The organism is Kribbella sp. NPDC026596 (genome assembly GCF_040638415.1).
GTDB lineage: Bacteria > Actinomycetota > Actinomycetes > Propionibacteriales > Kribbellaceae > Kribbella.
Genome location: NZ_JBEZYF010000042.1, coordinates 1 through 56,832, shown reverse-complemented (window position 1 = coordinate 56,832; position 56,832 = coordinate 1). Strand labels below are relative to the sequence as shown.

Here is a 56,832-nt window from a genome sequence, read left to right as displayed (position 1 = left end):
AGCTCGGTCAGCCGCCGCGGCTCTCCGGTCCCGCCGAAACGATCGCCGAGCAACTCCGCGAGTACGTCGCGATGCGCGGACTCACTCCACGGCAGCCCGGCGCGATCCATCTCGGCGGCGATCAGCATCCCCGACGACTCCGACGCCGTGAGCAACCGCATCCGATCCGGGTGCTCGGTGAGACCATGCCGCCTCAGTTGGTCGGCGTACACCCTGAGGAGCGCTTCGAAGGCCACGGGCTCGGCGGCGATCTCGAAAAGCGATGACTGCTCGCCTGGCACGACGCCTCGCAGCGGCGGATCGGGTGGCACCGGTCCACCACTCAACCGCGCCCAAGCCGCAGCCGCCGAACGGGGCTCGCCCAGCCTTCCCTCGTGCCCGAGCAGCAGCCCCTCGGTGTTCTCGACGTCATAGCAGCGCTCGACCCGCACGCCGCTCGCCAGCAACCGGGGGTAGATCTCCGCCGACGACCGCCACACCCAGCGCGTCACCTGAGGGCGCGAGGCCACCGCAGTCGGCAGGTCCGGCTCGTGCAGCACCTCACCGGCAGGCTGACCGTCCGGATGCAGGGCGACGAGCACCGCTCCGCCACCCTCCTCCGGCGCAATCGCCCACCGCTCGTCCATACCCGAATCCAATCACCCGGCATGGACAGTCCTCGGTTCATCAGGCCAGTGGTGGCAGACTGGACTTATGTGGCGGGAGGCTGACCTCGATACGGCGGACGGGACGAAGACCGAGCAGGTCGAGGCGCTCGTGCTGCGGCGGATCGAACGGGGGGACCTCTCGATCGGCTCCCGGCTGCCGTCGGAGCGGGTGCTGGCGGACCGCCTGGGCCTCAGCCGGGTGACCGTCGTCCGCGCGTTGGAGAACTTGCGGGCGGACGGCGTACTGGAGACCAGGCGGGGCTCCGGGACCGTGGTCCGGCCGCTCGATCGGCTCCTGGACCCGATCGCGCCGGCGTCCACGGTGACGGCAGGGGATCAGCCCGTGCTGGATCTACGCTTCGCCACGACGGCAGCGCCGCACGATGTGGCTGAGGTGGCGGCTCAGATCGTGCAGGATGGTCTCCCGCAGGCCATGGGCGGAGACGGGCCGCCGCCGGGCGGCTCTTTGGAGCTACGTACGGCGCTCGCCGAGCGGCTGACCCTGGAGGGCGTACCAACCGAGCCGGACCAGTTGACTCTCACCGTCGGCGCAGCAGCCGGTTTGAATGCCGCACTGGCCGGACTGGACCTCGGACCGGGTGTAGCGATCACCGAGACACCGACGTACCCGGCCGCCTTCGACCTGCTCAGAAAACACCGCCTGGATGTAGCAGGTTGGCCGGCCGGCGTCTGGGACACCGACCAGCTCGCACACCTCTGCCGACGACACCGCCCGAAGGTCATCTACCTCCAGGCCGACAACCACAACCCAACCGGCCTGAGCCTCCCGGCAGATCGCCGTACGGCGGTAGTCGAGATAGCACGCCGGTACGGCGCAGCACTGATCAGCGACGAGACCATGCGACCGCTTTGGCTGGCCGGCGGGAAGCAAGCGGAGCCACTGAGTCGCTACCCGCGCACGGTCAGTGTGGGCTCGCTCAGCAAGACCGTGTGGGGCGGACTGCGCGTCGGCTGGGTCAGAACCGGTAAACAGCTCCGCAGACGCATCAACACCGCCGCACAGCTCAGCGTCGCGTCACCCAGCGCTCTCGACGACCTCCTGGCCCAGGCCATCGTCCAGAAGCTCGACAAGGTGATCAGCCGCCGCCGTACTCGGCTGCGCGCCAACCTGACCGCTCTGGAGGCAGGACTCAGGACACTTGACGGTGTGGCGTGGCCCACGCCCACAGGCGGGATGACCCTATGGCTGGAGCTGACCGAGACCAGAGCGCGCCGAGTGCTGGAGGCAGCGCGTGAGCACGGTCTGCTGCTCGGTGCCGGCGACCTGTTCACGCCGGAGGGGACGGACCGGCGGCACATCCGGATTCCGTTCACCGCGCCGCCCGCCACGCTCCGGCTGGTGGTCGCCCGGCTCGGCGAAGCGCTGGCTCAGTCCACTTGATCTGAGGTGGACTGAGGATTGATGCCGCCCGCCCCCTAACCTGGAACCGAGCCCCACGACCAGGAGGATGCAGTGACCGAGAACCAGACTCCCCAGACCGGTACCGCGAAGGTGAAGCGCGGCATGGCGGAGATGCTCAAGGGCGGCGTGATCATGGACGTCGTCACCGCCGAGCAGGCCAAGATCGCCGAGGACGCGGGTGCTGTCGCGGTGATGGCGCTGGAGCGGGTTCCGGCCGACATCCGCGCCCAGGGCGGCGTCTCCCGGATGAGCGACCCGGACATGATCGACTCGATCATCGCCGCCGTGTCGATCCCGGTGATGGCCAAGGCCCGGATCGGTCACTTCGTCGAGGCGCAGGTGCTGCAGAGCCTCGGTGTCGACTACATCGACGAGTCCGAGGTGCTCACCCCGGCCGACTACGCCAACCACATCGACAAGTGGAACTTCACCGTTCCGTTCGTGTGTGGTGCGACCAACCTGGGCGAGGCGCTGCGCCGGATCACCGAGGGTGCGGCGATGATCCGCTCCAAGGGCGAGGCCGGCACCGGTGACGTGTCCAACGCGACCACCCACATGCGCCAGATCCGCCAGGAGATCCGCAAGCTGCAGAACCTCCCCGAGGACGAGCTGTATGTCGCCGCCAAGGAGCTGCAGGCGCCGTACGAGCTGGTCAAGGAGGTCGCCCAGCTCGGCAAGCTCCCGGTGGTGCTGTTCACCGCCGGCGGGATCGCCACCCCGGCCGACGCCGCGATGATGATGCAGCTCGGCGCCGAGGGTGTGTTCGTCGGCTCCGGCATCTTCAAGTCCGGCAACCCGGCGCAGCGCGCCGAGGCGATCGTCAAGGCCACCACCTTCTACGACGACCCGGACGTGCTCGCCAAGGTCTCCCGCGGTCTGGGCGAGGCCATGGTCGGCATCAACGTCGACGAGATCCCGCAGCCGCACCGGCTCGCCGAGCGCGGCTGGTGACGACCCCCGAGGGGCTGCTCGCGGTGGACGAACGGACCGCCCGGGAGCTGCGGGGTCTGGCCCGCGTCCTGGTGCGGTCCGGGTACGCCGACCACGCGGCGATCACGGCCGCACTGACCGAGGCGGTTCAGGAGGACGCTCCGTCGATGGACGCGGCCACCCTGGTGCCGCTGCTGATCGGCGAAGCGGTGATCGACCTGAACGCCGAGGCGGCCGATTGGCCGTCGGCGACGGATCCGGACCGGCTGGACGCCGTACTGTCCGAGCTGGAGTCCCGAGGCATCGTGGTCGTCCGCTACACGTCGGACCACCACGCCGCCCGGCAGGCGCTGGAGGCTGCCGCGGACCCCCGGGGATTGGTCTTCTTCACCGATACGGACGTCTGGCACGCCGTGGACTTCGGGATGCTCGAGCTGAAGGTCTGGCACCCCGACACAGCCAACGTCGCCCCCGGCGAGCCGCTCCTCGAGGACTTACTCGCGCTGTTGCACCAGCACGACCTCCCGGCCGTCTTCGACGAAGGCCGGATCGAGGTCACGCTCAACTGGCAACGAAGGGTGACGCTATGACCGTGATCGGTGTGTTCGCGCTGCAGGGGAATGTGCGGGAGCACCTGGCCATGCTGGCCGACGTCGGCGTCGAGGCCCGGCCGGTACGGCGTCCGTCCGAGCTGGAGCAGGTCGACGCGCTGGTGCTGCCGGGTGGCGAGTCGACCACGATGGACAAGCTGGCCCGCTCGTTCGAGCTGTTCGAGCCACTGCAGAAGCGGATCGCGGACGGGATGCCGGTCTTCGGCACCTGTGCCGGAATGATCATGCTGGCGAACGAGATCACCGGCGGGATCGAGGGCCAGGAGACGCTCGGCGGACTGGACGTGACGGTCCGCCGGAACGCGTTCGGGCGGCAGGTGGACTCGTTCGAGGCGGATCTGGAGTTCGCCGCGTTCGACACGCCGTACCACGCCGTGTTCATCCGGGCACCGTGGGTGGAGCGGGTCGGGCGGGACGTCGAGGTACTCTCGACGGTGAGTTCAGGCCCCGCCGCGGGTAGGATCGTCGCGGTCCGCCACGATCGGCTGCTGGCCACGTCGTTCCATCCGGAGATGACCGGGGACGCGAGGCTGCACGGCTACTTCGCCGAGCTGGTCCGCGGGCTCTGAGTCGATAGCGGTAAAAGAAGGGTTGGGTTCGCCATGTCAGGCCACTCCAAGTGGGCCACCACGAAGCACAAGAAGGCCGTCGTCGACGCGAGGCGCGGCAAGCTCTTCGCGAAGCTGATCAAGAACATCGAGGTGGCCGCCCGGATGGGCGGTGGCGACCCTGGCGGGAACCCGACCCTGTACGACGCCATCCAGAAGGCGAAGAAGTCCTCGGTCCCGAACGACAACATCGACCGCGCGGTCAAGCGTGGTTCCGGTGCCGAGGCCGGCGGCGCGGAGTACCAGACGATCATGTACGAGGGCTACGGCCCGAACGGCGTGGCGATGCTGGTCGAGTGCCTGACCGACAACCGCAACCGGGCCGCCGCCGACGTCCGTACGGCGATGACCCGCAACGGCGGCTCCCTGGCCGACCCGAACTCGGTCGCCTACCTGTTCAACCGCAAGGGCGTCATCGTCGTCGCCAAGAACCAGGACGGTAAGTCGCTGTCCGAGGACGACGTGATGGAGGCCGTGCTCGAGGCGGGCGCCGAGGAGGTCAACGACCTCGACGAGTCCTGGGAGGTCGTCACCGAGGCGACCGACCTGGTCCCGGCCCGGACCGCGCTGCAGGACGCCGGCATCGACTACGAGTCGGCCGACGTCCAGTTCGTCCCGTCGATGACGGTCGAACTGGACGCCGACGGCGCCGGCAAGATCTTCCGCCTGATCGACGCCCTCGAAGACAGCGACGACGTCCAGAACGTCTACGCCAACTTCGACGTCTCCGACGAAATCATGGCCGAGGTCGGCTGACCTCACAGTGCGAGCTCAGGGGTTGACGATCTGGTCGCCGACCAGGGCCAGGGTCTGGATGGCGGCCAGGCCGTAGAGGGCTGTGGTGTTGGTGGAGACCCACTTCGCGGCCTTCGTCGGGTTCAGGGTGGAGTCCACGTACGCACCGCACTCGGACGTCTGCTCTTCGCGGGTGGCGTTGAACAGGCGGCAGTACTGCAGCCACGCCGCCTCGAACGCCGGCAGGTCCACCAGGTCGATCAGCTCGGCGCAGATCTCCACCTGACCGAACATCGCGCTCAGGTGCGACACACTGACCGTCTTCTCGGTCACCGGCGCGAAGCGACCGGTGTCCAGGTCATAGAGCCCACCACCGGTGACGAACCCGTTCGGCATCGCCCCGATCGTCTCCATCGTGCCGAGCAGCTTGGCGTGAGCAACGTCGGCCTTGGGTCCCTGACGCTCCCATTCCGTCAACCACGCGGCCGCCAGACCACTCCAGTCCGTACCAAGGCCGATCGCCGCGGCGCTGCCGTCGGCGGACTGGAGTGCGAAGGACTGGTTGGCTGGTACGGCGCCTTTCGGCCACGGCGTACCCCACGTCGTGACGGCGGCCGTGGTCGGCTTGCCTTCCAGCCAGGTGAGTTTCACTTCCGGTGCCTCGGCCGCAACTGCCGCCGGGGCGCTTTGAGCAGTGACGCAGCAGGTACGGCTGCCATGCCTGCTAGGACGGTGCGTCAGGTGACCTCCATGCCTTTCCACCTCTGTCAGGTCGGTGTTCGGGGATCAGGGACAGGTTCTGGATCGCTGCGAGCGCGTACTGCGACGCGCCGTTGGTGCTGACGAACGCGGCCTCGTCGACGGGCATCAGGGCGCCGTCGATGTGCGTGGTCTTCCAGTCCGCCTCGCGCTGCATCGCGTTGCGATTGAGGTGGTCGCCTTCGTCGACGAAGAACTTGCGCCAGGCCAGCCGCGCCAGTTCCGCGTCACCGTTGCGGGCGGCGGCGTACGCGGCGAGCCGGCTGTGGGCCTGGACGAGCGAGATGCCCTGCAGTGGTTGACCGACCTCGGCCGTCTGCTCCTCGGGCGTCAGCAGATAGAGCCGGCAGTAGTCGAGCCACGCCTTCTCGAACCCGGGTACGTCGAGGTCCAGGTCGATCAGCTCCGAACAGAGCTCGGGAAGCCCGAAGAGCGAGGACAGGTGAGATACCGCGATGCCGCGCCGGCTGGTGTCGAAACGTCCAGTGGCCAGGTCCAGTCGCGCGTTGCCGGTGAGGAAGCCGTAGTGCAGTGCTGCGATGTCGGCCATCGTTCCGACCAGCCGTGCCCGGGCTCGCTCGTCGCCATGCCGCTCCCACCGCGTGAGCCAGGCCGCGGCGAGCGCACCCCAGTCCACGCCCAGCTCGATCGAGAGCGCATGCGGGTCGGGGGAGTAGACGTCAGGCCGCACCTTGCGTTGCGGATCGACTGTCAGGTACGTCTCCTCGATCGCCGCCAGCTCGTCCATCAGGTCGCCGGTGCGCTCGTCTGCGGTCAGGTAGTAGAAGAAACGTCGATAGATCGCACTGGAGATACGCACCTGCTTGCAACTGCAACCCCAGTGCTGCACGTTGTGCCGCGACCCGAGGCCCTTCCAGCGGCCGAGGTGATGGACGTCGACCTCGCCGGTATGCCGGGTCATCGCCTCGGCGAACCGGAACACGTCCGCCCGTCCGGTCCGCAGGAACTGGTACCAGAGCCACAGGTCCGGTGAGAGCTCCGAGTTGTCCCACGCGAAGCCGCCGATGTCGTAGCGCCAGGTGTGCCGGTCCCGGTCGTAGGTGTGCGTGACGTCGCCGTAGTCCCAGAACCCGTACCAGCGTCGTTGCTCGCGCTGGCCGACGTAGTACTGGAAGAGGAAGTTCAGCCTGGCCTCGATGTCCTGGTGGTCGGCCGTGGGCAGACTCCAGCTGCCGAAGACATTTGCCTCCAACAGCCGGGCCGGTGCTGCCACGAGCAGACCGGGGGAGTTGAGCAGTGCTGCATGCTCGGCAAGGTCCTCCGCCGACGGAGTGGTGTCATGGACCCTCAACGTGAGCTCATGCGTACGCGCGATGCCGTGAGCGTTCCCGAATCCCGGTTCGTAGTCCTCGTAGGTGATCTCGAGTCCTTCGAGCTGTTCGGCGTGCGTGTCCTGGTCCATGCCGTCGTGCCAGTAGCGCACGTCCATGGCCGGCGCGCTCGGCGACCACATCCACACTGTTGCGGTGGCGAGGTCGCTGGCCGCGTTGCGGATGTCGAGGCGAGTCGGGTGCAGCTTCCAGAAGTCACGCAGTCCGAAGCCCAGTCCGCCGCTGACACCGCCGACGTACCCGTAACCCGGCGATCTGGTCCCGGCGGGGATCGTCACCCACGCATGCCCCGGGGCGGTGCGCTTGCGCAGGGTGAAGCCGTCGGCGCTGCTCTGGTCGAGGGTGTAGTCGTTCCACTGCGGGATGAGGTGCAGTCGGTCGGACACCTCGGGGTTGGGGATCTCCTCGATCGCACGGCCGGCTGTCTGCGCACGTCGTACGTCTTCGCCTGGATCGCGGCGCAGACCGGTGAGACCGCGGACCGCCTCGGTCAGGAAGCCGGAGGGACCGGCCAACCGAATGTGGCGGTTGTGCGGCTCGTCGCGCATCACGACATCCGCACTGAGGCCGAGACCGGCCAGGAAGTCACGGTCGGGGTCGCCGTCCCAGATGAAGCTGTGGACGACGCGTACGTCGGTCGCACCGGCATAGAAGTAGAGCCGGACGGAGAACGGCAGCCAGTCACCATGCCTGCCGTCCAGCCTGACCACGGCCCGAACCGGTCCGTCCTGTTCGACAATGAGATTGTCGACAGTCGCCGTCGTCTGTTCCCGGGTGCCGCCGAGGTCCTCGTCCGGCGCATCCTGCCTGAGGCTGACCAGGCGGACATTGCGCACGACCTCCTGCTCGCCGTACGCGATCGACGCGATCAGCCCCGGCTTGCGGAGCACCCAGGTGATCTCGCCGGTGGTGACCCGGACTTCGCCGCCGGACCGCTCGACGTGCACGGGCTGGGCCGGCGGCGCGGGGTCACCGGTGACCAGCTCATACGACGACTCTGGATGCTCGGACGGGCCGATCGCGTGGGCGGACCACTTGATCGAGCCGTCCGGCCAGCTCGCGGTCGTCCAGCTCTGGACCGGCGTACCGTCCGCCAGCGCGAAGCCGGTGCCTTCGGCAACCGTCCCGCGCGGCCACGGAACACCCCAGGAAACGCCTTGTTTGCAGGGAGTTTCCAGCCATTGCAGTGTTGTCATTCCTTCACCGATCCGATCAGGACGCCCTTGGCGAAGTGCTTCTGCAGGAACGGGTAGAAGAACAGGATCGGCAGCGTCGCCACCACCACGACCGCGAACTTCAGGCCCTGCTCCGGGAACGTCACGGTTTCCAGTTGCTGCAGCACGTTCGCCGAGTCCGCGTTGGCCGCGGTGAGCTGGCGGACGATCATCTGCAGGGTCCACTTCTTGCTGTCGTCGATGTAGAGCAACGGCGACATGTAGTCGTTCCAGATCCCGACCGCGTAGAACAGCGAGAACGTCGCGATGATCGGCTTCGACAGCGGCAGCACGATCCGCAGGAACACGTTCAGCTCGTTGCAGCCGTCGATCCGGGCTGCCTCCTCGAGCGCCTCGGGCAACTCTTGGAAGAAGCTCTTCACCACGATCAGATAGAACGGGTTGATCGCCAGCGGCAGGATCAGCGCCCAGTAACTGTCCAGCAGCCCCAGATCACGCACCACGAGGTACGTCGGGATCATGCCGCCGCTGAACACCAGCGTGAAGATCACCAGGTTCAGGATCAGCGCCCGCCCCGGCAGGAACCGTTTCGCCAGCGGGTAGGCCATCGTCAGCGTCAGTACCAGCTGGACCACAGTGCCGACCGCGGTCACGCCGATCGTGGTCAGCAACGCCCTGACGAAGGTGTCGGTGGAGAAGATGTAGTGATAGGTGTCGGTGACGAACGTGTGCGGCCACAGGAAGAACGGCCGCGAGCTGATCTCGGACTCGCTCGCGAACGAGCCGGCCAGGACGTACAGCAGCGGCAGGACCGTGACCAGCGACAGGGCGGTCAGCAGGACGGCGTTCGCGATGTCGAACGCGCGGCTACCGCGGGAGTCGTAGTAGCGGACGGATTGAGTGGTTGCCATGGTCACCGCCCCTTTCAGAAAAGGCCTCGCTGGCCCAGACGCTTGGCCAGGAAGTTGGAGCCGAAGATCAGCACGACACCGACAAGGCCCTTGAACAGGCCGACGGCGGTCGCGTAGCTGAACGAACCCTGGGTGATGCCGACGTAGTAGACGAACGTGTCGAACACGTCGGCGACGTCGCGGTTGAGTGACGTGGTCATCAGCCAGATCTGCTCGAACCCGGAGTCCATCAGGTGACCGGACGTCAGGATCGCCATCACCACGATGGTCGGCCGGATCGCCGGTAGCGTGATGTGCCAGAACTGCCGCCACCGGCCGGCGCCGTCCACCCGGGCCGCCTCGTACAGCTGCGAGTCCACCCCGGCCAGCGCGGCCAGGTAGATGATCGTGCCCCAGCCGGTCTGCTTCCACAGCAACTGCAGCACGATCAGCGGCCGGAACCAGTCGGCCTGCGCGACGTAGTCGGTCTTCTGCCCGCCGACCAGGCCGTGGATCCAGTTCGCGATCACGCCGAAGTCCACCGAGAAGAGCAGGTAGGTCAGCGACGCGACGATCGTCCAGGACAGGAAGTGCGGGATGTAGATCAGCGACTGGACGGACCGCTTCATCACGTTGACCCGCAACTCGTTCAGCATCAGCGCGACGACGATCGGGGCCGGGAAGACGAACACGATCGTGAGGAGCGCGAGCAGCAGGGTGTTGAACATCAGCCGGCCGAAGTCCGGCCCGGTGAACAACTCCTGGAAGTGCTTCAGCCCGACCCACTCACTACCCGAGTAGCCGAGGAACGGCACGTAGTCCTTGAACGCGATCGTCAGGCCGTACATCGGCAGGTACTTGAAGACGGCGAAGTACACCAGGCCGGGGAGCAACAGCAGGTACAGCCAGCGGTACCGCAGCAGCTCCCTCCACAGCGGGACCTGACGGCGCTTCTTGCCCGGTGGGGCCTGCCGCGGAGCATCCGCGGCAGGCTGGACCACCTCAGGCACCAGATCGGTGGCCATGAGTCAGCCGCCTCTCAGCCGCCGGCCTTGGCAGCCAGGTCGTTGACCTCCTGGGCGATCTGCGTGCCGCCGCCGTCGTACCAGCGCTTGATCTGCGCCTTCAGCTGGTCCTCGGTGATCGCACCGGACAGGTACTTGATCCGGGCGTCCGGGATGATCGTGTCCAGGGTCTGGCCCTTGGCCACCGCGGTCGGCGCGATCACGCTGAGGGCCGGGTTGAAGACCGCGGTCTTCAGGTCCTCGTTCATCAGCACGTCGAACTTCGCCCGCATCGTCCGGCTGGCCTCGTCGTTCGGCCGCAGCGCGTACGCGCCGAGTCCGACGGAGGCGCGCGTACCGAGCTGGATGAAGGCCTTGTCCACGTCGTTCTGGACCGCCTTGACCTTCGGGTCGTCCTGGTTGATCGGTACGGCGTACTGCCCGTCGACCTTGAAGTTGCGGCCCTCGATGCCGTTGGTGAGCAGGATCGAGCCCTCCTTGGACTCGAGCTTGTCCAGCGTCTGCAGCACCTGGTCGAGCTGTTCCTCGGTCCGGACGTGCTGCTTGGAGATCGCCATCACCATGTTGTAACCGGTGAACGGGTAGGAGAACTTCTTGCCGTCGGAGCGTTTCAGGTTCCCGACCAGGGTGACCTTGTCGAAGTCCTTCGGGTTCTTCTCCTTGAACAGATCGAGCAGCTGGGTGGCCCGGACGTTGACGTCGATGATCATGCCGCCCTTGCCCTGCACGAACGGGTCGTTCCAGTTCGCGCTGTCCAGGGTGGCGAAGTCCGGGTTGACCAGGCCCTCGGTGACCCACTTGCGCAGCCACTGGTTGGCCTGCAGGAACTCCGGGGTGTCGAAGCCCGGGACCAGCTTGCCGTCGCGCTCACCCCAGCCGTTCGGGGCGCCGAACCAGGTCTCGATCACGTCGTACGGGCTGGCGCTGGCGTAGTTGCCGGGCCACTTCGGGATGATCAGGCCGTAGGTGTCCTTCTTGCCGTTGCCGTCCGGGTCCTGCTCGGTGAACGCCTTCGCGATCGTGTAGAGGTCGTCGACGGTCTGCGGTTCCTTCAGGCCGAGCTTGGCCAGCCAGTCCTTGCGGATCACGATGCCCGAGCGCAGCAGTGGGCGGACCCGGTAGATGCCGTACGTCTTGCCGTTGGTCATCGAGTTCTTGGCGATCTGCTCGTTGGCCGGCTTGAGGTTCGGGTACTTGTCGAGCTTGCCGCTCAGGTCCCAGAACGCGCCCGCCTCGGCCGCCTTGACGAACGAGGGGCTCTTCTCGTTCGCGACCATCACGTCCGGGATCTTGTCCGAGGCGAGCGTGACGTTCGACTTGTCGCCGTACTCGGCGTTCGGCACCCAGGTGATCTTGAGCTTCTTGCCGATCAGCTTCTCGACCGCCTGCTGCAGTTCGCCGCTCGGGTCCGGAGCGGTGCCGAACAGCGGCGCCATCACGGTCAGCTCGCTGCTGGCGGCCTCGCTTGATTTGTCCTCGCCACCACCGGAACAGGCCGATGCGAGTAATGCCGTCGACAGCGCGACGGTGACGGCGATTCGCCGTCGGGAGAAGATGGTCATGAGTTCCCTTTCAGGTGCAGGCGCGCCTCGTTCTCGGCGAAGAAGCGCAGGCAGAGCCAGGTGTCGATCTGAATCCAGGCGCCGGTCGCCAGCACGAACCCGAGCACCGGGAACTTGGCTGACACGTAGGCGATGGACACCGCGACGAAGAGCAGGACCAGCGACGACGCCGGCCGCGCGAGCGCGACCAACGATGCCTTGGGCAACAACTCGCGGACCCGGAGGTCGTAGTGCACGGCCATCGGGAGCAGGTAGGCGGCGATCACTCCGAGCGCGACGAGCGCTGCCAGGCTGACCAGGCGGGGGAGTGACGCCTTCGCGCCGAGCGACGCGAAGTACAGGTAGTTGCCGATCAGTACGACGGCCGCGGCGACGAGGGGCAGCACCACGAGAGTGCCGCGGCGGAACTCCCGGCGGAACGCGGCACGGAAGGAAGGCAGAGCATGAAACGATTCACCCAAAGACCTGCGTCTAGCCAGGGAATAGGCTGCGAGCGTAGCCGGGCCGATACCCAGCGCAACTCCGCCGAGCAGGGTGAAGAGCATCCACAGGGCGTTCAGCTTGATCGCCCAGACGACTTCGTCCGCTGCGTCGTACAGCTTGATCGACCAACCAGTACTGCTCATGTTCCTGCCTTGTGACGTGGGTGTTTCGGGCGAAAAGTGATGTGACCATATGGTTGAATCGTCTCAATGTCAACGCTTCGGAAAGCGTTTGTCAGAGAGTGGTCATGGAGTGCCCCGAGCCTGTGGGCGGAGTGTGCGTGAAGGCGGTGCTCAGGGCTGCGAGATCCGCAGGTTCGCGTACTCGCCGATCAGCGGGGCCATCTGGCGGAAGCCGATCTTGCCGCCGGTCAGCGGGCGGTCGTCGTACCACTCGAAGCTGACCAGGTCGTTGATCGCGAACGTGATCAGGCCGTGGTCGACCGAAAGCCTCAGTTTGTAAGGACCTTCGGCGTCGTGGACGTCCGGGATCGGATCGGCTCCCTGCGCGACCAGGTGGAAGCCGTGACTCTTGCGCAGGTTGCAGGTGTGGAAGGCGCGCTCGGCCGGCCAGCGGCGGCGGAAGTACGAGACGTGGTACGTGTCCAGGTCGCCGTGGTGGTACTGCTCGTACGGGCCGGTGCGCGGGGTCAGCTCGAAGAGATCCTCGCCCTGACGGCCCTTGGCATGGAAGAACAGGATGCAGAGGCCGGGCTCACGAATCGGCCAGAAGTCCCACTCCACGGTGATGTCCGGCGGGAAGTCCTCGGGACACCACAGGACGACGTTGGCGTCCTGCCCGTCCTCCGGCGGTCTGGTGCTCTCGAGCCGGAGCCGTCCGAGCGGGAACGAGACAGCGCCGTCGCCCTCCATCCGGAAGCCGTCGAGGTCTGTGCTTGCTGCCAGCCGATTCTCGTACAGCATCAGCGGCGGGTGTAGTCGCTGGACTCACGGACGATCAGGTCCGGCTGGAAGATGACCTGGCGGTGGCGATGCCGGTCGGCCGCCTCGACCTCCTCCTGCAGCAACTCCATCGCGGATCGCCCGAGCAACTCGGCGGGCTGCCGCACCGACGACAGCGGTACGGCGGCGGCCCGAGCGAAGTCGATGTCGTCGTACCCGACGATCGCCATGTCCCGCGGCACCCGCAGGCCGGCCACGGACATGGCCTGCAGGAAGCCCAGCGCAAGCAGGTCGTTGGCGAGGAACGCCGCGGTCGGCCGGGACCTCGCCGGCATCGCCGCAATCTGCTCACCGATCGCGCGCCCCTCGACCACGCCCATCACGTCGACTTCGTAGTACTCGAGATCAACGCTTTTCTGCTCGGCGATGGCGGTGATGCCGGCCATCCGGTCGGACACCTGCTGCATCGTGAAAGGCCCACCGATAAAGGCGATCCGGCGATGACCGGACTCGATCAGATGGTTCCCCGCGAGGCGTCCGCCGAGCTGGTCGTCGACGCTGACCGAGCAGAGCCCCCGGTCGGCGGCCCGGTCGACCAGGACTACCGGCGTACCGCGGGCGACCAGCGCGGTCAGCCGTGGATCGTTGCTGTCGAACGGCGTGATCAGGATGCCGAGAACGCGCTGCTGCTCGAGCTGATCGAGGTGGTGACCTTCGCGGACCGGGTCCGTCTTGCTGTTACAGAGCATCACCACAGTGTCGTGCTCGTACGCCAGCGCCTCGGCGCCTTCCGCGAGATCGGTGAAGAACGGGTTCGCCACGTCGAGCACGACCAGCCCGACCGTCCGGCTCTTGCCGGCCCGCAGGTGCCTGGCCGCCTCGTTCCGCACGAACCCGAGTGCGTGAATGCTGTCCTGCACCCGCTGCCTGGTCGCCGGCGCCACGATCCACGGCCGATTCAGCACGTTGCTGACCGTGCCCACAGAAACCCCGGCCCGATGCGCAACCTCTTTGATGCTGGGCGTTGCCATCGTCCCCCGTCCAGCAGCGGTCACGTTGGCCGCAGTCTATCCGGGCCGAATTGAATCGTCTAAATCCGTTCGCATCTGAAGTAGAGCAGACCGGGTACCGCCTGCCAGACCGGGCGTTCCCCGACCGGCTCGACCATCCGTACGACGTTCAGCCCGGCCGCCACCAAGGTGTTGAGGTACGTCGACAGCATCCGGTGGTACGCGACCCGCGGCAGGATCGCCCACCGGGTGACGCTGTCATACGGCCCTTCCTCGAAGTACCGACCTGTGATCCGCCGAGTCGAGCCATCGACGTGGTCGATCAGCTCACCGTCGGCGGGCGTCTTGTAGCACGGGTGCACGATCGACGCCGCGAACCATCCGCCAGGCTTGAGGATCCGCGCGACCGACCGCACGGTCGGCTCGAGCTCCGGGATGTCCATCAACGCCATGTAACACACCACGCCGTCGAACTCGGCGTCGCGGATCTCACGGAGATCTTGCGCATCGCCGTGGATGTACTCGATGCCGCGGCGTACGTTCTGCTCGAGCCCGCGTGCGTGAGCCAGGAGCGATTCCGAGGCGTCGATGCCGACGACCTCGGCGCCGAGGTCGGCCAGGCGACGCGCGTCGCGGCCCTGACCGCAGGCGATCGCGGCCACGCGCTGACCGCGCACATCACCCACCAGAGCGTCGAATGTCTGATCGTCCAGGCCGGCGCCGTCCGGATCGACGGTCGCGTGATACGCATCTGCCAGCTCTTCGTATGCACTCGTCAGGTTGCTCATGTGCCTACCAACGGCAGCCGCCTCCCCGACGTTCCAAATCTGCTACAAGCTAACCAGGTCCGACGGGTTCATCACCACGGTCCGGGTCGTCACCGGGTCTGCTGCACGAATTGGTGACAGTTTCGGTCACGCAGCCTGACTGGCTGGTGTGGTCATGATCGCTTCGTACTCGATGGGGGTCAACCGGCCGAGCGCGGCTTGGCGCCTGCGGCGGTGGTAGGTCCGCTCGATCCAGGTCACGATCGCGATCCGGAGTTCGTCGCGGGTGGACCAGGTCCGCCGATCGAGAACGTTCCTCTGCAGTAGTGCGAAGAAGCTCTCCATCGCGGCGTTGTCCCCGGCGGCGCCGACCCGCCCCATCGATCCGACGAGGTCGTGGCGACCGAGTGCACGCGCGAACTTCCTGGACCGAAACTGGGCCCGCGATCGGTGTGCAGAACACGGCCGGCCACCTCCGTGCGCCTCGCGGCGGCGTTGCTGAGCGCGGCGACCGCGAGCCGGGACTTCATCCGGTCGCTGATGGAGTAGCCCACGATCCGGTTCGAGAACACGTCCTTGATCGCACAGAGATACAGCTTGCCCTCGGCGGTGCGGTGCTCGGTGATGTCGGCCAGCCACAACTGGTCGCCGCGGTCGCGGTGAAGTCGCGGCGCACGAGGTCGTCGTGGACCGGTGGACCGGGCTTCTTGCCGTTCTTGCCGCGCTTCTTCTTCCCGAACGCACTCCACCAGCCCATGGCTGAACAGATCCGCCATGCGGTCCGATCCGCCATCGGCTCGCCGCTGTCGCGGGCCTCGTCGGCCAGGAACCGGTAGCCGAACTCCGGGTCATCGGCGTGGGCGTCGAACAACGCGTTCGCCCGGTAGGCCTGCTCGAGCTCGGCAGCGGTGACCGGCCGGGCCAGCCAGCGATAGTAGGGCTGGCGAGCGATCTTGAGTACCCGGCACGTCACCGCCACGGGAACACCGCCGGCGGCCAGCTCGCTCACGAGCGGGTAGAGCCTTTTCCCGGAACGTTCGCCTGCGACAGGTACGCCGCCGCGCGGCGCAGCACCTCGTTCTCCTGCTCCAGCAGCTTGATCCGCCGACGGGCCTCCCGCAGCTCAGCCGACTCACCACGCGAGACACCCGGCTTGGCGCCCTCGTCGACCTCGGCCTGGCGCAGCCACTTGAACAGCGTCATCGGGTGGACCCCGAAGTCCTTGGCGATCTGCTCGACAGTCACTCCGGGCTCCCGGCTGCGAGCCACCCGAACGACGTCGTCACGGAACTCGCGAGGGTAGGGCTTGGGCACAGCAACATCCTTCCAGGCCAGCCTCACGGCGAGCCAACTCAGATGTCACCTATCCGTGCAGCAGACCCCCTGCCTCTCCTTCGATTGCAGTCGGTACGACCCACCGCCATGTGCACAGCGTCCTTTTGGGAACTTCGGTATATCAGCCCTTCGGCTGCCTGCGGTGTGATGTTTCCCCTTGTGGATAAGCGCTTTGCGGCTGCCGGCCGGTTTGCATCCGTCTGCGCTCCACGCATAAGATCGAACACATGTTCGAAGGAGATCTGACGACGCTGTCGACGGCCGACCTGCTGGAGTCGGCCGCCGAGCACCGCGCCGAGGCCAACCGCCGCGACGCCCGCCTCCTCGAACACGCCCTCATCTACGCCGACCGCCACCACCCCGACGCCCGCCCCGACCGCGACCACCCCGACGCTCGCCCCGACCGCGCCATCCGTCCCGGCCGCCGCTCCTCTAACGGCCGCGAGCGCGCGGTAGTCCTGGGCGGCGAAGGATGCCCACCGATCTTGGAGTTCGCGATCGCCGAATTCGGTGTCCTCCTCGGCATCTCCGCAGGCGTAGCCGCCGACTACATCGGCACCGCCCTGGCGCTCCGGCACCGCTTCCCCTTCACCTGGGCCCGGATCCAGTCCGGCGACGCCACCCCCTGGAAGGCCCGCCGCATCGCCGCCGAATGCTCCAAACTCACCGAAGACGCCGCCGCCTACGTCGACAAGCGCATCGCACCCCTCATCGACACCCTGACCCCGTACCGCCTGACCAAGATCGTCACCGCCGCCAAAATGCACGCCGACCCCCACGCCGCCCGCGCCGAGGCCGAGGAGAAAGCCCGCGAACGCGGCGTCTTCCTCGGCCGCTCCAACGACCACGGCACCAAAACCATGTACATCAAAGCCGCCGCCGGCGCCATCGCCCGCAACAACGCCACCGTCACCGCCATCGCCGAAGCCCTCAAAACCTTCGGCGACACCCGCACTGTGCAGTACCGCCGCGCCGAAGCCGTCGGCATCATCGCCGACCCCCACTACACCCAAGAACTCCTCACCCAAGCCCGCCACCACCACCCGAACACCCCCACCACTCCGGAGACCACTACAGCTCCGGATACAGACACCGTGGACACCGACACCGCGGACGCAGGCACCCCGGGCACCGGAACCCCGGATACCACGGCTCCGGACACAGACACCGTCGACACCGACATCGGGGACGCCGGCACCCCGGACACCACCGTCGCTTCGGATCTCGCCGTCCCCGACACGACCGCTCGCGGCGCGACCGCTCGGGCCGCCACCACCGCTCCGGACTTGGCCACTCCAGACACCACCAAGGCCCCGGACACCACCAAGGCCCCGGACACCACCAGGGCCCCGGACATCATCAGCGCCCCGAGATCGATCAGCGATCCGGACATGACCAGCGATCCGGACATGACCAGCGGTCCGGGGAGGACCTGCGCCCAGGAGACCTGGGTGGCCGAACGCGTTGCGCGGGGATGGACTGCCGCGGACCTTGGCGCGGGGTCGGGATCCTGGTGGAGTGATGAGGCCCTGCTGGACGACCGGACCAGTGGCCGCCACGAACCCAGCCTGGATGCCGAGGCTGACCGCGATGCACCTCACCCGAGTGTCAGCGACCTCGCAGATCCTCTCGACGCGCCATCCAAGGATCCGGTCGAACCCCTCGACCCGCTCGAGCCCAACGTAGGAGTCGATCCCGACGACGGCCAGCCCATGGACGCCGCAGCCCGACGTGCCCTGCACGCGCGCCTAGCCCAAATCAAGCACGACGCCTACGCCAACCTCGCCCGACGCAGCGCCGACCGCGCCGAATGGGCCGACCGCACCGAGACTGCCGCTGCCGCTGCCGCTGCCGCTGCCGCTGCCGCTGCCGCTGCCGCTGCCACTGGCGCCGGCGGCAGCAGCACCGGCATCGGGGGCATCGGCAGCGGGGGCACCGGGGGCGGCGGCACCGGTAGCGGCAGGGGTGGGCGGGTGCGGCCGGGGCAGACCGAGGTTCATGTGCACCTCACCGACCACACGCTTGCCACCGGTACCGGGGTTCTGCGCGTCGAGGACCTCGGCCCGCTGCTGGCAGACCAGTTGACGGAGCTCGTTGGCTACGGCCCGTACACCGTGAAGCCGGTCATCGACCTCAACGACGCAGTCAGCGTCGACGCGTACGAGATCCCCGACCGGATTCGCGAACGCGTCAAGCTCACTCACCCCGTCGAGGCCTTCCCCTTCGGCAATCGCGAAACCAACCACACCATCGACCTGGACCACATCGAGCCCTACGACCCGCTCGGTCCACCAGGTCAGACCAGCACTCGGAACCTCGCGCCCCTGGGCCGCTTCAGCCACAGGATCAAGACTCACGGCCGCGGCTGGAGCGTCCGCCGCGTCGACCACAAGACCCTTGAATGGCGCACGCCTCACGGATTCACCTTCCGCGTCGACCCCACCGGCACCGTCAGGGTCAACGGTCGACACCTCGACTGCGCGATCTGAGCACGGGTGCGCAGCAGTAGTCCACTGAATGCTTGCCGGCGCTCGAGTTGCCGCGGAGGCGGTCGCCTGACCTTGGTCGACCGGGAGCAATCGCGAAGAAGCTTCCGGGCTGGACTCCTGGTGAGTCGGACGGAGTCGGGCCGAAGGTGGCTCTGGCGGCCGAGAGCCGGCGGACCGCCAGTCTGTCCGACGCTTCGAGCGCCTCGGCCAGACCGGGGTTGGCCGCCAGGTCCGGGCTGGCCCAGTCGGGCGGAGGTCTGCAGCGTGCATGAATGCTGGCGCCGTGAAGCTCTCGCCGAACACCTAAGGCGGACTCGTCTGTACTTTCGGCTGCTGGCTGCTGGCTGCTGGCTGCTGGCTGCTGGCGGCTGACTGCCTTTGCGGATCGCCGTCACTCGCTCGCCTCTCGGTTCGCTGCCCTAGGCCGTCGGTGCGGTTGCCGTTGTGGGTAGCGCTCTCGCCGTTTGGGTTCGTGCGTGTACCGGTCCCCGCAACGCCGCGGAGGCGGCCAAAAGATCTGTCGCCGCGAGGCGGTGGCCGGTTGGCGGTGGTTGTGTTGGGCGGGGGTCGACGGGTATGTGACTGGCGGGTAACATGTGGGGATGGGTAGTCAGGTGTTGGGGATGTGGGAGCGGTTGCGGGTGGTGCCGGGTGGGGAGCGGGTGTTTTCGCGGGCGTTCACCTGGAAGGCGCCCTACTTTCGGTCGATTCGGCCGCGGTTCGTGCAGGTGAGCCCGAACTACGCGGCGCTGGTGCTGCCCAAGCGGCGGGCGGTGCAGAACCACATCGGCACCGTGCATGCGATTGCCGTGTGCAACGGTTTGGAGGCGGCGATGGGGGCGTTGGCCGAGGCGACCATTCCGAAGGACAAGCGCTGGCTACCCAAGGGCATGGAGGTCGCCTACCTGGCGAAGTCCACGTCCGATCTGACCTGCTCGGCGGAGACGGATCCGGCGGCGTGGACGGCCGGGCCGGAGGTGCCGGTGAAGGTGAAGGCGACGCGGGACGACGGCACCGTGGTTGTCGAGGGCACCATCTATTTGTGGGTAACGGAGCGGCCGAGCACGTAGGGTCGTCGGCGTGACTGATGCGCTGCGGTTGGTGGACATCACCGAGGACCACCTCGAGGACGTGTTGCGGATCCGGAGGCAGTCGTTCGGGACGATGGCGTCGGGGGACCGGGACGAGTGGTGGAAGTACGCCGTCAAGTTCCTCGAGGACGGCCGGTACGTCGGGGTCGCCGACGGGGACGCCCTCGTCGCGGCGGCGCGGTTCTGGAACTTCGGGCAGTGGTGGAGCGGCCGACGGATCCCGGTGGCGGGGGTGGCCGGCGTTGTCGTGTCACCGGAGTACCGCGGCCGTGGTGTGGGCAGCCTGCTGATGCGTGGGGTGATGCGGCGCGGGGTCGAGAAAGGCTTCCCGCTGTCCGCGCTGTACCCGGCGACGACGGTGATCTACCGGCACCTCGGGTACGAGTTCGGCGGGTCGCGGTACAAGTACTCCTTCCAGTCCGCCGATCTGCGCCGCCTCGGCGGTAAGGACGTCAGCATCCGCCGGGCCGGGCCTGACGATGCGCAGCGGTTCCTCGAGGTGGCCAGCCGGGTGAACGAGTCCCGGCGGTCGAACGGCGTCCTGATCTGGCCGCTCGACGAGATCGAGGAGTGGCTCGCGGACGAGGACAACACCGCGTTCCTGGCCGATGACGGATTCGTGCTCTACAACTGGGCCGGCGACGAGGAGTTGTCCGTCGACGAGCTGATCGCCGGATCGGAGCAGACCGCGCGGGCGCTGTGGGCCACCGTCGGTTCCGGATCCTCGATCGCGCGGACCGTGCACGCATACCTCCCGCCCGGCGACCCGATCCACCTCATGATCGAGACCGAGGCGGACAAGAAGGCCGAGGAGCAGCGCTGGATGCTGCGGTTGCTCGACGCCCCGGCGGCGATCGCGGCACGCGGGTTCGCGCCGAGCGCCGTAGTGGAGGTGGACGTGCGCATCGACGATCCCGACGTACCGGAGAACAGCGGGGACTGGCACCTGACGGTGGCGGATGGGGTCGGAGAGCTGGCGCCGGCGGAGGCGGCTGACTCAATGAGATTCGGACCACGCGGGCTTGCTGCCTTGTACGCCGGTACGTCGCTCAACGTGCTGCGGGGAGCGGGATTGGCGAAGGGGCCGGCCACCAACGATGCGGCCCTCGACGCGGCGTTCGCGGGGTCGGCGTCGTACATGCTCGACTACTTCTGATCCGGCGCGTCGATTACCCGCTGTCCGGCAGCGCCGATTAGGGTTGTCGAACAAACGTTCGGAGGTGGTCCATGCGGGTGCTCGGCGTCGACCCGGGGCTGACCCGGTGCGGACTCGGCATCGTCGAGGGTTCGCCGGGCAAGCCGCCGACACTGGTCGCCGTCGGGGTGATCCGGACGCCGGCCGATCTGGACGTGGCCAAGCGGCTGGTCCGGATCGAGGCCGAGCTGGAGGAGTGGATCACCGAGCATCGGCCGGATGCGGTCGCGGTGGAGCGCGTGTTCGCGCAGCACAACGTCCGTACGGTGATGGGCACGGCGCAGGCGTCCGGAGTGGCGATGGTGGTGGCCGCACGGCGCGGTCTGCCGGTCGCGCTGCACACGCCGAGCGAGGTGAAGGCCGCAGTCACCGGATCGGGCCGGGCGGACAAGGAACAGGTGACCACGATGGTGACCCGGATCCTCAAGCTCGCCGAGCGCCCGACGCCGGCTGACGCCGCCGACGCGCTGGCGCTGGCGATCTGCCACGTCTGGCGCGGCGGCGTGACCAGCAAGTTGCAGGAGGCGGCCGCCAGCCGGTCGAACCTGGAAGCACTGGCGCAGGCGCAATCCCGCCTCCAAGTGGCTAGGCTGCGGGCCGCCGTGGCGGCCCAGCAGGGCAAGCGGTGAGCAAGTGATGAGCAGGGCCGAACGGCTTGGAGGTTGGCGATGATCGCCTTTGTACGGGGGCCCGTGGCGGCCATTGGTGTGGACAGTGCCGTGATCGAGGTCGGGGGAGTGGGCCTGCAGGTGTTCTGCCATCCCGGCACCCTCGCGGGGTTGCGGCCGGGGCAGGAAGCCCGGGTGGCGACCTCGATGGTGGTGCGGGAGGACTCGCTTACGCTGTACGGCTTCTCGGATGACGATGAGAAGGACCTGTTCGAGTTGCTGCAGACGGCATCCGGGGTCGGGCCGAAGCTCGCCCAGGCGGCGCTTGCGGTGCTGAGTCCGGATCAACTGCGACAAGCCGTTGCGACCGAGAATCTCGCCGTACTGGTGAAGGTTCCCGGCATCGGCAAGAAGGGTGCGCAGCGGATCGTGCTGGAGCTGAAGGACAAGATCGGCGCGCCGTCGAAGACGGTGTCCGGTCGTCCGCTGCAGGCGCAGGAGGCCTGGCGGGACCAGGTGCATGCCGGCCTGGTCGGCCTCGGCTGGTCGACCCGGGACGCGGAGGACGCCGTCACCGCGGTCTCGCCGCTCGCCGCCGACAGCCCGAACCCGTCCGTCCCCGATCTGCTGCGTGCCGCGCTGCGCGTGCTGTCGAAGGCATAAGAGATGGAAGACAACGTCCGGCCATTGGTGTCCGCGGACGCGGTGGATCTCGAGGAACGCAAGATCGAGTCCGCGCTGCGGCCGCGCACCCTGGCTGAGTTCGGCGGGCAACGCAGGGTCAGCGAGCAGCTCGAGCTGGTCCTGCACGCCGCTCGCGGACGGAACCGGGCGCCGGATCACGTGCTCTTGTCCGGCCCGCCCGGGCTGGGCAAGACCACGCTGGCCATGATCATCGCCAGCGAGATGTCGGCGCCGCTGCGCATCACCAGCGGTCCGGCGATCCAGCACGCCGGCGACCTCGCCGCGATCCTGTCCGGGCTGAGCGAGGGCGAGGTGCTGTTCCTCGACGAGATCCACCGGATGTCCCGGCCCGCCGAAGAGCTGCTCTACATGGCGATGGAGGACTTCCGGGTCGACGTGATCGTCGGCAAGGGGCCGGGGGCAACCGCTATCCCGCTGGAGATCCCGCCGTTCACGCTGGTCGGCGCGACCACCCGGGCCGGGCTGCTGCCGGGGCCGCTGCGGGACCGGTTCGGGTTCACCGGTCACCTGGAGTTCTACGACGCCGCCGAGCTCGAGAAGATCGTGAACCGGTCGTCCGCGCTGCTCGAGGTCGACATCACCCCGGAGGGCGCGGCCGAGATCGCATCCCGGTCCCGCGGTACGCCGCGGATCGCGAACCGGCTGCTCCGCCGGGTCCGCGACTACGCAGAGGTACGGGCTGACGGCATCGTCACGCTCGCCCTCGCCAAGGCGGCGCTGGAGCTGTACGAGGTGGACAAGATGGGCCTGGACCGGCTCGACCGGTCCGTTCTGGACGCTCTGTGCCGCCGTTTCGGCGGGGGACCGGTAGGTCTTTCCACGTTGGCGGTTGCGGTCGGCGAAGAACGTGAGACCGTGGAGGAAGTGGCCGAGCCATTCCTGGTCCGGTCCGGCTATCTGGCCCGTACGCCGCGCGGCCGCGTCGCCACGCCCGCGGCCTGGCGGCACATCGGGCTCAAGGTCCCGAAGGGCGCCACCTTCGCGGACACTTTGTTCGACACAGACGACGACTGAAAGAGTTCGACCCAGATTGCAGAGCGGATACGACGGGAACGTCCGCGGGCGCCGGAACGTAGACACTCCGTAGCGAGTAACTCAAACGTGACCCGGTGTCATGAGGAAGTTGTTGCCGCTCAGGGTTAGACTCCCCGGTGGCCTGACCTCAGGCCATTCCGCTGCGACCTGCGCGCTTGAGCAGAGCGTGCCGGACGCCCGTACTCCCGATCGACGAAGGATTTTGAGACCCCATGCAACTCCTCGCCGTACCGATGGCCTCTTCCGGCGGCTCCGGCTTCACGCTGCTGCTGCCGCTGATCCTGATCGTCGGGATGATCTGGTTCATGAGCCGCACGCAGCGTAAGCAGCGCGACCGGCAGGCAAAGACGGTGGCCTCGCTCAGCCCGGGTACCAAGGTGATCACCACCAGCGGCCTGGTCGGCATCGTCGAGGAGACCGACGACGAGTACGTGACGCTGGAGATCTCCGAGGGCGTGCTGGTGCAGGTGGTCAAGGCCGCGGTCGGCCGGGTCATCCCTGACGAGGACGCCGAGGCGACCGACGCCGACAGTGTCGACAAGGCCGAGGACGAGCCGGCCGGGGACCTCAAGGACCCCGTGGACGTGCCGGACGCGGGTAAGGACAAGGCCGACGGCAAGGTGCAGGACGCGCCGAAGCTGCCGCCGACGCACACCGAGAACTGATTTCCGTCCCAACGGCCTGAGGCGCGTCGCCCGGCGTCTACTCTGACGTTGCGGCGCGCCCAGAAGCACAAAGGTTGAATCTGACGTGGCAACGACGACGACATCCCGTCCCTGGCGGAACCTGATCGCCTTGGCGGTCATCGTGGTCCTGCTGTTCGGGATCATGGCGCTGACCAACACCTGGAAGCCCAAGCTCGGCCTGGACCTGCGCGGTGGCACCACCATCACGCTGACCGCGAAACCCGCTGCCGGCAGTGGCTCGGTGACCGCCGACCAGCTGAACGAGGCGAAGAACATCATCTCTCAGCGGGTCAACGGTGCGGGTGTCGCCGAGGCCGACATCACCACGTCCGGCGGAAATCACATCAACGTGGCCGTCCCCGGCGCCACCCAGGACGCTCTGGTCAAGCAGGTCGGCCAGACCGCGCTGCTCTACTTCCGGATCGTGTACGACGGCCAGTCGCTCGCGCCGGTGGCGACACCGACGCCGACCCCGACGGGTACGCCGAAGCCGAGCACCACGCCCAAGCCCAGTACGACGGTGAAGCCGAAGGCCAGCACCACGCCGAGCGCCACGCCGAAGGGCCGCGCCTGGACCAGCGCGCTCGGCAAGGCCGCCACGCCGACCCCGACGCCGAAGCCGAGTACGACGCCGACCGCGCCCACCACCGCCACGCCGACGACGCCGGCCACGAACCCCGGCGACCCGCTGAGCTACGTCCCCGACGCGGCCACGCAGGCAGCGTTCGCGGCGTTCAAGTGCGGTGACCCGCAGACCGACGACCCGAACAAGCCGCTGTTCTCCTGTGACCGCGACAAGCAGTTCAAGTACCTGCTGGGTCCGGCGATCATGAAGGGCACCGACCTGGCCGACGCCAGCGCGGGCATCCCGCAGGGCGGCTTCCAGTGGCAGGTCAACCTGAAGTTCACCGGCGAGGGCGGCGACAAGTTCCTCAAGGCCACCCAGAACATCTCCGCCCGCGGCGAGGGCCAGAACCTGTTCGCGATCGTGCTCGACGGCGAGACCATCTCGACCCCGAGCGTCGCGCAGCCGATCCCGGGCGGCCAGGCGCAGATCACCGGTACCTTCACCGAGGCCGAGGCGCGTGACCTGGCGAACGTGCTGAAATACGGCGCCCTGCCGATCTCCTTCGACATCTCGTCGGTCGAGACCGTGTCGCCGCAGCTAGGTGGCGACCAGCTGTCCGCGGGCATCTGGGCCGGCATCATCGGCCTCATCCTGGTCGTCCTCTTCTGCTTCCTGTACTACCGGGGGCTGGGGATCGTCGTGGTGGCGTCGCTCGGGATCGCGGGCATCCTGACGTACCAGCTCGTCTGTCTGCTCGGCCACGCGATCGGGTTCACCCTGACCCTGGCCGGTATCGCCGGTCTGATCGTGGCGGTCGGTATCACCGCGGACTCGTTCATCATCTACTTCGAACGACTACGGGACGAAGTGCGCGAGGGCCGCAGTCTGCGCTCCTCGGTGGAGACCGGCTGGGCCCGGGCCAAGCACACGATCATCGCGGCTGACTCGATCTCGCTGCTCGCCGCGGTGGTGCTCTACGTCCTGGCGGTCGGCAGCGTGAAGGGCTTCGCGTTCACGCTCGGCCTGACCACGGCGCTCGACCTCGTGATCGTGTTCATGTTCACCAAGCCGATGGTCACCCTGCTGGCCCGGACCGACTTCTTCGGTCACGGCCACAAGCTGTCCGGTCTGGACCCCGAGCATCTCGGTGTGGAGCGGCTGCCTGGTCAGATGAAACCGTCGGCCCGGCCTGCCAAGCCGACGTCGAAGCCCAAGCCGGTTGGAGGGGAGGTCTGATGTCGAAGCTCGGACAGCTCGGTGCCAAGCTGCACCGCGGTGAGGTCTCGTACGACTTCATCGGTCATCGCAAGCTCTGGTTCACGATCTCCCTGGCCCTGGTGGCCATCTCGCTGATCGGGCTCTTCGCCCGCGGCCTCGCGCTGGGTATCGAGTTCAAGGGCGGCGTCGAGTACCAGGCGAACGTCAAGGTCACCGGCAACACCGTCGACGACTTCACCAGTGTGGTGAAGGCGACCAATGCCAAGGATCTCGGCGACCCAGTCGTCACCACCATCGGCTCCGACAAGGTGCGGGTGCAGACCAAGCCGCTGGCGCAGGACGACATCGCGAAGGTCCGTGCCGCGATCGCCAAGGAGGCCGGGGTCCCGATCGACCAGGTCACCTCTCAGCAGATCGGCGCGTCCTGGGGGCAGCAGATCGCGAACAAGGCGATCTGGGCGCTCGGTGTGTTCCTCAGCTTGGTGTTCCTGGTGATCTGGGCCTACTTCCGAGAACCCAAGGCGTCGGCGGCCGCGATCATCGCGCTGATCCACGACGTCACGATCACGGTCGGCGTGTACGCGCTGATCGGCTTCGACGTCACCCCGGCGACGGTGATCGGCGTACTCACGATCCTCGGTTACTCGCTGTACGACACGGTCGTGGTGTTCGACAAGATCCGCGAGAACACCCGGGGCATCACCGGGAACACCCGCTACACCTACTCCGACGCGACGAACCTGGCCGTCAACCAAACCGTCGTACGGTCGATCAATACCACGGTGACCGCGTTGCTGCCGATCGCCTCGATCCTCGTGGTCGGAACGGTGGTGCTGGGGACCGGGCCGCTCAAGGACCTTTCGCTGGCGCTGTTCGTGGGTGTCGCGGTCGGTGCGTACTCGTCGATCTTCATCGCGCCGGCGCTGCTCGCGGTCTTCAAGGAGCGTGAGCCGGGCATGCAGGCGCTGAGGCGCCGGGTCATCGCCAAGCGGGCCCAGGCGGCGAAGGCGGGTGCTCCGGTCGCCGTGGCGACCGCGGGTGCGGGCGCAGGTGCGGCCGCCGCGCGGTCCGTCGTCCAGGACACGCCGCGCAAGGACCGGCCGGCGGGTACGGCGCCGACGCCGGCGGCACGCCCGATGAAGGCGACGGCGGCCGGACGGCCGCAGCCGACGCGCAAGCCGCGGTCGAAGCGCGGTAAGTGATGCGGTCGCTCGAGCAGGTGCTGGCCGACGGCATCCGCGACATCCCGGACTACCCGCAGCCAGGGGTGGTGTTCAAGGACATCACCCCGCTGCTGGCCGACCACAGCGGCTTCGCCCAGGTGGTCGAGGCGCTGGCCGCGGCCGGGAAGGACGACGACGGGAACCCGGTGGTCGACAAGGTGGTCGGGATCGAGGCGCGCGGGTTCATCCTGGCCGCCCCGGTCGCGCTCGCCCTCGGCGCCGGGTTCGTCCCGGTGCGCAAGAAGGGGAAGCTGCCGGCGGCGACGTACGAGGAGTCGTACGCGCTGGAGTACGGCGAGGCGACCATCGAAGTGCACCAGGACGCGTTCACCCCGGGTGACCGGGTGCTCGTGATCGACGACGTACTCGCCACCGGCGGCACGGTCGAGGCGTGCCTGCGCTTGATCCGCCGCTGCCAGGCGGAAGTTCTCGAGACCGCGGTCCTGCTCGAGCTTTCGTTCCTGCCGGGGCGCAAACGGCTGGCCGGCGAGCAGTTGTCCGCCCTCGTCACAGTCTGACATCACGAACCCACCCGGCGTGTTGTCCACAGGGTGATTCAACCTCGTTGGCCGCAGCCCCCTAGACTGGTGGTCTGTCGGCGGAGGGACACAACGTGGGCGAAGACCCGGCGATGACATCAGCGGTGCCGAACGTGGTACCGCAGGAGCCACCGCGCGCGCCGGCACCGGCGCGCCCGGCGCCCGTGTCACCGTCGCCTGCCACCCAGCCGCCGCGAATCGCGCCGGCCCGGGTGCGGGCCAGGCTCGCCCGCCTCGGCGGAACCAGGCACCCGAACCGGGCGCCGATGCTCGAGCCGCTGTTCCGCGTCGTCCGGGCGACCCACCCCAAGGCCGACCTCGGCATGATCGAGCGCGCCTACCGGACCGCGGAGAAGTACCACACCGGCCAGCTCCGCAAGAGCGGTGACGCCTACATCACGCACCCGCTCGCCGTCGCCACCATCCTGGCCGAGCTCGGTATGACCGCGCCGACCCTGTGCGCCGCCCTCCTCCACGACACCGTCGAGGACACGCCGTACACCGTGGCCGAGCTCACCGCCGACTTCAGCGAAGAGATCGCCATGCTGGTCGACGGCGTCACCAAGCTGGACAAGGTCAAGTACGGCGAGTCCGCGCAGGCCGAGACGATCCGCAAGATGGTCGTCGCGATGGCCAAGGACATCCGGGTGCTGGTGATCAAGCTCGCCGACCGCCTGCACAACATGCGCACGCTCGGCTTCCTGCGGCAGGAGAAGCAGGAGCGGATCGCCCGCGAGACGCTCGAGATCTATGCCCCGCTGGCCCACCGGCTCGGTATGAACACGATCAAGTGGGAGCTCGAGGACCTGTCCTTCTCGACCCTGCACCCGAAGGTGTACGACGAGATCGTCCGGCTGGTCGCCGAGCGCGCACCGTCGCGGGACGAGTACCTGGCGTCGGTGATCGACCAGGTGCACGAGGACTTGCGCGCCGCCAAGGTGAAGGCGACCGTCACCGGCCGGCCCAAGCACTACTACTCGATCTACCAGAAGATGATCGTCCGCGGCCGCGAGTTCGGCGACATCTACGACCTGGTCGGCATCCGCGTGCTGGTCGAGTCGGTCCGGGACTGCTACGCCGCGCTCGGCATCCTGCACGCGCGGTGGAACCCGGTGCCCGGCCGGTTCAAGGACTACATCGCGATGCCCAAGTTCAACATGTACCAGTCGCTGCACACCACCGTGATCGGCCCGCAGGGCAAGCCGGTGGAGCTGCAGATCCGGTCGTTCGCGATGCACCGCCGGGCGGAGTACGGCATCGCCGCGCACTGGAAGTACAAGGAGGACCCGAGCACGGCCGCGCCGGACGCGGTCGGGCCGCCCAGCACCGAGATCGGCGGCCCGAACGAGATGCCGTGGGTGCGGCAACTCGTCGACTGGCAGCGGGAGACCTCCGACCCGTCGGAGTTCCTGGACTCGCTGCGGTTCGAGATCAACAACTCCGAGGTCTACGTCTTCACCCCGCGCGGCGACGTGATGTCGCTGCCGACAGGGTCGTCGCCGGTCGACTTCGCCTACGCGATCCACACCGAGGTCGGGCACCGCTGCATCGGCGCCCGGGTCAACGGCCGGCTCGTGCCGCTGGAGAGCACGCTGGAGAACGGCGACGTCGTCGAGGTGTTCACCTCGAAGGCGCAGGGCGCTGGACCGTCGCGTGACTGGCTCACATTCGTCAAGAGCCCGCGCGCGCGGAACAAGATCAAGCACTGGTTCTCCAAGGAGCGCCGCGACGAGGCGATCGAGCACGGCAAGGACGCGATCGCCAAGCAGCTCCGCAAGGAGGGCCTGCCGCTGCAGCGCCTGCTGTCGCACGAGACCCTCACCGCGGTGGCCAACTCGCTGCGCTACCCCGATGTCACCGGTCTGTACGCCGCAGTCGGCGAGAGCCACGTTTCCGCGCAGGCCGTCGTACGGCGTCTGATCGAGACGTATGGCGGTGAGGAGGGGGCGGCCGAGGACCTCGCCGAGGGCCTGCGGTTGCCGCAGACGCGGGAGCGTCGGAAGCGGACTGCCCGGGGCGATGCTGGTGTCATCGTCAAGGGTGCGACCGACATCCTGTCCAAGCTGGCCCGGTGTTGTACGCCGGTTCCGGGCGACGAGATCATCGGCTGGATCACGCGCGGTGCGGGCGTCTCCGTGCACCGGGCGGACTGTGCGAACGTCGAGAACCTGCAGACCCAACCGGAGCGGATCGTCGAGGTTGAGTGGGCGCCGACAGCGCAGTCGGTGTTCCTGGTCGCGATTCAGGTCGAGGCGCTCGACCGGGCCCGGCTGCTCTCGGACATCACCCGGGTGCTGTCCGACTACCACGTGAACATCCTGTCCGCGGCGCTGACGACCACCCGTGACCGGATCGCCAAGTCCCGCTTCACCTTCGAGATGGGTGACCCGACCCACCTCGGCCACGTCCTGAAAGCAGTCCGCTCGGTCGAAGGCGTCTTCGACGTCTATCGCGTGACTCAGTAGGCCTCGGCCGTTTGTGACGCCGGGGAGACTGCGGGTATGGCTTCCTCGGATGGACTTGCGCGACGCGGGCTGCTGATCGCCGGCGTTGGGCTGCTGGCGGGCTGCAGCGGGTCGTCGGTTGGGCAGCAGCCGAGCTCGTCGGGGACGCCGAGCGCACCAGGCACGTCCGGTACTCCGCGGGCGCCGAGTAAGCCGAGTGCGCCGGCCTCCACTCCCGCTGTCGCGCTTCCTTCGGTGCGGACGTGGTCGCCTGGGTCGGGGGAGATCCAGCCCGCGGCCAAGCGCGCGGCGGTGGCGGCGGTTGTCGACCTGCTAGGTGGGTCACGGTCTGTGGTCGAGGTGATCGATGCGCAGTACGGCGGGATCTTGGGGGACTCGGCGAGCGTGTTGGTGCCCTGCCGGGTGTACACGATCAGCGGTGGCCGTGTCGTCACTGGCGGTACGACGGTCGACGTACGGCTGAGTAAGACGCGGGGGAGTTGGCGGGTGACCTCGACGCATCCGGCCCAGCCTGGTCCGGCGGCTACCGGGCTGTCGGCGGCGGCGCGGCAGGTGCTGGCGAGCGATCGGATCGCGCTGCCGCCCGCGTCCGCGGCCGATATCCGGTCGGGGCAGGTGCACGACAGCGTGCTCACCACGATGCTGCAGCTGGCGGAGACCTATCGGATCGGGGTCAGCGTGATCCGCTCCGGCCACCCGCTGAACGTCTTCGGCACCAACCGGCCCAGCGATCACCCGCGCGGGCGTGCGTTCGACACCTGGCAGATCGACGGTCACGCCGTCGTCGCGCCGACCACGTCACGTTCGCTGATCACGTCGTACATGCGGGCGACCGAGGCGCTCGGGTCGTACAACGTCGGCGGTCCGTACCAGCTGTCCGGTTCGGCGTTCTTCTCCGACCAGACCCACCACGACCACGTCCACGCGGGCTTCCAGAGCTAATCCCACTCCCACGCGATGCCGACCGAACCCGGGGCGGCGGACGGTTCGACGACGTGCGCGCGGCCGTCGGCGGTGAGCATCGTAGTGCACGACAGCCGTGTCACCGACGGCGAGGACGCGGTCGAGTAGGAGTTCACCGAGCATCGCGCTCGTCTCGGGAGAGCGCGCGACCCGGCCGGTCCGGCAGCCGCTGACCGCGCGTAGGGAGAGCTGGTCGACATCACCGCCTGGTTCGCCTTGGGCCGCGATGATGAGGCGATCCACGGGCTGTACGGCGACAACGCTTTGCGTGATTCGTCTCCGGTGGGAGCTGCGGTCGGCACTGAAGGAGGATCCATGCGCAGGCTCCGCCCCAGCCGCATCTGGTCATTGCTCCTGGCAACGATGATCGGCCTGGCCACGCTGGTACCGCTCGCGCCGCCGGCGTCGGCAGCGCCCGGCAGCTACTACCTCAACGTCTCCGGGCAGGCGCAGCAGAAGTCCAACCGATGCTGGGCCGCCAGCGGCAACAGCATCGCCGCGTTCTACGGAAAGTCGTACTCACAGAACCAGTTCTGCAACCTGGCCTTCGGCAACAGCCAGAACGTGACGTGCGTCCGGTGATGACGCGGATCGGCTGGACCTCGGGTGGCGGTCACATGATGGACATCATCCGGTACGACTCGTCGGACTCCACGATCGAGTACTACAACCCCTGGCCGGACGACCCGCGCTACAACTACTCGACGTACAACTGGTACCGGTCCAACTCCGAGTTCACCTGGACCCACTCCCTGTACCGGATCGGAGCCTGACATGCCCCGCCCGAAGAACATCCTGCTCCGCGTCGGCGCCGTACTGCTCGCCGCTCTCGGCTTGGCGCTGTCTGGTGGCGGCTCCGCCAACGCGGCCGGTCCTGAGCCGGTCTCCAGCAACGAGTTGTCAAAGGCAACCACCGCCGCGCACTCACTGACCGCTCTGAGCCTGCTCGGCAAGGTCGCAGGCGCTTCCGCGAAGGCCGCCGCTGCACCGACTGTCGCATCGGACATGCATGCTGTGTACGCCCTGAACCCCGCGTTTGTGCGCGTCGCTTCAGCGCCGGTGGCAACCTTCTGGTACGCCGCTACGCACGCCACCAAGGGTGGTCAGGCGTTGACAGTCTTCACCGCTCCCGACCCGGCCACGGGAGAGTGGCAGGCCGTCAACGTGGCGAGCGGCAACACCGAAGCCCGCATGTTCGCCGCCGCCCGTGGTGCGCTCGTCTTCACTGAACCCCAGATCGGCGCCTGGTACGCCCTCACCGGCACCCAGATCCGGCCGCTCAACCCCGCCGCCACCAAGTCCATCGGCACCAAGCCCATCGCGGTCGCCGCCTACCAGGATCTCGTCTCCACCCGCTACTCCGACAAACTCCCCGGCACCACCTACAACGCCCAGGGCGTCGCCGGCGGCTACGACGTCACCGCCGCAACACCCGCTCCCCGCACCTACAACGACCTCATCTTCCCCCTCGCCGCTGTACTCCTGGTTGGCGTGGTTCTCTACCACCGCCGCGGCAACCGTGGCTCCTGGCACAAGAAGGCGCCTACCGCGAGCTCCAGCGCCGGATAGGAGCCCCACAGGTCAGTCTGCCGTACCGGGAGGATGTGCCACCCCAGGGCATCCAACTCGGTACGGCGGGTCTCGTCGCGCAACTGCTGCTTAGTGCTCGAATGCCACTGGTCACTGTCGTACTCAAGCCCCAGCCGCCGCCCGTCCACAGGCCGATCCGGGTACCCGAGGTCGAGGCGATACGTCCGCGTCGGACCATCGACGGGGACCTGCAGCTCAGGCCGCCCGAAGCCGGCGTCTACCAGCCGCAACCTGAGCCAGGACTCAGCGGGTGAGGCAGCGCGGCGGTCGGCGTAGCGGAGGATGTCTTGGCCTTGGCGGTAGCCGGGGCGGCCTTCGTAGGCGGCGGAGGCCGCACGTAGCGCCCACCGATCGGCGCGGCCTGAGCGGAGGAGGGCATCGACGGCGGAGAGTGCGAAGGGCCTCGGCAGCTGCATCGCCAAGGCGAGTGCGGTAGCAGCTGGTCTGGTGACCCGAATGCCGTCGACCTCGACCACGTCGTCGGTCACCTGACGGGTCCACTGAGCCTGCATCAGTTCCTCGGGTCCGAGCGCCGTGGTGTCGATCCCGTGCAGCCACGCGGCCGCTCGCCCGCACACGACCGCGTCCGACGGGACGACCAAGCGCAGGGCGTCCGCGCGAAGCCGGGGTGAGTCGGGCACCCGGACGTCGACGTAGACACCCTTCAGGAACTGGCGGATCTCGCCGCGCGCCAGTAGCCAGGCGAGCTTGCGCGGCACCTGACGAGCCGTAAACGGAGTCCCGGCAAATTAATACGGCAGGTCGTACTCGAACATCCCAGCAGGATGACTGAAAGGGGTCTAATCCTGCTGGGAGTTATCCACAGGGGGTTAGCTGAAGTCGGAGAGGGCGTTTTGGGCTTGGGTTAGCCATTCGCGGCGGGCGGCGATGGCTTCGCGGGCTTCGTTGGCCTTGCGGGCGTTGCCCTGGGACTCGGCCTTGGCGGCTTGCTTCTCCAGGTCCGAGATCAGGGACTGGAGTTGCTTGACCGTGGCTTCGGCGCGCGCCCGGGCTTCGGGGTTGCTGCGGTTCCAGACCTCGTCCTCGGCGGCCTTGACGGCCTGCTCGACGGCGCGCAGGCGGGAGTCGATGGCGCGCATCGAGTCGCGCGGGACCTTGCCGATCTGGTCCCAGCGGTCGAGGTGGTCGCGCAGTTGCTCGCGGGCGACCTTGGCGTCCTCGACCGGGAGGATGCCCTCGATCTCGACGAGCAGCGCCTCCTTGGCCTTGAGGTTCTCCACCTGCTCGGCGTTCTCCTCGGCCTGGATGGCGTCGCGTGCACCGAAGAACGTGTCCTGCGCGGCGCGGAATCGGGCCCACAGCTTGTCGTCGACCTCGCGGGGCGCGGGGCCGGCGGCCTTCCACTGCCGCATCAGGTCGCGGAAGCGGCCCGACGTCGGGCCCCAGTCGCTGGAAGACGAGAGGGTCTCGGCCTCGGCCGCGAGCCGCTCCTTGACCACCGCGGCTTCCTCACGCTTGGAGGAGAGCTCGGCGAAGTGCTGCTTGCGGTGCCGGGTGTACGTCGTCCGCGCGGAGGAGAACCGGTGCCACAGCTCGTCGTCGCTGGACTTGTCGAGCCGGGGGAGCGCCTTCCACTCGTCGAGCAGTTCGCGCAGCCGGGTGACGCCGTGGCGCCAGTCGGTGCCGGCGGCGATGGTCTCGGCCTCGGTGGCGATCTTGGTCTTGGCCGACCGCGCCTCCTCGACCTTCGCGGCCCGCTCGGCCTTGCGCTTCTCGCGCTGCTGGGCGACCAGTGGGGTGAGTGCCTCCAGCCGGGCCCGCAGGCCGTCGAGGTCGCCGACCGCCTGCGCCTCGTCGATGGAGCTGGTCACCTTCTTCACCGCGGACCGCGCGTCGTCGGGGGACACCGTGCCCGCCTGGACCCGCTTCTCGAGCAGATCCACCTCGAACGCCAGCGCGTCGTACCGGCGGGTGTAGAAGGCGAGCGCCTCCTCGGGGTTCGCGTCGGGCCACTGGCCGACCGCCCGTTCACCGTCCTTGGTCCGTACGAAGACCGTTCCGTCCTCAGCTACCCGGCCCCAGCTCTCTCCGGCCACAACTCGCCCCTTCCGGCGGTATGTATTGCGCTCGTGCCCATTCTGGTCAGTCTCCGGTCCAACCGAGCGAACAGGGTCCTGCCTGGGCGCGTCGAGTGCCATCCCGACGCTTATCCCTGAACAATCACAAACTCCCAGCCCAGGCGCAACGGTGTTGCGTCACAATCCGGTTCGAACTCACCCGGTGGGCACCGGTAGCCTTGGGTGGTCCGGAACCGTTTCAGGAAGGTCTGTCGTGCTCATCGCCGGGTTCCCCGCGGGTGCGTGGGGTACTAACTGCTACGTCGTCGCCACCGGCCAGGGCGCGGAGTGCATCGTCATCGACCCCGGTCAGGACGCGACCGCCGGCGTCGAGCAGGTGGTCCGGGAGAACAAGCTCAAACCGGTCGCCGTGCTGCTCACGCACGGTCACATCGACCACATGTTTTCGGTACTTCCGGTCTGCGGGACGTACGACGCCACCGCCTGGATCCACCCGGACGACCGGCACCTGCTCGCCGACCCGATGGCCGGGATCAGCCCGGAGACGGCCCGGATGCTGCTCGGCGGTACGCACGAGTTCGCCGAGCCGGACGACGTCGCCGAGCTCAAGGACGGCCTGTCCCTGGAGCTGGCCGGCCTGAATTTCACCGTCGACCACACCCCTGGACACACGAGGGGCTCGGTCACGTTCAGTACGCCGTACGCCGGGCCCGAAAACAACGGAGCGGTGCCGGCAATCCTGTTCTCCGGTGACGTGTTGTTCGCCGGGTCGATCGGCCGGACGGATCTGCCTGGGGGCGACCATCCGGCGATGCTGCATACGTTGGCCACCAAGATCCTGCCGATGCGCGACGAGATCGTCGTCCTGCCGGGTCATGGTGGCCAGACCACGATCGGCCGGGAGAAGGCGACCAACCCCTACTTGCAGGACCTGGAGATACCGAACATATGAGCAAGGCCAAGTCATGAGCAAACTCAGCCCACTCAGCGGGTTCCCCGAATTCCTTCCGCAGGACCGGATCGTCGAGCAGCGGTTCCTCGACGTGATCCGGGAGACGTTCGAGCTGCACGGGTTCGCGTCGATCGAGACCCGCGCGGTCGAGCCGGTCGAGCGCTTGTCCAACCAGGGCGAGGACGCCGACAAGGAGATCTACGGCGTACGGCGATTGGCGGCCGGATCGGACGAGGACGCGGCACTCGGGCTGCACTTCGACCTGACCGTGCCGTTCGCGCGGTACGTGCTGGAGCACAGCGGCAAGCTGGTCTTCCCGTTCCGCCGCTACCAGATCCAGAAGGTCTGGCGGGGTGAGCGCCCGCAGGAGGGCCGCTACCGCGAGTTCACGCAGGCCGACATCGACATCATCGACGCAGGTTCCCTGCCGACCCACTACGAGGTCGAGCTCCCGCTGGTGATCGCGGACGCGCTGCGCAAGCTGCCGGTGCCGGAGTTCGTGGTCAAGGTGAACAACCGCAAGATCCCCGAGGGCTTCTACCTCGGGCTCGGCCTGGACGACGTGACCTCGGTGCTGCGGATCGTCGACAAGATCGACAAGATCGGCCCGGAGAAAGTGGTCGAGCGGCTGATCGAGGCCGGCGCGACCGACAAGCAGGCACGGCTCGCCGTACAGCTGGCGGACATCTCCAGCGCGGACACCTCGTTCGCCGATCAGGTCCGTGCGCTCGGTGTCGAGCACCCGATTCTGGACGAGGGACTCGAGCAGCTGAGCCAGGTGATGGCCGCGGCCGCCGAGCACGCGCCCGGCCTGCTGATGGCCGACCTGCGGATCGCTCGCGGCCTGGACTACTACACCGGCGCGGTCTACGAGATCTACCTGGTCGGCCAGGAGTCGTTCGGGTCGGTCGGTGGCGGCGGCCGGTACGACGCGCTCGCGTCCGACGGCAAGACGACGTACCCGGGGGTCGGGATCTCGATCGGCGTGTCCCGGCTGGTGCACCGGCTGGTGTCGCAGGGGCTGCTGAAGGGCTCCCGCAGTACGCCGACCGCCGTGCTCGTCGCGTTGAACGCCGAAGAGGACCGGGCCGACGCGATGCGGACGGCCGCGCAGCTGCGGAGCCGGGGGATCCCGGTCGAGGTGGCCCCGGCCGCCGCGAAGTTCGGCAAGCAGATCCGGTTCGCGGACCGGCGGGGGATCCCGTTCGTGCTGTTCAGCACCGAGAACGGTCCCGAGATGAAGGACATCCGCAGCGGCGAGCAGGTGCCGGCCGACCCGGCCACGTGGATGCCGCCGGCGGCCGACGTACGACCCCAGATCGACACCACTCAGGAGAACTCGTGATCCGTACCCATTCCGCAGGCTCGTTGCGCGCCGAGCACGCCGGGCAGACCGTGATCCTGGCGGGCTGGGTGGCGCGGCGACGCGATCACGGCGGCGTGGCCTTCATCGACCTGCGCGACTCCACCGGCACCGTGCAGGTCGTCATCCGCGACGAGGACGCCGCGCACGGCCTGCGGTCGGAGTACTGCCTGAAGATCGTCGGCGAGGTCTCGCCCCGCCCGGAGGGCAACGCGAACCCGAACCTGCCGACCGGCGAGATCGAGATCATCGCGACCGAGGTCGAGGTGCTGAACGAGGCCGCGCCGCTGCCGTTCCCGGTCGAGGAGCACCACGCCACGCCGGTGAACGAAGAGGTCCGGCTGAAGTACCGGTACCTCGACCTGCGTCGCCAGGGCCCGGGCGCCGCGCTCCGGCTGCGCAGCCAGGTGAACCGCGCGGCTCGCGACGTACTGGCGGGGCACGACTTCGTCGAGATCGAGACGCCGACGCTGACCCGGTCCACGCCGGAAGGCGCTCGCGATTTCCTCGTGCCGGCTCGCCTGCAGCCGGGTAGTTGGTACGCGCTGCCGCAGTCGCCGCAGCTGTTCAAGCAGCTGCTGATGGTGGCCGGGATGGAGCGGTACTTCCAGATCGCGCGCTGCTACCGCGACGAGGACTTCCGCGCCGACCGGCAGCCGGAGTTCACCCAGCTCGACATCGAGATGAGCTTCGTCGACCAGGACGACATCATCGCGCTGTCCGAGGAGGTCCTGACCGCGCTCTGGAAGCTCGTCGGGTACGACGTCCAGACGCCGATCCCGCGGATGACGTACGCCGAGGCGATGGCGCGGTTCGGTAGCGACAAGCCGGATCTGCGGATGGGCCTCGAGCTGGTCGAGTGCACGGAGTACTTCAAGAACACGCCGTTCCGGGTGTTCCAGGCGCCGTACGTCGGTGCCGTGGTGATGCCGGGTGGTGCCGACCAGCCGCGCAAGCAGCTCGACGCGTGGCAGGACTGGGCCAAGCAGCGTGGTGCGCGCGGTCTGGCGTACGTGCTGGTGGGTCAGGACGGCGAGCTCGGTGGTCCGGTCGCGAAGAACCTGTCGGACGAGGAGCGCGCGGGCATCGCCGACCACGTCGGCGCGAAGCCGGGTGACTGCATCTTCTTCGCCGCCGGTCCGGTGAAGTCGTCGCGGGCGCTGCTCGGCGCCGCCCGGCTGGAGATCGGCCGTCGCGGCGGGCTGATCGACGAGTCGACCTGGTCGTTCGTGTGGGTCGTCGACGCGCCGCTGTTCGAGCCGGCCGACGAGGCCACCGCGGCCGGTGATGTCGCGGTCGGTTCCGGCGCGTGGACCGCCGTACACCATGCCTTCACCTCGCCGAAGCCGGACTCGCTGGCGACGTTCGACACCGATCCGGGATCGGCGCTGGCGTACGCGTACGACATCGTGTGCAACGGCAACGAGATCGGCGGCGGGTCGATCCGTATCCATCGCGAGGACGTGCAGAAGCGGGTCTTCAAGGTGATGGGGCTGACCGACGAGGAGGCCTCGGAGAAGTTCGGGTTCCTGCTCGACGCGTTCAAGTTCGGCGCGCCGCCGCACGGCGGGATCGCGTTCGGCTGGGACCGGATCACCGCGCTGCTGGCCGGCACCGAGTCGATCCGCGACGTGATCGCGTTCCCGAAGTCCGGTGGCGGCTACGACCCCCTGACCGCGGCCCCCGCCGCCATCACCCCCGAACAACGCAAGGAAGCCGGCGTCGACGCCAAGCCGGAGCCCAAGGACAAGTAGAGCTCGAGCGCGCCCCCGGGGTCAGGAATGACCCCGGGGGTTTCGTATACGATGAACCGGGTGACCACGAATCCGGTTGTCGTCGGCGATGGCCACCGTCCGCTGCGTGACGTGGTCGCCGCGGAGTTGCGGCGGCTCATTCTGGCCGGCTCGCTGCCGCCGGGCGAGCGCTTGGTCGAGGACCGGCTCGCCCAGCAGTTGGGGGTGTCCCGCAACCCGATCCGGGAGGCGATGCGGGTTCTCGAGGCCGAGGGATTCCTCGACGTGACGGCGCGGCGGGGTGCCTTCGTGGCCAAGCTGTCGGCCCAGCAGGCCGAGGACCTGTTCCACGTCCGGCTCGCCCTCGAGCCGCTGGGTGCCCGGCTGGCGGCGTCGGTCGAGCATCCCGAAACCGCCTTGATCGCAAGGGCTTGGGCCATTCTCGACCTGGTCAGCGAGTCCGGGCCGGACCAGGATCTCGACGCCCTGTCGACCCTGCACACCGAGCTGCACTCGCTCATCTTCGAGCTGACCAGGAACGACTACCTGATCGCCATGGCGATCCCGATGGTCAAGCGTGGTCAGTGGTTGCTGCGGCAGAGCGCCCCGTTGCAGAACCCGGCCGCCTGGGCCGAGCACCACGGCCTGATCGCGGCGATCGCCGCAGGTGATCCCGACCTGGCCGAGGCGGCCGCCCGCCACCACGTGCTCAGCGTCCGCAACGCGCTCCGTCCGCACCTGGAGTCGGCCCGCCCTGCGTGATCGGCCGATTCTGTATACGAATCGGCCCTTTTGAAACCGTCGCGTGCCTGCGACGAAACATGCGCGTAGCAAGTTCCGTATACAACATACGGAACAGTATCTCTCCTGCCTGCCCAAGGAGCACGTCGCATGAACCTCACGCTTCCAGGTCAGATCTCCCGCCGCAGGCTGCTCGGCCTGGGTGGCGGGCTCGCCGCCGGGATCGGCCTCGCCCCGATGCTCACGGCCTGCGGTGACGACACGTCGTCCGCGGCCACCTCCGCCGGTGGCGGCACGTTGACGATGGGGATCAACGCCACCCCCGACACTCTCGACCCGGGCGCCACCGGGCTTGCGCTCACGTTGCTGATCTCGTTCGCGCTGTTCGACCCGCTGGTCTACTGGTTGCCCGACGGAAAGGGCGGCAGCGCCTTCCACCCGGGCCTGGCGGAATCGTGGACGATCTCGCCCGACGCCTCGGTGTACACCTTCAAGCTGCGCAAGGGCGTGACGTTCCACGACGGGACGACGTTCGACGCGAAGGCCGTCAAGGCGACGTACGACCACGTGGTCGACCCGAAGACCCAGTCCAAGAGTGGTCTGGGGGCGCTCGGGCCATACAAGGAGACCAAGATCCTCGACGACTACACCGTCCAGATCGTCTTCACGGCGCCGAACGCGTCGTTCCTGCACCAGCAGGCGGCCGGCAACTTCGGCATCTCCTCACCGACCGCGCTGACGAAGTACGGGCCGACCGGTTTCGGGAACAACCCGGTCGGGACCGGGCCGTTCAGCTTCCAGAGCTACCAGGCCGGTAGCCAGCTGACGCTGCTGAAGAACCCGAAGTACACCTGGGGTCCGAAGGTATTGAGCGACGGCCCGGCCAAGCTGGACAAGCTGGTCTTCCGGATCGTCACTGACGACAGCGGTCGCTACAACGCCTTGCAGAGCGGGCAGTTGCAGATCGCGATGAACCTGCCGCCCAACAACATCTCCGCGGCGCAGAAGTCCGGCAAGTTCCAGCAGCTGCTGGTGCCTTCCATCGGTACGCCGCTGGGGATGCCGATCAACGTGACCAAACCGCCGACCGACGACCCGCTGGTGCGGCAGGCGATCATGTACGCCGTCGACCAGGACACGCTCGTGAAGGACGTCCTGTACGACGTCTACAAGCCCGCGCACAACGTGCTCACTCCGATCACGCCGGGTTTCAGCGAGGCGGCGAGCAAGACCTACTCCTACGACCCGGACAAGGCCGGCCAGCTGCTCGACCAGGCCGGCTGGACGGTCGGCGACGGCGGGACCCGGACCAAGAACGGCAAGAAGCTGAACCTCGAGATCATCCTGTTCGCCGGTGGCGGTCTGGAGTTGCCGACGCAGTTCGTCGTGTCGGAGCTGCAGAAAGTGGGGTTCAGCGCGAACACTGGCGTCCAACCGTTCGCGGCGGCGCAGGCGAGCTTCAACTCTGGTGCGCACAACCTGGGCTCGTTCGGCTACTACGGCGCGGACCCCTACCTGCTCAACATCTGGGTCAACTCGAACGCGATCAAGTCCGGCTTCAACTGGTCGCACTACGCGAACCCGGCGGTGGACAAGCTGATCGCCACAGCGAACGCGACCGCCGCCGACGCCACTCGCAACGGCCTGTACGAACAGGTCGGCGCGAAGCTGATGCAGGACTCCATGTACCTGCCGCTGTGGGATGTGGCCGGGGCGTTCACGCTGTCGCCGAAGGTGCAGAACCTGCACCAGACCCTCAACGGCTACCTGGCGTTCCACAGCGCCACGGTCGGCTGATGACGCTGTTCGTGGCGCGCCGGCTGGGCGCGGCGATTCCGGTCGTCATCGGCATCACCCTGATCGCGTTCGTCCTGGTGCACGTCGTACCGGGTGATCCGGCCAAAGTGATCCTCTACGGCGCGAACGCGTCACCGGAGCAGATCGCGACGCTGCGACAACAACTCGGACTGGACGATCCGTTGTGGCGGCAGTACGCCGACTTCGCGATCAACCTGGTGCACGGCAACCTGGGTACGTCGTTCCTGACCCAGACCCCGGTCAGCCACGAGTTGCTGTCCCGGGCTCCGAGCACGCTGATCCTGACGGCGGCCTCGATGCTCGTGGCGGTGCTGGTCGGCGTACCGCTGGGACTGGTCGCGGGGATGCGTCCCGGCTCGATCTTGGACACTGTGGCGCGGTGGATCTCGTTCGCCGGCGTCGCGGTGCCGTACTTCTTCCTCGCCCTGCTCCTCGTTCTCGTCTTCAGCGTCAGGCTGCACCTGCTGTCCGCGATCGATGACGGTACGGCGAAGAGCCTCATACTGCCCGCGGTCTCACTGGGCTGGGGCTACGCGGCGATCCTGACCAGACTCGTCCGCGGCCGGGTGATCGACGAGCTGCGCAGCGACTACGTGAAGTCCGCCCGGGCGCGCGGCAGTGGTGAGTTGCGGGTGCTCCTGCGGCACGTCCTGCGGAACTCCTCGGTGCCGGCGGTTACCACGATCGGCCTTCAGTTCGGCAACATCCTGACCGGTGCCGCGATCACCGAGGTGATCTTCGGCCGGGCCGGGCTGGGGAGCTTCCTGGCCACCTCGATCACCAGCAAGAACATCCCGGTCGTCCAGGGCGCCGTGGTCGTGATCGGCATCGCGTACGTCGTCATCAATCTCGGCGTGGACCTGATCGTCGGCGCCATCGACCCGCGGACCCGGCAGGAGGCTGCCGCATGAGCCGGCTCAAATGGGCAGCGCTGAGCGTCGCCGTACTGCTGGTGCTCCTGCTGCTGGTCGCGCCCGGCGCGCTGGCTCACGTCGATCCGGTTGCGACGAGCGACGCGCACCTCGAGGGACCCAGCGGCAGCCATCTGTTCGGCACGGATCTGCTCGGCCGCGATGTCTACAGCCGCACGGTGTACGGCGCGCGCCCGGTGCTCATCGCGAGTTTCCTGGGAGTGCTTGTCGCCACCGCGGCGGGTGTCGCGATCGGCGTACTGGGCGGCGTGGCTCCGCGCTGGCTCAACGCCGTGGTGATGCGGCTGGTGGACGTGTTCCTCGCCCTGCCGGTACTGCTGATCGCGTTGATCCTGATCGCTACCGCCGGATCGGGTGTCCGCAGCATCGTGCTGGCGATCGGGATCGCGTTCACCCCCGGCTTCGCCCGGGTGGTCGAGTCCTCGGTCCGCCGGCTCCGCAAGGTCGAATACGTCGAGGCGGCCCGGGTGTTCGGCTCGACCACGCTGCGCACCTCGTGGCGGCACCTGCTGCCCAACCTGCTGACCGAGGTGGTCGTGCTCGGCAGCAGCGCGATCGGCTGGGGCATCCTGACCGCCACCACCCTGAGTTTCCTCGGTCTCGGTGTCCGGCTGCCGGCGCCGGACTGGGGGAGTGACCTGGCCGCGGGTGCGACCAATCTGGCCGACGCCTGGTGGCTGTCGACGTTTCCCGGCCTCGCGATCATGGCAACGATCCTGCTCGCGAACTTCTCCGGCGATCACCTGATGCGGGTGCTGGATCCGCGGGTCGGGATCAGGTTCGGGCGAAGCTTCCGCCGGCTCTCCATCCGGCTGTCCCGTCACGGAGGTGACATCGCACATGAGTCTGCTTGAGGTGACCGGGCTGCGGACCGAGATCGACACCGCACGAGGCCGGATCCGCCCTGTCGACGGGGTGAGTTTCGCCGTCCGCGCCGGGGAAACCCTTGGTGTCGTGGGGGAGTCGGGTTCCGGCAAGACGATGACCGGGATGTCGATCATGAGGCTGCTGCCGCCCGGTGGGTCGATCGCCGGCGGCTCGATCCGGCTGGACGGCCGCGAGCTGACCGAACTGGACGAGCCGGCCATGCGCAAGGTGCGCGGCAGCGAGCTGGCGATGATCTTCCAGGACCCGATGACCTCGCTGAACCCGGTCCGGACGATCGGCAGTCAGTTGCGGGAGGCCTACCGGATCCACGTCGACGGCAGCCGTGCCGCGGCGACGGCTCGGGCGACGGAGGTACTTGGACTGGTGGGGATGCCGCGGCCGCGCGAGCGGCTCGACGACTACCCGCACCAGCTGTCCGGCGGGATGCGGCAGCGGGTAATGATCGCGCTCGGACTGATGTGCGATCCGAAGCTGCTGATCGCCGACGAGCCGACGACCGCGCTGGATGTCTCGATCCAGGCCCAGATCCTGACCCTGATCGACGACCTGAAGGCACAGCTGTCGATGGGTGTTCTGCTGATCACCCACGACATGGGGGTGATCGCCGAGTACGCCGATCGGGTCGCCGTCATGTACGGCGGACAGGTGGTCGAGCAGAGCGGCGTACGGGAGTTGTTCGAGACGCCGCGCCATCGGTACACCGAGGCGTTGCTCGCGGCGATGCCGACCTTGGAGCTCGACCGGAACGCGGAGCTGGCCACGATTCCCGGCAGCCCGCCGAACTTGCTCGACCTGGCCCCGGGGTGCCGGTTCGCCCCGCGGTGTGCGTTCGCGCAGGACGACTGCCGCCGTACCGATCCGTCGTCGACCGGCGGGGATCACCTGCACGCCTGCTTTCATCCGGCCGATGGACGTACCTCGCCTGCTGCGGCGGTGGCCGGCGCCCGGGAGGCCGGGGAGCCGCGCGGCACCGCCTCGCTGGTGCAGCTGTTCGACGTGCACAAGCGGTTCGGGGTGCGGTCGAAGCGGCCGTTCTCCGGGGCGCGGGCGGTAAAGGCGGTCTCCGGTGTGACGCTGACGATCGCGGCCGGGGAGACCTTGGGCATCGTCGGGGAGTCGGGCTGCGGCAAGACCACCCTCGGGCGGATGCTGGTCGGGTTGGAACGGCCGACCAGTGGATCCGTCAGCTTCGACGGCCGGGATCTGTCGGCGCAGAGCCGGACCGGATTCCGCAAGCGCCGGCGTGATCTGCAGATGATGTTCCAGGACTCGGCTGCCGCGCTCGATCCGCGGATGACCGTTGCCGCACTGATCGCGGAGCCGCTGGTGGCTCAGGGAATCGGCACCCGGCGCGAGCGACGCCGTACCGTGGCCGAACTGCTGGCGGCGGTCGGACTGCCACGCGAGGCGGCGGAGCGGTACCCGCACGAGTTCTCGGGTGGCCAGCGGCAGCGGATCGCGATGGCCCGGGCGTTGGCCCTCCGGCCGAAGGTGATCGTCGCGGACGAGCCGGTGTCCGCGCTGGACGTCTCGGTCCAGGCGCAGATCCTGAACCTGATGCGGTCGCTGCAGGAGCGGTACGGCCAGACGTACGTCGTCATCTCGCACGACCTGTCGCTGCTGAAGTACCTGGCCGACCGGATCGGCGTGATGTACCTCGGCCGGCTCGTCGAGCTCGGAGCCGGTGAGGACGTCTACAGCGCACCGCGCCACCCGTACACGGCCGGGCTGATCAAGGCGATCCCGGTGCCGGACGCGGCGAAGAACCGGGAGGCCATTGCCCGTTCGGCCGGTCTCGGTGGAGAGTTGCCGTCGGCGATCGATCCACCGAGCGGCTGCCATTTCCGGACCCGGTGCCCGCTTGCGACCGACCGCTGTGCCACGGAGGTTCCGGTACTGAAACCCTCTGACGGACTGCATGCCGTCGCCTGCCACCACCCCCTGACCACGCACGTCCTGACGCCCGCGAGGTAGACGATGGACCACAAGCTCGACGCAACCCCCCAGACCACCGTCGACGTGTTCAGCGCCGAACTGCCGCCGGTGCTGACGATCGACCCCGGCGATACGCTGACCGTCCATTCGCTGGATGCTTCGGGCTACCTGTCACCCCAGACCACACCTGGTGAGCAGCAGCCGAAGATGATCGACGAGGCTCGCGGCCACTGCCTGACCGGGCCGATCGCGGTCCGCGGCGCACAGCCTGGTGACGTGCTCGCGATCCACTTGGTCTCCCTCACTCCCGACCCTTGGGGCTGGACCGTCGCCGGCGCCCTGAAGTCGCCGGTCACCGAACGGCTGGGTGTCACCGATCAACCGGCCTGGCTGCTTTGGGATCTCGATCCTGATGCTGGAACCGGCCGCTGCAACGGCGGCTTCACCCGTGATCTCGCGCCGTTCCTCGGCGTCATCGGCGTGGCTCCCGAGGCCAGCGGCGAGCACTCGACGATCCCGCCGCGAGCCGTCGGTGGCGGCAACATCGACTGCAAGTCCCTGGTCGCGGGATCGACGCTCTACCTGCCGGTCGCGGTCGCCGATGCGATGCTCAGCCTCGGCGACGGTCACGCCGCCCAAGGCGATGGTGAGGTGGGCGGTACGGCGATCGAGTGCCCGATGACCACGACGCTGACCGTCGACCTGGTCCGGGAGCCGCGTCCGATCGAGTCGATCCACGCGGAGACCCCGGCCGGCCGGATCACGTTCGGGTTCGACGTCGACCTGAATGTCGCGACCGGCGACGCGTTGGACGCGATGGTGCGCTGGATGCAGGCGATCCTCGACGTCGGCAAGAGCACCGCCCTGGCGCTTGCCAGTACCGCCGTCGATCTCCGCGTCACCCAGGTCGCGAACCAGACCTGGGGAGTCCACGCTCTGCTCCCGGCCGGCGTCCTGGCATGAGAACCGGCAGCTTCGAACTCGGCGACCTCAAGCTCGAGAAGGGCGGTGTCATCCGCAACGCCAAGCTCTCCTGGCAGACCCACGGCACGCTCTCCCCGGCGCGCGACAACGTGATCGTCTACCCGTGCAGTTACGGCGCGACGCACGAGACGCAGGAGTGGCTGATCGGGTCCGATGGTGTGCTGGACCCCGAGCGGTGGTTCGTCGTCATCCCGGACATGTTCAGCAACGGGCTCTCGTCGAGCGCGTCGACGGACCCGGAGTTCCCGTCGCTCGTCACGATGGCGGACAACGTGCATGCGCAGTACCGGCTGCTCACCGAACTGTTCGGGATCGATCGACTCGCCGCGGCGTACGGGTTCTCGATGGGCGCCGGCCAGGCGTACCACTGGGCGGCGCTCTATCCCGGCTTCGTCGAGCGCGCGATCGTCGTCTGTGGGAGCGCGCGGACCTCGCCACACAACCGGGTCTTCCTGTCCGGCCTGCTGCGGATCCTCGAGGCCGCTCCCGAGTACGCCGGCAACGGGCGGTTCACGGCTGAGCCGGTCGCCGCCAAGCGCGCTTTCGCGCACGTGTACGCGGGGTGGGGGTTGAGCCAGGACTTCTACCGGGCGCGGTTGTTCGAGTCCGTGCTGGGAGCGCCGGACCTCGACTCGTTCCTGCAGACCGACTGGGTGGATCGCTTCGCCGAGGGCGCCGCCGCGGACCAGTACGCACAGGCGCTCACGTGGCTGGAGGCCGACATCAGTACGTCGTACGACGGCGACCTGGACGCTGCGCTCGGCGCGATCACGGCTCGCGTACTGCTGATGCCGTCGGCCACCGACCTCTACTTCCGGACCGCGGACAACGAACTGGAGCTCGCCTCGCTGCGGAAGGCGGAACTGGTGGAGATCCCCAGTATCTGGGGCCATCGCGCGGGCTCACCCCGCGACATCCCCGCCGACCTCGACTTCCTCCGCCGGCACGTGCGGGACTGGCTGGATGCGTGAAAGGACACTGTGATGAGCATCGCCGAGTCGTACGAGATCCTGCCGCCGAGCCGTGAAGGCCGAGTGCCGTTCTCGGCCGGCGAGACCTGGTATCGGATCACCGGGGACCTGGGCAGCGGAGTCTGGGGCAGTCGTGGGGCGGCGTTCGCGTCGATCGAGGACGACCCGACCGTCTATCACACGATGAACGGGCCGAGTGAGTTCCACGTCGTCGGGAGCCTGAAGGACTGGACGATCGTCGATCGGCTGCCGCGGATCGCCGTACCGACGCTGGTCGTCTCCGGCGCGTACGACGAGGCCCAGCCGGTGTGCGTGGCGCCGTACGCGGAGCTGATCCCGGATGCGCGCTGGGAGGTGTTCGCAGAGTCGAGCCACTTGCCGAACGTCGAGGAGCCGGAGCGGTACGGCGCGGTCGTGGAGTCGTTCCTGCGGGGGGACTAGGCTCGAATCGTGTCGATCGTCGTTCCGGTGGAGTTGCTGCCGCACCTGCGGCGTGCCCGGGATGTTGCTGACCGCAACTATTCCGGGCCGCTGGACCTGGCTGGGCTGGCGGCGGCCGCCGGGGTGTCGAAGTACCACTTCCTGCGCTGTTTCGCGGCCGAGTACGGCGAGACGCCGATGCAGTACGTGAGTCGACGGCGAATCGAGCGCGCCACCGACCTGCTGCGAGCGACCAACCTGACCGTGACCGAGGTGTGCGGGCTGGTCGGGTACAGCAGCCTCGGGTCGTTTTCGCAGCGGTTCACCGAGCTGGTCGGGATGACACCGACCGAGTACCAGCGGACCCAGCCGGGTGCCCGGATCCCGGGCTGCTTCGTCTTCATGCTCGGGCTGAACTCCGCAATTCCGGAGAAGCAACCGGGTGCCGCTGCGGCCTACCGTCGTACTAACGACAACGACGAGGAGGAACCGTGATCACCAACGTCAGCCTGGTGACCGTCTATGTGAACGACATCGACGAGGCGAAGGCGTTCTACACCGAGAAGCTCGGGTTCGTGCTGGGGGAGGACATCACGCTCAGCGAGGACTTCCGCTGGTGCACGGTGCACCAGTCCGACCATCCCGAGCTCGAGCTGGCGCTGATGCTGCCCGGCCCGCCGATGGACGAGGAGTCGGCGGCCGCGATCCAGCGGATCATGGCGAAGGGTTTGATGCACGGGGTCGGTCTGGCCACCGACGACTGCCACAAGAGCTTCGCCGAACTCGTTGCCAAGGGCGTCGAGTACATCCAGGAACCGTCCGATCGCCCGTACGGCGTGGAGGCGGTGCTGCGGGACAACTCCGGCAACTGGCTGGTCCTGGTCGAGCAGAAGCCCTACACCGCGGCCGACTTCGACTGAGCTTGACTCCGAGTCTTTGTATCAATACGTTTGGCACAAAGACTCGGAGGGAGCTGGCCGGGATGATCATCTCGGTGGATCCGGCGGCCGCCAAACCGCCGTACGAGCAGGTGAAGGACCAGATCGACGGACTCATCCGGTCCGGAGAGCTGGCGCAGGGGACGCGTCTTCCCACAGTCCGCCAACTCGCCGGTGACCTCGGTCTGGCGGTCAACACCGTCGCTCGCGCCTACAAAGAACTAGAGGCCGAACGCCTCGTGGAGACCCGCGGCCGCAACGGCACCTTCGTACTGGCCTCCCGCAGCCGGGTAGACGACGAAGAGACCCGAGCCGCCGCCACCGTCTTCGCCCGAGCCGCCCGCCGAGCCAACCTCACCCTCGCCGAAGCCACCGAAATCCTCCACCGATCCTGGTAGAGGAACTGGGGTCGAGGTGTGCTGGGGGCCAGACCCACGTGCTACGCAGGCACTCCTGCGTCACACCTGCTCCGCGCGCTCCAACCACCCCGGCTTGTCGCCGGTGTGTTCCTCGCTGGGCTGTCGCCGGCGGTCGACCGGCAAGGGGTTGCGGAGCTGACACGTGGGGGCATATGCGCCGACAGCCTTCTCCACTACCTGGACGGCTCGGTCGGGCTAGGTCACCGATTCGATCTCTCCTGCTCGCCAGGTCTTGTCGAAGAAGGGCTGCAGCGGGCTGTACAAGCGCAGGATGATGAACCAGCCCTTCTCCGGGTCGGTCTGGACCCAGTTGCCGGAGGCAACACCGTCGGGTCGGGTCGGCGAGAAGTAGACGACGGTGCTGCCATCCGGTGTAGAACATCGAGGTGCGGGAGTCCAACTGGCGGGGAGCGCCTCTGCCGGCTCCATCTGCGGGCATCGCGGCCTCCTCCAGTTCGGTTGCGACGGGTCGAACGTAGGTTCGGCCTCCGTCATGGTCATCACTCCGACTGGGTGAAGCTCACGCTGCGCCGGACCGAGATCTGGCTTCCTGGATCGTTGTGCCAACTTCCTGATTGCGGCTCGCCCGGCGGCCGGCCCGGGGCGATTCACATCATGTGAGTGATGCGAGCGGTGACAGCTCCGCCGTTCAATGGGGTGTCCCGAACCGAGACTTGTCCGACGACGGGTCGGGCGTGCTGGCCGGAGAGGAAGCGTTTCCCTTGGACTACACCGCCGTCCTACGCCGCCTCTCCGTCCACGACGACCGGCTGGTCGCAGATGTCCGCGGCGGTGCGGACACCCAAGCCGCGGGGCTTGATCCGACTCTCGATCCGAGAACGCTGGCGCTGGTGCGGCTCGCGGCTCTGGTCGCGGTCGGCGGAGCGGTTCCGTCGTACGGCGCTCAGGCCGATGCCGCCGTCGACGCTGGGGCGACCACAGCCGAGATCGTCGAGGTGCTGGTAGCGGTCATTCCGGTCATCGGGCTGCCGCGCGTGGTTGCGGCGGCCCCGAAGCTGGCGCTGGCGCTGGGGCACGACGTCGACGACACCTTCGGGATGTTGCCTGGTGGGTGATCGCGGTCAGCTGCCGAGTAGACCGATCCGGGTGGCCTGTTGCACCGCGTCGTTGCGTGAGGAGACGCCGAGCTTGCGGTAGATCGAAGCGACTTCGGAGCTGACGGTGTTGCGGCTGACGAACAGCCGTTCTCCGATCGCGCCGATCGTCAGATGCGTCTGCAGGTAAGGCAGCAGCCGCAGCTCGGCGCCGGTCAGGGGGGCGCGGGTCGCTCCGATCTGGGCATTCGCTGCCACCGTCTGACGGACCTCTGATACCTGGTCGACGAGCGCGCCCAAGGCCGGCCGGTGCCGCAGGATCTCGTCGATCTCTCGCAGGAGATGGCGAGCGGTGGCCTGGTCGCCTCGTGTCGAATATGCCTTGGCGAGCTGCAGGCGGGCGCGCACTGCGAAGAAGGGCAGCACGTACGTGCACGACGGACGGGTCCGCATCGCCCGGGCGAGCTGTCGGTCCGCCTCCGCAAGGACAGCGGCCCCGCGACGATGATCGCCGTCATCGTGGTCTACAGCGTGATCAACTTCGTGATCCAGTCGGTCATCCAGCCACGCGTGGTGGGCGACGCCGTGGGACTCACGGCGATGCTGACCTTCCTGTCCCTGGTGTTCTGGACCTGGGTCATCGGGCCGCTCGGCGCGCTGCTCGCCGTACCCCTCACGCTGCTCACCAAGGCCCTACTGGTCGAATCCGACCCCCGCACACGGTGGGCCTTGCCCCTCATCGCCGGGACGCCGGCGCCGGACAAGCAGCCGCAGTCCACGGCAGCGCCCGAACCGCTCCAAGAGGAACCCTCGGCATGAGGTCGAGCTGGGATTCGTTCGCTCTGGGTGATGCCTCGCATCGATCGCAGGCGCAGGGTGGGCTGTGGCGCCGGACTCGCCGTCGCAGCAGACCTTCTGAGGAGAAGCCATGTCGGACCCCGCCGCATCGGAAACCCCCGTTCTCGACCTCCTGGAGCGCATGACCGTCGATTCCGTGGCCACGTCGAGCCTCGATGTGCAATCCATCGCGCTGGTCAGGCTTGCCGCCCTGGTGGCCAGCGGCGCGCCTGCCGCGTCCTACGCCCTGAACCTGGCCGTCGATGCCGAGGTCGGCCTCGACGCTGACGACGTACGCGGCGTCCTCGCCGCGATCGCACCCATTGTCGGAACCTCGCGCGTCGCCGCGGCGACAGGCCGCATCGCGCTGGCGCTCAAAGTCGCCATCGAGGTGGCCTCGGCAGAGCTGGAAGGCGACCTCGACACCAGTGAGTAAGCGCATTCACGATGCGTGACGCCGATGACTGACCAGCCGAACCTTTCGCGCGACGCTCGCCAGACCGACCTGGGATTGCGGCGGCTGGCCACCATTACGGTCGCGACAACGCTCATCGTGTGGTGGCCGGCCTTCACCCTTGGCGTGTACCGCGTGATCTTCTTCGAGCAGATCTTTGCACTGTGGGCGGCGGCCACAGCGGCGTTCGTCGTCGCCGTGCTTCTGCTCGGACGGCGCGCGCAGCCCGCCATCTACTCACTTCTGCTCCCGTCGGTCTGGATCTTGTTGACCTTGCTGACCCCCGCCGACACCACCAGCCCTGGCCACGACGTCCTGTTCTGGCTCGGGGTGGTAGTGACACTCGCAGGGTTCCCCCGCGATGGTCGCGCTCGTCCTCGTCATAGTCGTTCCGGACGTGGAGTCTGTACGTCGCCCACGCGACAATGTCGTGGCGATCGGAGCGATCACGCTGGTCGTCGTCCTGTCCTTCACGCTGGGCACCCAGCACCCCCGCCTGCTGACCTGTGAAGACTTCAAGATCAGCGGCAACGACCAGCCCGCCAACTGCACTCAAGGCATCGGCGTCATCGCCCCCTTGACGGGATAACCATGTCCGGACTCGACGCCGCCGCAGACTCAACCCCTGCTCCCCGCCCACAAAGTAGGCCCAGTTCTGGTGTCGGTTTCCTAGATCGTGCGTGCCAGTGTCGAATCCTGCCGGGAGGACCCCGGGTTAGAGATTGGTCGCGGCCTTGAGTCTTCCTGCATCGACCGCCTCCGCGAGTTTCTTGTGGTCTCGGTCGTTGGTGTCGGCGTAGGTGACGGCGAAGTCTGCGATTGCGTGGTCGAAGGTGTCGGATTTTCCCAGGTAGCCCGCGATGGCGACCTCGTCACCTCCTCTGCCGTGTGCGCGAGCGAGAGTCCATCCGCACAGGGCGCCGTAGATTCCCAGGCCGCCGGGAGTGAGCTTCGCCGGGTCGATCTCGCCCTTCATGTCCCAGAGTTGACGTACGTAGTAGTCGTTTCCGCTCGGTGCTGTCGACCAGCCGAGAAACTCGTCCGACAATGCCTGGAGCAGACGCTGGCCGGCCACCACCCGACGCCCGTGATTCTGATAGCCGCTGCCCGTCAGGTACGGCTCGAGAACGGATTCCTCTGCCTGCTTGACCTGGAGGAACAGCACGTCGTCCTGGCTCTTGCCCCGCATGAGGACCACGAAACAGCGGGTGCCGACACTTCCGACGCCCACCACCTTCCGCGCCATGTCGACGATCTCGTACTGGTCGAGCAGCGCGCGCCGGTCGTCTCCAAGGCTCGCCCGGTACCTGTCGAAGGCCAGCTGAACGCCCGCGGCAACTCGATTCGCGTCGTCGGCGGCCCACAGTTGCCGGACTGGGACCAGCAGTGGTGGGCGGCTGGCCAGACGTACCGTCGTACCGTCGCTCCGGCAGAGCCTGGCCAAGGCGCCGAGGCTGTTGCGCGCCTTGGCCCTCGCGAAGATCTTCTCCAACCGGTCGGGAGCGAGCTTGGGTGCCTTGACCCCGAATTCCGCCTCCAGCCGCCTGGCAATGTCATTCAGCTGATCGGACGACATGTGCAGGTACCACAGCTCGATCGTCGCCAACCCGGCGAAGTCGAGCATGGCCTCTCGGTAACCGCGGACGGTCAGCCAAGCCGCAGCACGTTGCTGGTCGTGACCGAGGCCTTTCTGCCGGGCGGCGATCGCAACGCTCGCCGCCAGGCGCTTCACGTCCCACTCCCACGGCCCCGGCAGTGTCTCGTCGAAATCGTTCACATCGAAGACGAGGTCCCGCTCCGGCGAGGCGAACAGTCCGAAGTTGACCAGGTGCGCGTCACCGCACACCTGGACTGTGATGCCACTCGTGGGAGTCCCGGCGAGATCGTTCGCCATGATCGCCGGACCTCCGCGGAAGAAGGCGAACGGCGACGACAGCATCCGGCCGTAACGGATCGGGAGCAGATCCTTCTCGCGGGTCGCGGCCTGTTCCTCGAGGATGTCGACGGGGTCCGGCCGGTCGGGCGCCGGTTCCCACTCGGCATGAATCCGCCGCGGCTCCCGCTTCCGAGCCGCCTTCCCCACCGCCCACCGAGCCTGCGTACTCAGGTCACGCGGACCAGTCGCCCCCTCGCCCATAACCACAGGGTCGCAGCTCCGTTCGCCCGGCAACAGGCCAAGCGGGGCCGGCCGAGCGGTCGTTGGCGGTGCTAGGGGCGGTCGAGGAGGAAGGTTTGCATCGGGCCCTTTCCCTTGACCTCGATGGTGCCGCGTGGGCGTACGGCGAACTCCGGGCCGAGGGCGGCGGCGACCCGTCCGGTGACCTGGATCTGGCCGGGTGGTCCGTGGGACTCCATCCGGCTCGCGGTGTTCACGGTGTCGCCCCAGAGGTCGTAGATGAACTTGCGCCGGCCGATCACGCCGGCCACCACCGGTCCCGAGTCGATTCCTATCCGGACCTCGAGCCACTCCTGCCCGGGCAGGGCTGCGATCCGGGCGACCTCGTCGCGCAGCGCGAGCGCGGTACGGGCGACCGCTGCGAGGTGGTCCGCCCGTGGCTTCGGTAGGCCGCCGACGAGCATGTACGCATCGCCGATCGTCTTGATCTTCTCGACCCCCTCGGCGTCGGCGATCCGGTCGAACGCGGAGAACACCTGGTCCAGCAACTTCACGACGTCCGCGGCCGCCATCACTGCCGATCGCGCCGTGAAGCCGACGATGTCGGCGAAGAGCACGCTCACCGCGTCGTAGTGTTCCGCGATTACCCCTGGCTCGGTCTTGAGGCGCTCGGCGATTGGCTCCGGCAGCACGTTGAGCAGGAGCCGCTCCGAACGCTCCCGCTCGGCCTGGAGATCCCGATGGGCTCGCTCCCGTTGCTCCACGAAGTAGCCGAGCATCACGTACGCGCTCACCATGACGCCTGCGATGTTCAGCGCCAGGAACGTTTCCACGAAGCCGGGTGGCAGTGCCGACGGGGATTGGGCGAGTCGGGAGTCGATCAGGGCGAGCACGGCCAGCTCGACGAAGAACGCGACCAGCCACGCCACGGAGCGCCGGATACCGAGCAGCGCGAGCGCCGCCAGTGGTGTGAACACCGCCCAGAGGATCATCGCGCTCGAGGCCACGAAGCCGCCGAGCGAGACCTGCAGCAAGGCCGGTAGCACCAGGAACGCCAGCAGTTGCGTGGTGCGGAACGTGGCGAAACGCCGCGTCCGGGCCAGGACGGCCAGCCCGATCACGGTGATCACTTGGTAGAAAGCTGGGATCGCCGCCGAGACTGGGTCGCCGTAGGCGAGGTACGTCGTCACCCAGATCGTGGAGATCGCCGTGATCAGCAGCGACGAGAAGATGAGCGTGCCCTGCCGGAGCCGCTCGTCGTGGGTGTCCTCCGGCCGAGCCCCGAGATCGCCGAGCCGCTCCAACCGGCGGGCGACAGCCCTCCTCGGGCGACGCCCGTGGACGCCACCCTGGAGCCAGGACCCGGTCACCTGAGGATCGTATGGCCGCGTGGGAGGGACCGGTCCTTCGGAAACGATTCCAAAATACCTTGGTCAACGTTGTAACAAGGTCTGTACAGAGTGTCGTGGCGTTGCTAATCTCCCGGCTGATTTGACATCGATGTCAACCTCAGGGAGTGGTCACGATGGTTTCGAGACGGACGTTCCTGGCGGGCAGCGGTGCGGTGACGGTGGGCGGACTCGGGCTCAGCTCGGGTCTCGCAACCCAAGCGCAGGCTGCGGTTTCATCGACGTCCGGCAGCCTCGCTCGGCTGCTGCCGGTGTTCAACCGCCCGAAACACCTGGACTACGGCGACGTCAGCAAGCTCAGCGGTGGCGATCAGACCCTGCTGACAACGTTGCAAGGCGTGGTCAATCGCACTCAGCCCGAGCTCTACTTCAGCTACGACACCGGCACCATGAGTACGCCGGACGTCAAGTGGCTGACCGACATGCACCTGCCCACCACGACGTACGCGAACCCGCTGGATCTGGTCGCCAAGTACCGGAGCCGGATCCGCGGCGCGATCGTGCACGACCCCGCCGTATCGGATTCGCTCAACGTGGCCACGACTCTGGCCGGCCTGGAGAACGCGGTCGTCGCGGACGCGGACCAGGCCAAGGCGCACGGTCTGCGGATCGTGAAGGACCTGCGTGGGATGTTCGACGACGACCGGGTGAAGACCTACCGGTGGCAGCTCGACAACCTGTTCCCGCTGGTCACCCACAAGCTGCTCGCTGGCCTGCCGCCGACCCGGGTGGTCGCGGTCGAGAACGTGCAGTGGCAGGAGATCGCCCGCGAAACAAGGCAGATCCGGGACTCGTCGAACCGCGGCAACTACGACCTCGATGTCTCGGCCAAGCTCGGCCAGGAGGCGGTCTTCGTCCGGTTCCAGGACTCGTTCACCGACGACGGCTGGGGCCCTTCCGTCTCCGAGGTGACGGTCAAGGCGAACGGCACCCAGATCGCGCACTTCCTGCCGGGCACTCCGGAAGAGGAGCCCTACCTGTTCGACGGCGTCAACTCGTCGATCGGTGGAGAAGCCAACCGCTTCAGCGATGGCGGCGGTTACTACATCTACCGCTTCCAGCCACCCGCCGGTACGACGTCCCTCGTCGTCACCGTGACGATGTGGAACCAGTACCTGGTCACGGCGACCGACACCGCACCGACCCGGATCGAACCGTTCGCGTACTTCCGCGACTACGTGGTGGCCACCAAGGCCCTGGTGAGCTGGCTGCCGCCGGCCGGCGAGACGGGGGAGTTGCTGATCGAGCACTTCGCCAAATACCCGACGCTCGCGCCGTACATGGGCTGGTTCGCCAACGACGTCTCCGGCGAGTGGGACGGCGTCGACCTCGCCTCGCAGGGCGGTTCGCCAGTGGTCGCGGCGGACTTCTACATGAACGGGACCGTCCACGCCGGGTTCACCGCCCCGATCTCGGACACGCCCCGGCCGGTCCGGCGGATCACCAAGCCGAAGAACAAGGTCTACCTGACGCTGACCTTCGGCGAGGGCGACAACATCCAGTACTGCCAGCGCCGGCTGCGCGACATCTGGGACGACCCGAAGCGCGGCCAGGTGCCGACCAACTGGACCGTCAGCCCGTTGCTCGCCGAGACCGGACCAGGGTTGTACAGCCACTACCAGCGGACCGCGACCGCCAACGATCTCTTGGTCTGTGGTCCGTCCGGTGGCGGCTACACGTACCCCGCTTCGTGGCAGGCCGACCAGTTGACGCAATACCTGCAGATGACAGGTGGGTTCATGCGTCGGACCGGATTGGACGTGATCTACGCGTACAGCGGTCGGCAGGACAACAAGTGGATCCTGTTGTCCAAGGAGATCGCGGAAGGCTTCGCCAAGTACACGCCGGTGAAGGGCATCATGCAGACCTGGGACGGCGACCCGCTGACGACCCGTCAAGGTGGTCTGCCGATCACGGGTGGCTGGGGCGCACCCGGTAAGGCTGTCGAGTTCAAGGCCGCGCTGGACCAGCGGATCGCGAACTGGGACGGCGCGAGTCCACTGTTCATCTCGGGCCTGATCGGCGCGTGGTCATGGACGCCGTCGGACATGGCGGAGCTCGGAGCGCTGCTGACCGATCCGTACGAACTGATCCTCGCGAACTCCTTCTACGACCTGCTCAACCGGGTGCTGTAGCCCGAACGCACCGCGGTCGCCCCGGAGGAGGTCCCGGGCGACCCCTTGGGGGGGGCTTTACCAGTGGGCTTAACAGTGATGCGCGACGTCGAAGACGAGCCTGG

At 67.9% G+C, this 56,832-nt stretch carries 55 protein-coding genes and 1 pseudogene (1 of these 56 only partly in view); 39 read left to right on the top strand and 17 right to left on the bottom strand.

What is annotated here, in order from left to right; genetic code table 11:
• Positions 1–626, bottom strand: partial view of a bifunctional 3'-5' exonuclease/DNA polymerase gene (locus AB0E63_RS29495; protein WP_360373346.1) — the 5' portion only. 1,030 nt of this gene lie to the left of the window's left edge; only the first 626 of its 1,656 coding nucleotides appear in the window; its start codon is at positions 624–626; its stop codon lies off the left edge, out of view.
• Positions 627–693: 67 nt separating this feature from the next.
• Here AB0E63_RS29495 and AB0E63_RS29490 point away from each other — a divergent pair, with 67 nt between their 5' ends.
• The 5 genes from AB0E63_RS29490 (at position 694) to AB0E63_RS29470 (ending at position 4,975) form a co-directional block, all read left to right on the top strand.
• Positions 694–2,049: a PLP-dependent aminotransferase family protein gene (locus AB0E63_RS29490; RefSeq protein WP_360373343.1), complete on the top strand. Its 1,356-nt coding sequence runs from the start codon at positions 694–696 to the stop codon at positions 2,047–2,049.
• Between the two features lie 72 nt (positions 2,050–2,121).
• Positions 2,122–3,021 carry a pyridoxal 5'-phosphate synthase lyase subunit PdxS gene (gene pdxS, locus AB0E63_RS29485; RefSeq protein ID WP_360373340.1) on the top strand — a complete coding sequence of 300 codons (900 nt, stop codon included), beginning with the start codon at positions 2,122–2,124 and terminating at the stop codon, positions 3,019–3,021.
• The gene (locus AB0E63_RS29480) at positions 3,018–3,590 is read left to right on the top strand and encodes a hypothetical protein (RefSeq protein ID WP_360373337.1); all 573 of its coding nucleotides are present in this window, start codon (positions 3,018–3,020) and stop codon (positions 3,588–3,590) included. The genes pdxS and AB0E63_RS29480 overlap by 4 nt, the downstream gene beginning before the upstream one ends.
• Complete coding sequence (gene pdxT, locus AB0E63_RS29475; protein WP_360373334.1) at positions 3,587–4,180, top strand: pyridoxal 5'-phosphate synthase glutaminase subunit PdxT; 594 nt, start codon at positions 3,587–3,589, stop codon at positions 4,178–4,180. The genes AB0E63_RS29480 and pdxT overlap by 4 nt, the downstream gene beginning before the upstream one ends.
• A gap of 33 nt (positions 4,181–4,213) precedes the next feature.
• Entirely contained in the window at positions 4,214–4,975 is a 762-nt protein-coding gene (locus AB0E63_RS29470; RefSeq protein WP_360373331.1) for a YebC/PmpR family DNA-binding transcriptional regulator, read from the top strand.
• A gap of 15 nt (positions 4,976–4,990) precedes the next feature.
• Here the strand turns inward: AB0E63_RS29470 and AB0E63_RS29465 are convergent, their stop codons facing one another.
• The 10 genes and pseudogenes from AB0E63_RS29465 to AB0E63_RS29420 all read right to left on the bottom strand — a co-directional run bounded on the left by AB0E63_RS29465 (position 4,991) and on the right by AB0E63_RS29420 (position 16,193).
• The gene (locus AB0E63_RS29465; protein WP_360373328.1) at positions 4,991–5,605 is read right to left on the bottom strand and encodes a hypothetical protein; all 615 of its coding nucleotides are present in this window, start codon (positions 5,603–5,605) and stop codon (positions 4,991–4,993) included.
• Between the two features lie 73 nt (positions 5,606–5,678).
• A complete protein-coding gene (locus AB0E63_RS29460; RefSeq protein WP_360373325.1) occupies positions 5,679–8,261 on the bottom strand; it encodes a Tat pathway signal sequence domain protein in 2,583 nt (860 codons plus the stop codon).
• A complete protein-coding gene (locus tag AB0E63_RS29455; RefSeq protein ID WP_360373323.1) occupies positions 8,258–9,151 on the bottom strand; it encodes a carbohydrate ABC transporter permease in 894 nt (297 codons plus the stop codon). Before AB0E63_RS29455 ends, AB0E63_RS29460 begins: the two co-directional genes overlap by 4 nt.
• Positions 9,152–9,165: 14 nt before the next feature.
• Positions 9,166–10,155 (bottom strand): ABC transporter permease subunit, encoded by a 990-nt coding sequence (locus tag AB0E63_RS29450; RefSeq protein WP_360373320.1) that lies wholly within the window; start codon positions 10,153–10,155, stop codon positions 9,166–9,168.
• A 14-nt stretch (positions 10,156–10,169) separates the two neighbouring features.
• A complete protein-coding gene (locus AB0E63_RS29445; protein ID WP_360373317.1) occupies positions 10,170–11,717 on the bottom strand; it encodes an extracellular solute-binding protein in 1,548 nt (515 codons plus the stop codon).
• Positions 11,714–12,343: a DUF624 domain-containing protein gene (locus tag AB0E63_RS29440; protein WP_360373314.1), complete on the bottom strand. Its 630-nt coding sequence runs from the start codon at positions 12,341–12,343 to the stop codon at positions 11,714–11,716. The genes AB0E63_RS29445 and AB0E63_RS29440 overlap by 4 nt, the downstream gene beginning before the upstream one ends.
• A 150-nt stretch (positions 12,344–12,493) precedes the next feature.
• Positions 12,494–13,123: a DUF1961 family protein gene (locus tag AB0E63_RS29435; protein WP_360373311.1), complete on the bottom strand. Its 630-nt coding sequence runs from the start codon at positions 13,121–13,123 to the stop codon at positions 12,494–12,496.
• Positions 13,123–14,157: a LacI family DNA-binding transcriptional regulator gene (locus tag AB0E63_RS29430; protein ID WP_360373308.1), complete on the bottom strand. Its 1,035-nt coding sequence runs from the start codon at positions 14,155–14,157 to the stop codon at positions 13,123–13,125. The genes AB0E63_RS29435 and AB0E63_RS29430 overlap by 1 nt, the downstream gene beginning before the upstream one ends.
• Positions 14,158–14,192: 35 nt before the next feature.
• A complete protein-coding gene (locus AB0E63_RS29425) occupies positions 14,193–14,900 on the bottom strand; it encodes a methyltransferase domain-containing protein (protein ID WP_360373305.1) in 708 nt (235 codons plus the stop codon).
• A 126-nt stretch (positions 14,901–15,026) separates the two neighbouring features.
• A pseudogene (locus tag AB0E63_RS29420) lies at positions 15,027–16,193 on the bottom strand (IS3 family transposase).
• Positions 16,194–16,441: 248 nt separating this feature from the next.
• Between AB0E63_RS29420 and AB0E63_RS29415 the strand changes: the two are divergent.
• The 15 genes from AB0E63_RS29415 (at position 16,442) to AB0E63_RS29345 (ending at position 32,568) form a co-directional block, all read left to right on the top strand.
• A complete protein-coding gene (locus AB0E63_RS29415) occupies positions 16,442–18,703 on the top strand; it encodes a hypothetical protein (RefSeq protein ID WP_360373303.1) in 2,262 nt (753 codons plus the stop codon).
• A gap of 602 nt (positions 18,704–19,305) precedes the next feature.
• Positions 19,306–19,773, top strand: coding sequence for a hotdog fold domain-containing protein (locus tag AB0E63_RS29410; RefSeq protein ID WP_360373300.1), 468 nt, complete (start codon positions 19,306–19,308; stop codon positions 19,771–19,773).
• Between the two features lie 10 nt (positions 19,774–19,783).
• Entirely contained in the window at positions 19,784–20,950 is a 1,167-nt protein-coding gene (locus AB0E63_RS29405; protein ID WP_360373297.1) for a GNAT family N-acetyltransferase, read from the top strand.
• Between the two features lie 71 nt (positions 20,951–21,021).
• The gene (ruvC, locus tag AB0E63_RS29400) at positions 21,022–21,618 is read left to right on the top strand and encodes a crossover junction endodeoxyribonuclease RuvC (protein WP_360373294.1); all 597 of its coding nucleotides are present in this window, start codon (positions 21,022–21,024) and stop codon (positions 21,616–21,618) included.
• A 39-nt stretch (positions 21,619–21,657) separates the two neighbouring features.
• Positions 21,658–22,260 (top strand): Holliday junction branch migration protein RuvA, encoded by a 603-nt coding sequence (gene ruvA, locus AB0E63_RS29395; protein ID WP_360373291.1) that lies wholly within the window; start codon positions 21,658–21,660, stop codon positions 22,258–22,260.
• 3 nt (positions 22,261–22,263) lie between these two features.
• Positions 22,264–23,316: a Holliday junction branch migration DNA helicase RuvB gene (ruvB, locus tag AB0E63_RS29390; RefSeq protein ID WP_360373288.1), complete on the top strand. Its 1,053-nt coding sequence runs from the start codon at positions 22,264–22,266 to the stop codon at positions 23,314–23,316.
• A gap of 233 nt (positions 23,317–23,549) precedes the next feature.
• Complete coding sequence (gene yajC, locus AB0E63_RS29385) at positions 23,550–24,002, top strand: preprotein translocase subunit YajC (RefSeq protein WP_360373285.1); 453 nt, start codon at positions 23,550–23,552, stop codon at positions 24,000–24,002.
• Positions 24,003–24,126: 124 nt separating this feature from the next.
• A complete protein-coding gene (secD, locus tag AB0E63_RS29380) occupies positions 24,127–25,827 on the top strand; it encodes a protein translocase subunit SecD (protein WP_360373398.1) in 1,701 nt (566 codons plus the stop codon).
• Positions 25,827–27,011, top strand: a complete 1,185-nt coding sequence (secF, locus tag AB0E63_RS29375) for a protein translocase subunit SecF (protein WP_360373282.1) — start codon at positions 25,827–25,829, stop codon at positions 27,009–27,011. Before secD ends, secF begins: the two co-directional genes overlap by 1 nt.
• On the top strand, positions 27,011–27,550 hold the full coding sequence (locus AB0E63_RS29370) for an adenine phosphoribosyltransferase (protein ID WP_360373279.1): 540 nt from the start codon (positions 27,011–27,013) through the stop codon (positions 27,548–27,550). Before secF ends, AB0E63_RS29370 begins: the two co-directional genes overlap by 1 nt.
• 287 nt (positions 27,551–27,837) lie before the next feature.
• Positions 27,838–30,036 carry a bifunctional (p)ppGpp synthetase/guanosine-3',5'-bis(diphosphate) 3'-pyrophosphohydrolase gene (locus AB0E63_RS29365; protein WP_360373395.1) on the top strand — a complete coding sequence of 733 codons (2,199 nt, stop codon included), beginning with the start codon at positions 27,838–27,840 and terminating at the stop codon, positions 30,034–30,036.
• A gap of 36 nt (positions 30,037–30,072) precedes the next feature.
• Positions 30,073–30,978: a hypothetical protein gene (locus AB0E63_RS29360; RefSeq protein ID WP_360373276.1), complete on the top strand. Its 906-nt coding sequence runs from the start codon at positions 30,073–30,075 to the stop codon at positions 30,976–30,978.
• A 336-nt stretch (positions 30,979–31,314) separates the two neighbouring features.
• A complete protein-coding gene (locus AB0E63_RS29355; RefSeq protein WP_360373274.1) occupies positions 31,315–31,581 on the top strand; it encodes a papain-like cysteine protease family protein in 267 nt (88 codons plus the stop codon).
• Positions 31,578–31,772 (top strand): hypothetical protein, encoded by a 195-nt coding sequence (locus AB0E63_RS29350; protein ID WP_360373271.1) that lies wholly within the window; start codon positions 31,578–31,580, stop codon positions 31,770–31,772. The genes AB0E63_RS29355 and AB0E63_RS29350 overlap by 4 nt, the downstream gene beginning before the upstream one ends.
• 1 nt (position 31,773) lies before the next feature.
• Positions 31,774–32,568, top strand: a complete 795-nt coding sequence (locus AB0E63_RS29345; RefSeq protein ID WP_360373268.1) for a hypothetical protein — start codon at positions 31,774–31,776, stop codon at positions 32,566–32,568.
• Here the strand turns inward: AB0E63_RS29345 and AB0E63_RS29340 are convergent.
• Together AB0E63_RS29340 and AB0E63_RS29335 are read right to left on the bottom strand one after the other, a co-directional pair.
• Positions 32,499–33,308 (bottom strand): hypothetical protein, encoded by an 810-nt coding sequence (locus AB0E63_RS29340; RefSeq protein WP_360373265.1) that lies wholly within the window; start codon positions 33,306–33,308, stop codon positions 32,499–32,501. The two genes, AB0E63_RS29345 and AB0E63_RS29340, sit on opposite strands and share 70 nt — an antisense overlap.
• A 111-nt stretch (positions 33,309–33,419) precedes the next feature.
• The gene (locus AB0E63_RS29335; RefSeq protein WP_360373262.1) at positions 33,420–34,646 is read right to left on the bottom strand and encodes a DUF349 domain-containing protein; all 1,227 of its coding nucleotides are present in this window, start codon (positions 34,644–34,646) and stop codon (positions 33,420–33,422) included.
• Between the two features lie 235 nt (positions 34,647–34,881).
• Here AB0E63_RS29335 and AB0E63_RS29330 point away from each other — a divergent pair, with 235 nt between their 5' ends.
• From AB0E63_RS29330 to AB0E63_RS29265, 14 genes are all read left to right on the top strand, one after another.
• On the top strand, positions 34,882–35,580 hold the full coding sequence (locus AB0E63_RS29330) for an MBL fold metallo-hydrolase (protein WP_360373259.1): 699 nt from the start codon (positions 34,882–34,884) through the stop codon (positions 35,578–35,580).
• 13 nt (positions 35,581–35,593) lie between these two features.
• Positions 35,594–36,925: a histidine--tRNA ligase gene (hisS, locus tag AB0E63_RS29325; RefSeq protein ID WP_360373256.1), complete on the top strand. Its 1,332-nt coding sequence runs from the start codon at positions 35,594–35,596 to the stop codon at positions 36,923–36,925.
• The gene (gene aspS / locus AB0E63_RS29320; protein WP_360373253.1) at positions 36,922–38,697 is read left to right on the top strand and encodes an aspartate--tRNA ligase; all 1,776 of its coding nucleotides are present in this window, start codon (positions 36,922–36,924) and stop codon (positions 38,695–38,697) included. Before hisS ends, aspS begins: the two co-directional genes overlap by 4 nt.
• Positions 38,698–38,757: 60 nt before the next feature.
• A complete protein-coding gene (locus AB0E63_RS29315) occupies positions 38,758–39,438 on the top strand; it encodes a GntR family transcriptional regulator (protein ID WP_360373250.1) in 681 nt (226 codons plus the stop codon).
• A 129-nt stretch (positions 39,439–39,567) separates the two neighbouring features.
• Positions 39,568–41,214, top strand: a complete 1,647-nt coding sequence (locus tag AB0E63_RS29310; RefSeq protein WP_360373247.1) for an ABC transporter substrate-binding protein — start codon at positions 39,568–39,570, stop codon at positions 41,212–41,214.
• Positions 41,214–42,146, top strand: coding sequence for an ABC transporter permease (locus tag AB0E63_RS29305; protein ID WP_360373244.1), 933 nt, complete (start codon positions 41,214–41,216; stop codon positions 42,144–42,146). Before AB0E63_RS29310 ends, AB0E63_RS29305 begins: the two co-directional genes overlap by 1 nt.
• Entirely contained in the window at positions 42,143–43,021 is an 879-nt protein-coding gene (locus AB0E63_RS29300; protein ID WP_360373241.1) for an ABC transporter permease, read from the top strand. The genes AB0E63_RS29305 and AB0E63_RS29300 overlap by 4 nt, the downstream gene beginning before the upstream one ends.
• Positions 43,008–45,029 carry an ABC transporter ATP-binding protein gene (locus AB0E63_RS29295; RefSeq protein WP_360373238.1) on the top strand — a complete coding sequence of 674 codons (2,022 nt, stop codon included), beginning with the start codon at positions 43,008–43,010 and terminating at the stop codon, positions 45,027–45,029. The genes AB0E63_RS29300 and AB0E63_RS29295 overlap by 14 nt, the downstream gene beginning before the upstream one ends.
• 3 nt (positions 45,030–45,032) lie before the next feature.
• Positions 45,033–45,953 carry an acetamidase/formamidase family protein gene (locus AB0E63_RS29290; RefSeq protein ID WP_360373235.1) on the top strand — a complete coding sequence of 307 codons (921 nt, stop codon included), beginning with the start codon at positions 45,033–45,035 and terminating at the stop codon, positions 45,951–45,953.
• Complete coding sequence (locus tag AB0E63_RS29285; RefSeq protein ID WP_360373232.1) at positions 45,950–46,945, top strand: alpha/beta fold hydrolase; 996 nt, start codon at positions 45,950–45,952, stop codon at positions 46,943–46,945. Before AB0E63_RS29290 ends, AB0E63_RS29285 begins: the two co-directional genes overlap by 4 nt.
• 12 nt (positions 46,946–46,957) lie before the next feature.
• Positions 46,958–47,386 carry a hypothetical protein gene (locus AB0E63_RS29280; protein WP_360373229.1) on the top strand — a complete coding sequence of 143 codons (429 nt, stop codon included), beginning with the start codon at positions 46,958–46,960 and terminating at the stop codon, positions 47,384–47,386.
• Positions 47,387–47,395: 9 nt separating this feature from the next.
• Entirely contained in the window at positions 47,396–47,860 is a 465-nt protein-coding gene (locus tag AB0E63_RS29275) for a helix-turn-helix transcriptional regulator (RefSeq protein ID WP_360373227.1), read from the top strand.
• Positions 47,857–48,285, top strand: coding sequence for a VOC family protein (locus AB0E63_RS29270; protein WP_360373225.1), 429 nt, complete (start codon positions 47,857–47,859; stop codon positions 48,283–48,285). Before AB0E63_RS29275 ends, AB0E63_RS29270 begins: the two co-directional genes overlap by 4 nt.
• 62 nt (positions 48,286–48,347) lie before the next feature.
• Complete coding sequence (locus tag AB0E63_RS29265; protein WP_360373222.1) at positions 48,348–48,701, top strand: GntR family transcriptional regulator; 354 nt, start codon at positions 48,348–48,350, stop codon at positions 48,699–48,701.
• A 216-nt stretch (positions 48,702–48,917) separates the two neighbouring features.
• Here the strand turns inward: AB0E63_RS29265 and AB0E63_RS29260 are convergent, their stop codons facing one another.
• The gene (locus tag AB0E63_RS29260; RefSeq protein ID WP_360373219.1) at positions 48,918–49,151 is read right to left on the bottom strand and encodes a DUF1214 domain-containing protein; all 234 of its coding nucleotides are present in this window, start codon (positions 49,149–49,151) and stop codon (positions 48,918–48,920) included.
• Between the two features lie 188 nt (positions 49,152–49,339).
• On the opposite strand from AB0E63_RS29260, the gene AB0E63_RS29255 reads away from it, so the two are divergent.
• Positions 49,340–49,798, top strand: coding sequence for a carboxymuconolactone decarboxylase family protein (locus tag AB0E63_RS29255; RefSeq protein ID WP_360373216.1), 459 nt, complete (start codon positions 49,340–49,342; stop codon positions 49,796–49,798).
• 6 nt (positions 49,799–49,804) lie between these two features.
• On the opposite strand, the gene AB0E63_RS29250 is transcribed toward AB0E63_RS29255, so the two are convergent.
• The gene (locus AB0E63_RS29250) at positions 49,805–50,035 is read right to left on the bottom strand and encodes a helix-turn-helix transcriptional regulator (protein ID WP_360373213.1); all 231 of its coding nucleotides are present in this window, start codon (positions 50,033–50,035) and stop codon (positions 49,805–49,807) included.
• Between the two features lie 51 nt (positions 50,036–50,086).
• Here AB0E63_RS29250 and AB0E63_RS29245 point away from each other — a divergent pair, with 51 nt between their 5' ends.
• The 3 genes from AB0E63_RS29245 (at position 50,087) to AB0E63_RS29235 (ending at position 51,657) form a co-directional block, all read left to right on the top strand.
• Positions 50,087–50,596 carry an AI-2E family transporter gene (locus AB0E63_RS29245; protein WP_360373210.1) on the top strand — a complete coding sequence of 170 codons (510 nt, stop codon included), beginning with the start codon at positions 50,087–50,089 and terminating at the stop codon, positions 50,594–50,596.
• 109 nt (positions 50,597–50,705) lie between these two features.
• Positions 50,706–51,050 (top strand): carboxymuconolactone decarboxylase family protein, encoded by a 345-nt coding sequence (locus AB0E63_RS29240; RefSeq protein ID WP_360373207.1) that lies wholly within the window; start codon positions 50,706–50,708, stop codon positions 51,048–51,050.
• A gap of 379 nt (positions 51,051–51,429) precedes the next feature.
• On the top strand, positions 51,430–51,657 hold the full coding sequence (locus tag AB0E63_RS29235) for a hypothetical protein (RefSeq protein ID WP_360373204.1): 228 nt from the start codon (positions 51,430–51,432) through the stop codon (positions 51,655–51,657).
• 126 nt (positions 51,658–51,783) lie between these two features.
• Here AB0E63_RS29235 and AB0E63_RS29230 read toward each other — a convergent pair whose 3' ends face one another.
• Together AB0E63_RS29230 and AB0E63_RS29225 are read right to left on the bottom strand one after the other, a co-directional pair.
• Positions 51,784–53,205, bottom strand: a complete 1,422-nt coding sequence (locus tag AB0E63_RS29230; protein WP_360373201.1) for a DUF2252 domain-containing protein — start codon at positions 53,203–53,205, stop codon at positions 51,784–51,786.
• Positions 53,206–53,276: 71 nt separating this feature from the next.
• Entirely contained in the window at positions 53,277–54,554 is a 1,278-nt protein-coding gene (locus AB0E63_RS29225; RefSeq protein WP_360373198.1) for an adenylate/guanylate cyclase domain-containing protein, read from the bottom strand.
• A gap of 155 nt (positions 54,555–54,709) precedes the next feature.
• Here AB0E63_RS29225 and AB0E63_RS29220 point away from each other — a divergent pair, with 155 nt between their 5' ends.
• A complete protein-coding gene (locus tag AB0E63_RS29220; protein ID WP_360373195.1) occupies positions 54,710–56,728 on the top strand; it encodes a GxGYxYP domain-containing protein in 2,019 nt (672 codons plus the stop codon).
• Positions 56,729–56,832 lie beyond the last annotated feature (104 nt).

Excerpts from the sequence above, each read along its gene's own strand:
- AB0E63_RS29285 (WP_360373232.1), top strand. The coding sequence starts at position 45,950 with ATGAGAACCGGCAGCTTCGAACTCGGCGACCTCAAGCTCGAGAAGGGC.
- AB0E63_RS29220 (WP_360373195.1), top strand. The coding sequence starts at position 54,710 with ATGGTTTCGAGACGGACGTTCCTGGCGGGCAGCGGTGCGGTGACGGTG.
- AB0E63_RS29260 (WP_360373219.1), bottom strand. The coding sequence starts at position 49,151 with ATGGAGCCGGCAGAGGCGCTCCCCGCCAGTTGGACTCCCGCACCTCGA.
- AB0E63_RS29265 (WP_360373222.1), top strand. The coding sequence starts at position 48,348 with ATGATCATCTCGGTGGATCCGGCGGCCGCCAAACCGCCGTACGAGCAG.
- ruvC (WP_360373294.1), top strand. The coding sequence starts at position 21,022 with ATGCGGGTGCTCGGCGTCGACCCGGGGCTGACCCGGTGCGGACTCGGC.
- AB0E63_RS29445 (WP_360373317.1), bottom strand. The coding sequence starts at position 11,717 with ATGACCATCTTCTCCCGACGGCGAATCGCCGTCACCGTCGCGCTGTCG.
- AB0E63_RS29425 (WP_360373305.1), bottom strand. The coding sequence starts at position 14,900 with ATGAGCAACCTGACGAGTGCATACGAAGAGCTGGCAGATGCGTATCAC.
- pdxT (WP_360373334.1), top strand. The coding sequence starts at position 3,587 with ATGACCGTGATCGGTGTGTTCGCGCTGCAGGGGAATGTGCGGGAGCAC.
- AB0E63_RS29365 (WP_360373395.1), top strand. The coding sequence starts at position 27,838 with ATGCTCGAGCCGCTGTTCCGCGTCGTCCGGGCGACCCACCCCAAGGCC.
- AB0E63_RS29310 (WP_360373247.1), top strand. The coding sequence starts at position 39,568 with ATGAACCTCACGCTTCCAGGTCAGATCTCCCGCCGCAGGCTGCTCGGC.
- AB0E63_RS29410 (WP_360373300.1), top strand. The coding sequence starts at position 19,306 with ATGGGTAGTCAGGTGTTGGGGATGTGGGAGCGGTTGCGGGTGGTGCCG.
- AB0E63_RS29450 (WP_360373320.1), bottom strand. The coding sequence starts at position 10,155 with ATGGCCACCGATCTGGTGCCTGAGGTGGTCCAGCCTGCCGCGGATGCT.
- yajC (WP_360373285.1), top strand. The coding sequence starts at position 23,550 with ATGCAACTCCTCGCCGTACCGATGGCCTCTTCCGGCGGCTCCGGCTTC.
- AB0E63_RS29355 (WP_360373274.1), top strand. The coding sequence starts at position 31,315 with ATGCGCAGGCTCCGCCCCAGCCGCATCTGGTCATTGCTCCTGGCAACG.
- AB0E63_RS29415 (WP_360373303.1), top strand. The coding sequence starts at position 16,442 with ATGTTCGAAGGAGATCTGACGACGCTGTCGACGGCCGACCTGCTGGAG.
- AB0E63_RS29470 (WP_360373331.1), top strand. The coding sequence starts at position 4,214 with ATGTCAGGCCACTCCAAGTGGGCCACCACGAAGCACAAGAAGGCCGTC.
- AB0E63_RS29370 (WP_360373279.1), top strand. The coding sequence starts at position 27,011 with ATGCGGTCGCTCGAGCAGGTGCTGGCCGACGGCATCCGCGACATCCCG.
- AB0E63_RS29290 (WP_360373235.1), top strand. The coding sequence starts at position 45,033 with ATGGACCACAAGCTCGACGCAACCCCCCAGACCACCGTCGACGTGTTC.
- AB0E63_RS29440 (WP_360373314.1), bottom strand. The coding sequence starts at position 12,343 with ATGAGCAGTACTGGTTGGTCGATCAAGCTGTACGACGCAGCGGACGAA.
- AB0E63_RS29360 (WP_360373276.1), top strand. The coding sequence starts at position 30,073 with ATGGCTTCCTCGGATGGACTTGCGCGACGCGGGCTGCTGATCGCCGGC.
- ruvA (WP_360373291.1), top strand. The coding sequence starts at position 21,658 with ATGATCGCCTTTGTACGGGGGCCCGTGGCGGCCATTGGTGTGGACAGT.
- AB0E63_RS29455 (WP_360373323.1), bottom strand. The coding sequence starts at position 9,151 with ATGGCAACCACTCAATCCGTCCGCTACTACGACTCCCGCGGTAGCCGC.
- ruvB (WP_360373288.1), top strand. The coding sequence starts at position 22,264 with ATGGAAGACAACGTCCGGCCATTGGTGTCCGCGGACGCGGTGGATCTC.
- AB0E63_RS29345 (WP_360373268.1), top strand. The coding sequence starts at position 31,774 with ATGCCCCGCCCGAAGAACATCCTGCTCCGCGTCGGCGCCGTACTGCTC.
- hisS (WP_360373256.1), top strand. The coding sequence starts at position 35,594 with ATGAGCAAACTCAGCCCACTCAGCGGGTTCCCCGAATTCCTTCCGCAG.
- AB0E63_RS29300 (WP_360373241.1), top strand. The coding sequence starts at position 42,143 with ATGAGCCGGCTCAAATGGGCAGCGCTGAGCGTCGCCGTACTGCTGGTG.
- AB0E63_RS29240 (WP_360373207.1), top strand. The coding sequence starts at position 50,706 with ATGTCGGACCCCGCCGCATCGGAAACCCCCGTTCTCGACCTCCTGGAG.
- secF (WP_360373282.1), top strand. The coding sequence starts at position 25,827 with ATGTCGAAGCTCGGACAGCTCGGTGCCAAGCTGCACCGCGGTGAGGTC.
- AB0E63_RS29460 (WP_360373325.1), bottom strand. The coding sequence starts at position 8,261 with ATGACAACACTGCAATGGCTGGAAACTCCCTGCAAACAAGGCGTTTCC.
- AB0E63_RS29305 (WP_360373244.1), top strand. The coding sequence starts at position 41,214 with ATGACGCTGTTCGTGGCGCGCCGGCTGGGCGCGGCGATTCCGGTCGTC.
- AB0E63_RS29280 (WP_360373229.1), top strand. The coding sequence starts at position 46,958 with ATGAGCATCGCCGAGTCGTACGAGATCCTGCCGCCGAGCCGTGAAGGC.
- AB0E63_RS29435 (WP_360373311.1), bottom strand. The coding sequence starts at position 13,123 with ATGCTGTACGAGAATCGGCTGGCAGCAAGCACAGACCTCGACGGCTTC.
- AB0E63_RS29295 (WP_360373238.1), top strand. The coding sequence starts at position 43,008 with ATGAGTCTGCTTGAGGTGACCGGGCTGCGGACCGAGATCGACACCGCA.
- AB0E63_RS29230 (WP_360373201.1), bottom strand. The coding sequence starts at position 53,205 with ATGGGCGAGGGGGCGACTGGTCCGCGTGACCTGAGTACGCAGGCTCGG.
- AB0E63_RS29490 (WP_360373343.1), top strand. The coding sequence starts at position 694 with ATGTGGCGGGAGGCTGACCTCGATACGGCGGACGGGACGAAGACCGAG.
- AB0E63_RS29235 (WP_360373204.1), top strand. The coding sequence starts at position 51,430 with ATGGTCGCGCTCGTCCTCGTCATAGTCGTTCCGGACGTGGAGTCTGTA.